Raw genomic sequence first — 57,671 nt, forward strand, 5'->3', positions numbered from 1 at the left:
CGACCACGCCGATATCACTACTATCACAAAACAGTGAGATATTGGATAGTTTAAAAAACTGCAAATTCATCAATATGAAGCTTCTTCACAACTTTAAAAGCCTTCAAAATGTTTAATTTGGCTACTTCCCACCAGCATCCAGATAAGCTTGCATCTGTTTAACGACCTCTTGCCGTATCGTGTCCAAACCTTGGGTACGCCACTTCTTGTTTTGTTCCCTCGCATAATCCTTCCATTCCTTGACCATGCCAGTCATAAGCAAATCGGATGCTTGCAGCATAACGGGTTTGACCTTGGCAATTTCTGTCGCAACGGATGCTGAATTAAAGATAAACCCCGATAACGGCAGCTGATAATAGCTTTCATTGTTTCTAGCCCATTTCAGGTAAGCCAGTGTCTTCGCATCGTTATCCGTAAAAATGCGGGACATGGTTGAATGATTGGTTAGCTCATAGCCCGGAAAGCGGTATTGGGGTGATTCGGCCGTCAACTTATAGCCGTCAACTCCGTCCTTAACCCAATGTTTGCCTTCAATCCCAAGCTCGAACAAGTCGTGATGGTCTTGGCTGCTAAACAGCCAATCCAGAAATTTCATCGTACGATCCGTATTCTTAGATGTGACCGGAATGACCAGGCTATTATTAGCCCAGAACGTAGTTCCAATCGATGCTGGCTGCATATCCCGTTGTGCCTGGCTCCCTAGAAGGAACGGCTCATAATCTGCCTCAGGATTAACCCGTTGCAAATCTTGCCTAAGTCTGGCAATCCCGGATAAGGTCGTGTCTGCCTGTGAAGCAGCTTTGCTTACATCTAGCGCAGATTCTGCTTCTGATGATAGTGGATTTGCATTGTTGTATTTCCGGAATTGAACCCGGGTCCCGAAATGTTCGTAAATGGCATCATGGGAATTAAAAGGAGCTGGAAAGTCGGCAAATTCCGAGTCGGGATCACCGATGGTCGCAGCGCCAATTACTTTCTTTCCATCCTTGGATAACGCCACACTAAATGGGATGCCACCCGTAAACGAATCCGACATCATCGGAGCCAATCGGATATCACTGTGCCCTTTTGCGTCAGGTATTCCCAATCGAAAAATGCCCCTGCTGCCGATCACAGCCGGAATTTTATCGGGAAACTGTTGGAGTACTTTATCAAAATAAGTAGTTAGGTCATTCATCGTCTCGAGCGGTCTCATGCCTAACGACTCCCGAATATCCTTCCGGATTGCAATGGCCGGCGGGTCATAATAGGAATCTAACAATGGAATGGTATAGATGTGGCCATTGATTTTATTGGAATCCATCATTGCCTTGGGGAACGCTTTCTTCAGACCTGGATAATCATCATTGTGAAAATACTTGTCCAACTGTTGATAATAACCCATGCTTACATTATTAAATAAGTGTTTTGTCCAAGGTGCATCGAACATGAGATCGACAGGCTCTCCGGTGGACATTCTTAACATCATTTTTTTTTCATTCTCCAAATAGGGACTAAACTCAAATTGAAGCGTGGTGTTTAGTGTAGCATGCGTCATTTGTTCAAACTTTTGTAGTATCATGTCCATATCGATAGGTCTATCTCCGAACAGCATTACTTTTAATTTGACGGGATCTGGAGTCTCCGCAGTCACTGATTGGTTTCCTGGCGTACTTGACCCACGATTTGGGCTATCCACATTTCCCTGACAAGCCGATAAGAGCAAGTTCAAGCTAAAGACGATAAGTAGCCATGAAACAAGTCTGATTCTTTGATACTTCATGTAACTCCCCCCTGTAATTAGCAGCCTATTCGCAGATTGATTGAGTCTTTACTCCATCAATAAGGTTTCGAGCTTATGTTCCCTACGATAATGGTCAGGCGTCATGCCGACATGCTTTTTGAATAACACATAGAAATAGTTGGTATTCTCAAATCCCACGTTTTCGCCAATCTTCCTTGCAGGGTCATCTGTTTTCACTAATAGCTCCTTGGCTTTCTCCAAGCGGAGTGCTGTGAGATATTCAGAAACAGAATGATTCATTTCCTCTTTGAATAGTCGTCTCATGTAATTGGTGGACAGACCCACGAATTGAGACATCTGATCAACTGAGAGATTATAATCCAAATAGTTTTCTTTCATGTACTCCACCATGGCAGCAACGGTTTTACTATTTTTCGATTTGGATTCCTGATCACGAAGTCTTATGATAATCTGGCATAGATTCATGTACCAAGCTTCCATTTGTTCTAATGTATCCAGGTTCAATAATTCCTGCTGGCAAGTATGAATCTCCAACCGATGATCCGACTGTTCTAAGCTTGACATACTCTTGGCTACGCGGATTGTCATAATCAGCAACTGGATAAGGGAATGAATAATCACATCATAGGTGAACGCCATCATTTCAGCAAAAAATTCAGACGTATATTCCTTAAGGGCTTCCGTATCTCCTGCTTTAAGACTGGTCATGATTTGCTTCTCCAACGCATCGGGATATTCGTACTCTCTGAATTCCGTCCCTATCCGATCATCGAACGACAGGATGCTGTTCGTTCCAAAGATTAAACGGTAAAGAACGGTTTGGTAAGCGCTATCCCTGGATTCACGCAGCTGTTCCATATTATGGGCAACGGGCCCAATCCCTATCGTAACGCTAAATTTCAATAAGCTTCTGATGTTTGTTTGTATGTCGGCAAATAGACTTCTTAACACACTTATATGAGCTTCAGCATCCCCATTGCCAATATTGAATACGAAATCTAAAGAATCGTAGCCATTCTCAATAACTTCCAATTTAAAGGTATTGCTGACAATCTCTTGAGAGATATTCTGAATGGCAAATTTGAATAGAGATAAATCAACCATATCATATTTTAGCGAGATATCATGGAACCCGTCGATCTTGAGCACACAAACCACAAAATTATCCCCTGCCGAACCGATCTGCAACTTCTCCATCGCTACCTTGACTTCCTGATTATTATTCACGGTGCCATTAAGAACTGATCTAAGAAGACTTTGCCTGCGCACAGGTACCGATTGATTGAAGTCAGTTTGCAAGGTCTCAACTTTATCTTCCAATAACGAGAAAGACTTGTTTATCAAATCATATTCGTTCAAGCTAACCTTTTCTTTCGTCTCTGTTGTAGTTTTTATCCTAATGAGAAGATGAGAGATCGGGAAATATATGATTCTTGTAAAGAAGACCGATGTAATCGTTATCAAGAGAATACAAACTAAAGTTAACGCAAGTATGAAATTCTGCAGCGTATGAACTTTCCCCAACAGCTCATTTTTTTCCGAGAATACAACGAAATTCCAACCTAGATTATCAGACTTCACATATGAAATGCGAAATGATTTTCCTTGGATCGCTTCATCCATCTCTCCTCGCATACTGTTAGAACGAACAATCGTGGAAAGGATTTCTTGGGTTGACACATCATCATACGACCACCCCCTGGGTTCAGAAATAATATGACCTTGATAGTTGATGATCATCATTTTGTTCGGTCTTTCATCGTTTCCTTTCAAAATTAAAGATTGAAGCACCTTTTGATCCAAGTTCAAAACCATGCTGTTTTGTTCCTTGCTTGAATTAATCCTTGTATATACGATTGAAATATAGTCCTGTTTGGCAATCTTATTCGAGTCCGATGAAAAGGAAAGGGTCGCCGTTCGTGGAATAAACAATCCGTTCCTCGTCATATCCCCTTCTTTCAGAAAATCCGTCATGCCTTTATCAAAAAAATCATCAATCGTGCTAAATGCCTTGGCCGAATTGAAAACAATGCCAGCATGATAATTGTATACATAGATCGAAGACACTAATGGATTGGTGTTTTTAAATCCTCCCAATTGGCTGTTGATGTCGTAGATATCATTGGTACTAAATGATGTCCCATTCAACGCTTTTGAGATATATTCATTATTCAGATACAGCTGAGAATAATAGTTGTAGGTAAAAGTAAGTAAAATATCCGCCGTATTATAGGTTTGATTCATCATTCTTGATGAGGTTTCCACAATGTCCTCTGTCATATTGGACGAAACCCTTTTAAGCACTACATAGGAAAAGCAGCTAATAAATAAGAATCCAATCAACACATACGAAAGTATGATTTTAAACAACATATTTTTTTTTCGAAAAACAGTCATAACATTCTTCATGCTCACGCCACCCAACAGATGAATAGATTTGTAATGTTATTATATCCTTAAAAAACACCTTAGTGGAGTGAGATCGCTGTTTGAATATCAACAAACTGTTTGAATTCTGTTAAATAGCAATGAAAAATGCCTGCACAGACCTCAGTCTGCACAGGCATTGCCTTGATTTACTTCTTTTGAGCGAGGAAGGTATTGATTTGATTTTTCAATTCTTCCTTAATTTTATCTACACCAGAAGCCTTCAAATCCACATTCATCTTCGACAAGTGTTCATTAACTTCGCCGAAGCCGGACAATAGAAACGGTAGATACTTCTGTATCACAGTGTTACATTTAGCAATCTCATTTTTCACAGGCTCTTGATCAAATGTAAATCCTGCCAAAACATTTTTCTTGTACGATTCCGGCTTGAATTGATAATCATAATATTTTTGGAGTTGATCAGGCAATCCGGCAGGGATTCTGTTTAATGTCGGATTCCATGTCAATTGATAACCAGGGAACATGTAATTTTTCGCTGGATCGACAGCATCCGGAAGCTTCCATTGATTCGTACCTACGGACTGCCAGTTTGTACCTTCAATCCCGTACGTAAACAAATCATTGTTCTCTTGTTTGGAGAAAATCCAATCCAGGAATTCCATCGTTCTGTCAATTTTTTTGGAAGTAGCAGGTATTGCAAGGAAATTCCACGCTTTGCCATCTGTCGATTGCTTTCCAGGTGCCAATTCTTGATTGTTTTTAAAGATTGGCCAGAAACCAAGTTCTGCATTTGATACTTTCGCCTTAATTCCAGCTTCCGTACCCTTGAAATTACTCAATGTTACGAATCCAGCAGCGTTTTGCTTTCCTGTTCCAGTTGTAGCCGTCAGTGTATCTGCCGGGATAAATTTGTTAAACCTTTTCGCTTGATTAAACTGGTTCATCAGATAATCCAGACCATATTTGGGATTAATTTTAGCCCATTCGGATGCCGGATCTCCATAAGCCGCTATACCCGCTACAGATTTTCCATCTTCTGCGATTTGGGTATAAATATAATTCGCTTTAGGATTACCACCGCCAGTAAATGGGAATACCTTTCCTTCCAACTGTTGAGCATTGATATCGGTAAATAATTTAAAGAAAGCCATATTTCCATAATTCGCAAAGGGTACCATATCTTTTTCGTTTTGGCTTACTTTATCAAGGTAGTTATATAAATCATCATAACTGCTGATTTCCTTCATGCCATACTTCGTTAACAAATCCTTTCTGTAATATACACCTTCCATATCCATAAACGCATTTGTAATTGGAATGACAAAGGTTTTGCCAAAGATCTTGTTGTCGTTGATATATTCAGGTGAGAATGCCTTTTGAAGTCCTGGATATTGAGGATTGTTAAAGTATTTGCTCAAATCTGCCAATGCGCCGTCTTTCGCGTTTTTGTCCTTATCCCATGGGACAAAGAGGTCGAAATCTTCTGCCGCTGTCAGCCATAATTGTTGCTTTGTGCCATAGTCCGCAGGCGGTGTCCATGTCAGATTCAACGTCGTATTCAATGTATCCTTCGTACGTTTCTCAAACTCTTTAATGACGGGATCGACAGCGCGATAATGCGAGTTTTCAGCCCCGAACAGACGAACATTCAGCGTAACCGGATCTTTACTTTTTACTGGTGCAGCACTTCCGGCAGTCGACGCGCTTTCAGTCGGCTTACTATCTTCCTTGCTGCATCCAACGATTGAAGCAGCAAGGAGTGTTACAGCAAGCGGCACTACATAAAACTTTTTTTTCATCTTTTTTCCTCCCTAATGATCATATATCTATACTAAACCGCTATAGCGGGTCTAGCCCTTAACTGCGCCAACCACTAATCCTTTAACAAAGTACTTTTGTAGAAAAGGATAAATGAAAATGATTGGACCTACAGTGACTACGGCAGTGGCCATTTTTGCCGTATTGGTTGGTACGACATAATTAAGCGAAACGCCAGGCAATTCATTCACTTGATTCGCAAAGTCCACTTCTCTCAATACCTTCATGATCAGATATTGCAGAGAGTACAGTTCTTTATCGTTAATGAAAAGAGTGGCTGTAAACCATTCGTTCCAGAAACCGAGCCCATAAAACAATCCGATCGTTGCCAGTGCCGGCTTAGATAGCGGAAGGATGATTTTAAATAAAATATAGATGTCATTAGCTCCATCCATTTTGGCGGACTCAGCCAGTGAGTCAGGGATTTGTTTGAAGAAATTCCTTAACAGAAACATATTAAATGGGTTAACCAGCACCGGCAGGATATACACTAAAATATTGTCTGTTAGGTTTAAATACTTTGTTATTAGTAAATAAGTTGGTATTAAACCTCCGTTGAACAACATCGTAAAATACACGAAAAAAGCAATCTTGTTCCTGTGAGTAAAGGTTTTTACAGAAAGGGCATAGGCCATAGCACTCGTAAGGATAAGACAGAGCACCGTACCCACAACGGTGAAAATGATGGTTGTCTTGTAAGCATTAAAAATGGCATTATCCTGAAATATGACCTTGTAGGCAAATAAAGATATTTCTTTTGGAATTAGAACGAAGCCGGTCATCTGTACCGCTTTTTCGTCTGATATGGAGCTTGATAGAATGAGAATAAAAGGTAAAATACAAAATAAAGAAAATATTGTCATAAACAGATAAGAAACAATATCTATGCCTTTCCCCTCAAGGCGTTTAATCATCTTTAACAATCCCTTCCTAGAAAATGGCAGAATCCTGATCATATTTCTTTGCGAGCCAATTCGTTATAAATACAATGACTAAGCCGACAAACGATTGATAGAGTCCAATCGCGGTGGACATGCTGATATCATTCATCTGCCTAAGCATTCTGAATACATAAGTGTCAATAACATCGGTCGTGTCATATAAGTTCGGGTTATCGCCTACAATGGCATAAATCATCCCTAAATCTCCATGGAATATTCCACCTATGCCGAATAAGGTCAAGAGAACCGCTGTTGTTCTGAGCTGCGGCAGCGTAATCTTGGTTATACACTGCAGGCGGCTGGCTCCATCCATTTTGGCAGCTTCATAAATTTCCTGGTCAATACCCGCTATAGCCGCCAAATATACGACCGATCCGAAACCTGCTCCTTTCCAAATTTTCAATATGATCAGTATCCCCGTCCATAATGTCGGATTGGAATAAAAATTGATGGCTTGCCCTTCCTTCAAATAACCAACTGCTTTTAAAAATGTATTCACTAATCCTACATCCGTAGATAGCAGAGCAAAGACAAACATGGAAACCAATGTCCACGATATAAAATTAGGCAGAATGACAATAGATTGTGTCACTTTCTTGAAATACTTGGAGCTGATTTCAGATAGAACAATGGCAATAAAGATGGAAAAAAACAAACCAGTTACCAGAAATAAAACATTTAGATACACCGTGTTCCAGGTAACTGTCAGCCAATCTTTTGAAGTGAAGAAATACTCGAAATTTTTCAACCCAACAAATTTACTTTTAAAAATTCCTTTTACTACGTTGAAATTTTGAAAAGCTACAATGATGCCAACCATCGGCAGGTACTTAAAGATGATAAAATACAGAATTCCTGGAAGAACCAATAAGTAGAGATAAAAATTTTGCTTAATGTCTGATAAAAAGGTTTTTTTATTCTTTTTTAATACTTTGCTATTCAATTTGGCGTTACTCAAAGCTGTGTCCATGATAGTCCTCCTTATGGCTGATAGGAATACTATTGCAGACTTTCGGCTGGTGGAATAGTTTAAGAAGCTACAAAATCAACGATTTCAAGCCATTGTTGCACTTTAAAAAGCTTCAAATTCTATAATTTCAGTGATATGTCCGGTTGTTCTCGCAGCGCTTGGCACCGAAGATACGGTCGAATCGAAAACCGGTATTATCGTCAGCATTGCGACCAGGCGAATGATCCAAAAAGATTATATCGTCACGTAAGGAATGCGTGTCGAGGAATCGCTTTGCCGATTCGATGAGCATGTGATTCGTCTAGGCGAAGATTTAGCGTTTGCGCTTAAGCATACAGATGAAGATGATCGGCTTGTCTTTACACCGCATTACAAGCCGCATCGTGAAAGATACGGCATCTACTGGAGCCTACTGGACGTAGGGTCTGAAGAGCTGAAGAGCTGAAGGAGCATGTGAAGAAAGCGGAACGGGAACGGAACATAAGAGAGGCTACCCTGGATGCGATCGATACAAATTGGAAATGACCAATTCGAATTAGAGCATCAGGTACAAGGAGAACGAACATACGGCGGTACGTGGGAAGGATTGAACGGAAGAATGGAAGCGGATTTTCTACGAGCGGATCTTTGTCCTTCCTGATTCATTAACTTTAGGTAAAGAAGCCGTAACCATCACGTTCATGCCGCGCGAAATGGAGAATGGCATCTATGGCCTTCTTCGTACAATTAAATATACGACTTAAGAAAACGCTAAAAAGTCACCATTGCAGTTTTTTTGCAAGATGACTTTTTTTATGATTTACTTCTGTGTTGATCAATCAGATCATTGCGACTTCAGCCATTAAACACCTATGTCTGATCGGCGGCGACTACAAGGATATTCTCTTGTATACAAGCATATGCAGTAAAAGAGAGCCCGTTTTCCGAAGAGAGCTCGTTTTCACTTATCAGCTTTTCCTTCATCTTGAGAAGAAGCCCTTTCGCGTTACTATTATCAACTCTGACGGATACGGTGTATTGATGCTTTTTTTTGATATTATCCATTTCCAACATAGATAAATCCCTCCCATAATAAAGTAAGCACTTTCATCTTCGTGTAATTAGTTGCCCTACCCCATGCTCGGAAGCCATGTTTAAGGGGTAGGGCACCATATTCGCAGTATTACTTTATGTGATCATTATAGTAAATCAGATTTCCGTAACAATTGTTGTACCAACTTAGCAACCTCAGCTCTTGTCATAAAAGCTTTCGGAGCAAGAGTAGCTTCGTCTCTTCCACTTACAATGCCCGCTTGGATGCTATCAGCAATACCACTCATTGCCCAAGATGCACTTTCTGTTGCATCTGATGGCCCCTTTTCTATATCTGTAATTTGTATGTAACAAATTACTATGCTGTGATAATTACTGTTTACTGTTTACAGTTTAACTTAAACGTAATCATTTCAGAATGTAATTTCTTATTCGAAAAGTGAAGATTTCTATGAATTGACTTCGTAGATTCTAAGAAAAACCAACAAATACAAATATGCCCTATCCCTATGAAGATTTCTATCGGGATAGGGCATTACTGGCATTCAGTATTTATTCGAATATCTTGGATGCAATAAACGCAAGATCCATAATATCGATCTTATTATCGTTGTTCATATCAGCAATCTTGGCTGTCGCCCAGTCTGTGCTATTGGAATTCTTACCGTAATGGTAAGCTACCATCGCAAGATCACCTACATTGATGCTTCCATCCTTGTTGATGTCTGCCGACTTATTAACTTGCGCCTTGAAGGTATCTACTGCACTGCCTAGTGCTGTTACAGCATTGTCAACCTGGGATTGTGTCGCACTTTGGTTGTCCTTGACAGCTTTCGCTGCATTGAGGGCAACACCGAATGCATCTTTGGCTGCCTGCGGGTATTGACCTGCCGCTGTACCAACGACTGCTGTATCATACAAGCTCTGTGCACTCGTAATGGCTGTTGTCAACGCTGTCTTATCAACAACCGCTACAATAGCTCCTACTGAAATGCTCTTACTGCCAAGCTCCGCTTGAACCACGGTTCCCTCTGGAGCCACACCAAGCTTTGCCTGGGTAGCTGCAATCGTTCCACTGGTATTCTGAACACCGCCCTTTACCTTGAAGATTAGACTCAGAACCGGCGTACTGGCTCCAGATATCCCTCCCCCCGTATTAGCGGTGATGAGTCTCACTTTCCCGGCAGTGGATTTATCCTCCGTCACGAGCTGAATGTTATTGCTTGCACTTGCCGCACTCACATAGTCAAATACGCTGGAATCATAAGACAAGGTAATATCCTGGGCATACACATTTTGAGTCACGTTGTTCAGGCTAACAGCCACTGTGAAGCTGCTTCCAGGGTTCACACTGCTAGCTGCTGAAATGGCAGCTGCAGGTACAAGCGGCTGAGGCCAAACAGGATCTGTGGTTGCATCGCTGGTGGTTACATATATCCGGTCTATGATTAAGCCAGATTCCCTTCCCCATAAGTTCAATTCATGGGCACCAGCAGTAATATTCAATGGAGTGCCACCAGTTACAAGTGTACCTCCATTACTGAGATTGACCCATTTAAACTGACTGTTACTCACGTTCTGAATACCGTTGGAAGTGAATTTATACGTATTATCCAATCCAACGTGGACGGAGTCCGTTTGGAAACTATGACTCTTGGCAAGTATCCAGACATAGTAGGTTCCTGCCGTTGTAAAGTTGATCTTGTAATTCAGTCGGGAACCAGCAGCTAGGCTGGCAGCGTCAGTACCTGGTGTGACAGCAGTACCATCATCGGGACTAAATTGCATAGCTTTCGTGGACAATCCGTCAACAAGCGACCAGGTATGGCCATTTGCGGTGCCAAATACATAGGCATTGGCTGAGTTTGCTGCTGCTGCTTCTGCCTCAACGGCCACGATGGCTGGTGTATTAAAATTAATGGTATATACCGTAGCTTGTAAGCCTTCCCTGCTTACCGTCACCGTGGCCTTTCCTGGTACCGCCGATGCTTGTGTAATCGTAACACTCGCGCCAGGATCATTTGAAACCGCAGTAACTTGCGGCGGAGCTGATCCTACAGGAACATCTAGGGAATAGGTGTATGTACTTGGACTGAACCCATTCACTTGTGCACCGTTCAGCTGGAGGGACTTCAAATTCGTATCAAAGTTAGATCCAACCAACTTGTCATCTAATTTAAATGAGTCGAAGTCAACGTAACCACCTGTTGTCTTTGTTGAATAATTGAATAAGGCAAAACGGTAGCCCATAAAATGCGGTAGTGTATATGACATTTGAAGTGTGTTTCCTATGGATGCCCAACGCTCACCGTCAAGACTGTAATAAAACTTTGCTTTATCTGTCCTATTCTTAAAGTCCAACTCGCTCCTTAAATAAACAGTGTTTTGAGTGAGAGGGACACTTGCTATTTCCACTGCTGACCCTGAACTTCCATTCACCATAACAACCGATTTTGTAGTGCCGGACATTTTAACACCGACAAACCCGTAGTTCTGTTGGAAGGCGGAAATTCCCGCATAATCCCCGTCTTTCATATGGCTAACATCGATAGCAATTGTTCCTGAACTTTCAGGTCCGAAGGTTCTTTGTGTAAGCGTATTTCTGGCATCAAGAATACTAGTGCTCGTTCTTCCGGTAGTGAGTCTTAGATACCCCGGTCGGTCGGTAAGAGACCAGAATCTATTGTCAGGATTATGGTTCCACTGCCATACAAGTGCAAGATTGGATCCATTGTAGTCATTTTCTCCGCCTGCTACTTCTGTATGATAAGCTCCAACTTTCACTGTTCCCTGATCGAAGTTATCTGATGAAACCCAGGATCTTGACAGTACAGCAGGAATCCCCGTGTCATTGACATCCCCGAATACAGGCCATCCATCCTGACTCCATGTCATCGCTACAATGTAAGGTATACGTCCTACGGATCCATAATCCTGGAACAGCATTCCGTACCATTTTCCGTCAACGGCTTGAACAATTCCCCCTTGTGCTATACCCGCACTGTTGGAGGTGCTGCCCGATCTTAAAGCAATCTTTCCTTCATAGGTGCCATCTATCGTATCAGCCCTGTGGACTAATTCAGTACGAATGCTCCCTGTTGGCCATGAGATATTAAAGATATAATATTTACCATTAATTTTTTGAATGTGTGAGCCTTCAGCTCCAAGACCGCCAGAGCCTCCGGGAGCACTAGCATTTTGAATGATTGTTTTATTCATTCCGCCTGCTTTGATCGCTGTGGCATCTGAAGTAAGCTCAATAATCTTAATGGCTCCACCGCCATAAACCAGATATACACGCCCGTCATCATCAAACAGCAAGGACATGTCATGATAAACGCCACCAGCAAGCTCATACTTTTCCCATGGGCCCTTTTCGATGTCGGTGGTTTGAAAGATATACGTTTTCCCCGTATCATTGGAGGCAAATACCACATAAAACTTGCCATTATTGTATCTTAGACTGCTTGCCCATGAGCCTTTTCCATATATGTTTTGCCCATTTGAAAGCGTTTGTTTATCCGTCGACGCGAGTATATCATAGACATAATTGACGATTTCCCAATTTACGAGGTCCTTGGACTTCATAATAGGAACGCCAGGGTTCACGTGCATGGTAGTGCTGGTCATATAATAAGTATCATTGACCCGGATAACATCAACATCCGGTACATCCGCCCATATGATTGGGTTCTTGGCAATCGGTGTATAAACGTCCGCATAGAAAGTTGTAACACTTTTCCCCTTAAGCGCAGCTTGAAGTGAGCTTCCATTTACAGTGGTATCTCCTAAATTTGCAATATTCTCACTAGAAGAAGTTCTATACGTAGTAAACGATTTTACAGTTTTACCATTTACATTGAAAGTTAAAGGAGTGTCATTGTCATTTTCATTTATAGCTGTAATAACTAACTTTCCATTGGAAGGGTCTTTATATGCTGTTGTATATATGCCTGTTGCCGGAGATACATCCGAATTGACTCTTTTATAACCAGGTCTGACAAATCTGCTGAATTGACCAAGTGTATACAATCTTTTATTCAGGTCATAACTTTTGACAGAACCATTATCATCCGTATGAAATGTAATAAGTGCGCCTTTATCTCCAACCGAATTTACACTGTCTTTCGTGTTATTCCAAAGCCACCAATAGTTAAACGCATTTACTTCAGCTACCGTCATATCCTTATGGATCATTTTTGCCCAATAGATACCATCATTAATGGTTGGATCATTGGGTTCACCTACAGATGCTTCGGTCACCCATAATTTTTTATTATAAAGCTTCGTTTGCGTCAACCACTTTGCCCCAAGATTTGGATCTTGTTGATTTACAGCATACTGGTGTACACCAACGATGTCTACGCGATCCCTGCTATCGGCATCATTCAATGTTGGAACAGCCAGATCTTCACTAAAATTTAACCCCTCTGGCATAATAAGCTTCGCAGTCACACCTTTTTGTGCAAAAGTAGGTTTGAGATAGCCCTTTACAAAGTTATGAAAATCATCCGCTGACCAACTGCTAGATTCATAATTCGGTGCCCAGTTTGGCTCATTTTGTATTGATACAGCTGAGATATCTATTCCCTTATTGGTCTTAAATCCAGTCACATAGTCAGCTAAGAAATCAGCATATGCCTGATATTTATCAGTTCTGAGCTTACCACCGATCTCTCCGTTTGTTCCTGTGCTGCCAGTCTTCATAAACGGCGGAGGCGTCCAGGGAGTAGTGAAAAATTTGGTTACGTTATAATCCGTTTTTATTTTATTAAAAAGCCAGGTTGTACCATTAATATCCCAATTATTCCAATTCCATGTCCCTGATTCCGATACGATGTCATAAGGAAGCCGGTTTCTTACCATGCTAAGCCCTGCGCCAGTAGATGTACTAAAAAGCGCATCCAGTATTTCCTTCTGTGGCGGGTTTGCAAGATTTTGTACAATCCCTGTCGACCAAGCGTTGGATGCACCAAAGCCGTCGATTTCCTGCTTTTCAATATTATAATCTATATTAACCGTTGGAATGGATGCAGCATGAGTACTCTTATGAAAACTAAGCATGGATGATACTATCAGACTAAGACAGAGAGAAACTTTTAAAGCAGCTCTTGAGTCAACCCATCCGTTTTCCATTTATCTCTTCCCTTCACTAAAATGATTCTTGTACCTTACAAAGCTATGGGCCCAGTTGCTTGTAAGCATCATGGACCCATTACTATCTTAACAAGGATTTTTTACTACTTACATAATTGCCAAATGCCTGTTTGAATTAATTTCATTTCAATTCTAGATAGAGTCTGTAGATGACCGTAGCAGCTTGTGTTCTTGTCGATTTTCCTTTCGGATCGAAATATCCCTCTGACACTCCATCCATTAAACCTGCCTGTTTTGCAGCCCAAACAGCATCCTTGGCGTATGTAGAGATTTGATTCCCATCAAGGAAATTTGAGGCTGCACCATTTGCTTGTACAATCGTAGAACTAATAATCTTGGAGGCCCGATAAATAAGCACCGCCATATCTTCACGACTGATCTGGTCGTTCACACCGAAGCTGCCGTCATCTTTGCCTTGAACGAGGCCGATCTTCTGTGCTGAGGCTATGGAATTGTAGTACCATGCACCCGCCTCAATATCTGTGAAGGCTGCAGTTGCAGTAGAATCTGCTAGATCGAAGAGTTGAATCAACATCTTAACGAACTCTGCTCTTGTTACCTCCCCAGCCGGAATAAAATTACCCTCACTTCTACCGCTTACTACTTCACGAGCTGCTAAGCCAAGAACACCCTCATTTGCCCATGAATATTCATTCATGTCGCTAAAGGAAACCTGAACATGGTTAGCCGTATACTTGCTGAAGTGCGTAGGTTGAAACTGAACTTTGCCTGTTTCGATATTGTATTTCCCATTCCTGACAATTTCCAATTTACCATCTTCCGTTATATAGTAGATGACTACTTGATTCGGCTTTTCATTAGGTGCCAATGTATACGGTACTTCTACTAGGACACTTTTCTTGTTAAATTTTGTGATTTTACTACCATCTAAACTTAAATTAAAATCGTACACAACCGAACTTCCGACTTCTTCTCTGATATCCTGCGAAAGGTTGGCAGGGTCTACCTTTGCAATACTTAGTTGCAAATTAGATGTATCCGACAGGGTCCTTGCATCAAGAACATTTGGATTAATGGAAACTGTAGCAAGCCCCGTCTCAACCCTTAGCGTCTTGACGTCACCCGATTCTGAACGGAGCTGTTGGAGCTGCATCGCCGGCAGATTCAATTGGAGTTCCTTAACGTCAGAACCTGAGTTGACTTTAATCGTTACCGATTCATCTTTGGAATTTTTGCCCGCTTCAAGAAGAGCTTTTGACCCAACATCAATAGAAGCAACACCATTATTAACAGTCATTGTTTCCAGTAACAAAACAGATGTACCTAAGGTGCCCGGCGATGACGGATTTTCTGCCCCTTGGGAACCAGAGTTGGAGCCAGGACCAGAGCCAGGATTAGTGCCCGGACCAGTGCCGGGATCAGTTCCAGAGTTCGAATTATTAACCGACAATGTAATTCCGTTACCCATCTTCCCGTTCGTTTTTCCCAACTGACTATTGATAGTTGTCAAAGAACTTAGGGAAACGGAAGCTGCCCCTGCTTTGGAAGCTTTAAACGAAAGCGTAAATAAATCCTTATCCCCAGTTAGTCCCGACTTGTTTCCTGTTAAAGTAAAAACCAGCAATATTTTGTTTCCTTGTACTTTAGGTTCAAGCACGTATGCTTGATTATTCAGGCTGCTTGTGTAGCCCGTATACGCCAGTTGCTGCTCATCATACGTTAATTCCATCTCGGCAGCATACAAGTCTGTAAGTGCTTCGCCTGCAATGGTAATCGTAACGTTGTCTCCTATCTCGACGCTAGCGGCCGAAGAACGCAATACAAATTCATCTGCTACTTGTGCTGCTGCCGACAATGGAACTACAGTGGCAATGAACATTATAGCTAGGAAGAAAAAATGAAATTTATGTTTCATGTTCACGATCCCTCATTATAAGGAACGAATGGGAGACAAACGTCCCCCATCGCCCGTTTATTAGATTTAATTTAAATGTCTAGCATTCCGTTTTTTACGCAGCCAATAAGATACATACAACCACAACGAACGTGTGGGTCACTTATTGAAGTATCTTGGATGCTACATACGCAAGATCAAAAATATCGATCTTATTATCGTTGTTCATATCCGCTTTCTTGGCAGTTGTCCAGTCTGTGCTATAGGAGTCCTTACCGTAATTGTAAGCTACTATTGCAAGGTCACCTACATCGATGCTTCCATCATTATTGAGGTCTGCAGATTTAATTACGGTTGCCTTGAAGGCAGCAACTGCATTGCTCAGTGCTGTTACGCTACTGTCAACCTGGGACTGTGTCGCACTTGCGCTGTCTCTTACAGCTTTTGCTGCAGTGATAGCTGCACCGAATGCATCCTTGGCTGCTTGTGGGTATTGACCAGCCGCTGTTCCTACGACTGCACCGTCATACAGGCTCTGTGCTTCCGTAATAGCTGTTGTCAAAGCTGTCTTATCTATGACCACTACAATAACTGCTGCCCTGAAAGTTGTGCTTGCACTGCCCAGTGCTGTAACGGCACTGTCAACCTGGGACTGTGTCGCACTTGCGCTGTCTCTTACAGCTTTTGCTGCAGTGAGGGCTGCACCGAACGCATCCTTGGCTGCTTGTGGGTATTGACCAGCCGCTGTTCCTACGACTGCACCGTCATACAGGCTCTGTGCATCCGTAATTGCTGTTGTCAACGCTGTCTTAACCACTGCAATAGCGCCTACTGAAATGCTCTTACTGCCAAGAGCAGCGTCAATCACGGTTCCTTCCGGAGCCACACCGAACTTTGCCTGTGTAGCTGCAATCGTTCCGCTGGTATTCTGAACACCAGCCTTTACCTTGAAGGATAGATTCAGCACGGGTGTACTGACTCCAGATATCCCAACTCCGGTATTGGCGGTTATGAGTCTAACTTTTCCAGCAGTAGCTTTGTCCTCTGTCACGATCTGAATGTTGTTGTTGGCACCTGCCGCACTCACATAGTCAAATACGTTGGAGTCATAAGATATGGTGATGTCCTGCGCATAAACACTTTGTGTCACGTTGTCCGCACTAACAGCCACTGTAAAGCTGCTTCCAGGCTGCACGCTGCTGTCTGCTGAAATCGCAGCTGTAGGTACTAGTGCCTGAGGCCAGACAGGGTCTGTGGTAGCGTTGCTTGTCGTTAAATAGATTCGGTCAATGGCAAGGCCGTCTTCTCTTCCCCAGAAGTTCAATTCATGTACGCCAGCGGTAACATTCAATGTAGCTCCGCCAAACATACCGCCGCTAGAACCACTGATATTCGCCCATTTATACTGAGGTCCAAGTGTAAGACCCTCAATACCGTTAGTCGTGAATTTATACTGATTATCTAATCCAACGTGGATGGAGTCCGAATCGTAGCCAAGCGTCTTGACAAGTATCCAAACATTATAGTTTCCTGAAGTTGGAAAGTTGACTTTATATCCAAGTCTGGAATTGGCTGCAAGTGAAGCTGCATCCGTACCTGACGCAGTGAACACCGTATTAGGCCCGAAAAACATCGCTTTCGTGGACTGTCCATCAACAAGCGACCAAGTATGACCATTTATGGTGCCATATACATAGGCATTGACTGTGTTTTCTGCTGCTGTTTCTGCCTCAATGGCCACAACAGAAGGCGTATTGACAATTACACTAATTTGCGATGTTACAGCAGCGCCTAATGCTCCCTTAAAACTTACAGTAACATTTGCTGTTCCGCTTGCTTTAGCCGTTATAGTACCGCCCGCAACTTCTGCAATAGCAGGACTTGGATTGGTATACGTTGCTGTTTTGGTTACATCTTCCGTGTGTCCGTCAACATATTCTGCTGTTACTTTAAAGGTTGCAGTTTTGCCAGAATCCAACGTAACTGAACCATTGTCAATGGTAATCTTCTTCACCGTCAGTTCGCTGTTCAAGTCTTTTACAAGCATATTAACTGTATCTGTTTTTCCGCCATAGCTTACATCAATGCTTGTGGAGCCATAGCCCGTTCCGGTGACAACTCCGTTGCTTACGCTTACAATAGCGCTTTGTGCCGGTGTTGCGGCGGCCTGAGCAGTAACATCTGCACTAGTTCCATCTGCGTATATGGCTGAAACCTTCATGTTTGCCGTATTGTTTCCGGAAACAATATCAATCTTTTGTTTATTAATGGATGCGTTGATTGCAACTAGATCATGAGCAGCTGTCTTTTGCTCGAATTGCCAAGAATCTACCTTGAAGAGATTACCAGTTGATGCTCCCGTGTATACCATATATACATCATGGACACCTGTAGCACCGGAAACACTCGTGGTTTTTGTCTTCCAAACATCGTCTCCGCCTGTGTTGGAAATGGGAAGTGTCCCGATCAATGTGCCAGTAGCACTGTCAAGATGAAGTTCAATGTTTCCGCCGCCCAAACCACTTGCGACATTAGCTTTGAATGTTCCTGCGCCTGTAGCCCCAAAATCAACTTTGGATACCGCAGTCCAGTCTCCATCATTTATGCTGCTGACAGCCAGATTTACACTGCTTACCATGCCTCCTGGTTGTGTAGTCGTTTCAGTGGATATTCCGCCATTCCAACCAATTGTTTCGGCCTCAACCCTTGTATAAGGATTCAAATTTTGGAGCTGCGGAACACCTGCGTAATCGCCAGTAATAGGATTAATAACCCCGTTTGCATCAAAACTTACCTTATTGATGTTTGTATTACGGTATCCATGCGGTTGCCCACCCATTTGTGGATACATACCGCTTTCAGCCATTGCCTTTGCTACGGTCTGTGCGTGGTAGGTAACATACCACTGGTTGTTGAATTCAAAAATCGCATGGTGGTTGTTACCTCCAGCACCAAAGAACGTAGCAGGGTTGGGCAGTATTGTTTTGACAAAGGTAAATGGCCCCATTGGGTTGTCACTTACCATATAGCCAATTGCTCCCGTAGGGATATCCGATGGATGCCCGCTAGAGAAGTTCGTACAATAGGAGTAATAATACTTCCCGTTGTATTTGTGGATACCTGAATCCTCAAACAACCACGGTGGATTGATACGTCCAAGAGTCCCACCGCTTACACTCAGATCCAAACTAATCATATCCGCACCAAGCTTTGCAACACGTGCTGTTCCCGGGTCAGCATCTTTTCCTGCCGGAATACCGCCGCCGAAATACAAGTAACCGCTTCCATCGTCATCAACCAGTACCGCTGGGTCAAAAAGCCATGTAACATCACTAGCCCCAGGAGTACTTCTGCTTACCAATTGTTTTCCAATTGGATCTGTAAATGGGCCGATCGGACTATCCGCTGTGAGCACACCAATACCGCTTCCATTATCCGCAAAATAAAGGAAGAACTTCTCCTTGCCATCAATCGTTTTATGTGCAGCCGCCGGTGCCCAGGAGTTGTTTGCCCATTTTGCCGCACCTTGCGGCCCTGCTACAGGGATTTCCCCGTGGTCTGTCCAGTTCACCATATCATCGGACGAAACAACCGTAATCTTATTAATCTTACCGTATCCGTTATCCTTAACTGTCCCGTCAGCATTGTACTCGAATACATCATTTGTCATGTAGACATACACTCTGCCGTTATAAACCATGGCATAGGGATCGGCACCAAACTTTTGCGTAAATAGCGGATTGTTATTACCAGGTGTTTTAGCCAGCGCTGGAGTGAGCGTCGAAGCCGCTGCCTGCTTCTCCATAACTGGACTTAATGTAAATGCAAGAGTTAAAGCCATCGTCATCCCCAGCATTTTGTTCAATTTCTTCATAGAACAACCTCCTGTTTATTATTTGAATTCTCAATTAATTATTGATTTGATTTCTCCTGAAAGCACACACCTTGTTCCATGACAGGGTAGCAATTGACTATTCCGTCTCGGAATGCCGCCATCTTAGTCTACATGTTCAATAACCTATGTATGATAACGGCTGCTTCTGCTCTTATCGCCGTATCATTTGGCTTGATCATGCCATTGTAGCCCTGAATGATTCCTTCCTTGAGCAATTGAGCCAGTGGGCCTGCAGCATAAGCTGCTACCTCACTCGAATCACTAAAGCTGCTTAAGTCTGAAACTGACTCGTCCAGTATTTTTCCGGCAATCTTCATTGCTCGTGCAGCCACCACCATCATATCCTGTCTGGATATGCTTAGCCTCGGATCGAACAGGCTCTCGCTCGTTCCCTGAGCAATTCCAAGTTTCCTGGCTACCCCTACCTCTTTGTAATAATAGTCGGACTGTTCTACATCATTGAAATTGCCATCTACTTCTGCATTAAGATGTAAAGCTCTGACCAGCAAGCAAATGAAGTCTGCCCTAGTAATATTGTCCCCTGGACTAAAGGTAGTAGCCGACGTTCCTTTGATGATTCCCGAAGATGCTAGCGCTTCTATCTCCGTTTTTGCCCACTCATAGCCTTGGAGATCAACGAAGGCAGTTCCATAACTGTATACAGTTGCTGCAAGACTCGAATCCAGTGCCTTCACAGATACCAGCTTAATATTGGCATTTCCCTGGGCCTTCCCTTTGAAGATGATGGTGCTCAGGAGTAATTTCCCTTGCACTCCGGCCTTCTTCCCAACCTGTGTAAAGGCTATCGTCATTTGCCCGTTATCTACCTTTGGAGGTATGTAAAAACCCTCCAGCTTCGATTCCCCTTTAACCAACTCAACGATATCAGGATCGAATGTAATCAGCACTTCATATGCATAAAGGTCTTTTAAGTTGTTTCCATTCACCGTAACTTCCAACTCTTGATCAGGTGAAGCGCTTTCAATACTTTTACTTAGCGTGAAAACGGTATCCCCTTCTGCATATCCTGTTCGAGGGAAGCAAGCAACTATCAACACTGCAATTAAGTATAATACGAAAGTTAATTTCCCTTTTCTCATGTTAATCTCCTTAGAATGCATAATTTCCCATCCCCGGACTCACAGATACTTAATTTATTCAACTATTTTTGTTGAAGCATACGTAAAATTCGTAAGATAAACCTTACATTCTTTCGGAAACTAAGTTCCCACTCATTAACAGCTACCATCGTCAGCTTTGGCCAGTACTCTGCACTGAACATCTCCCCCCAAGGGGAGAAGTCTTTTAATAGTGTTTAGATCAAAGATTGAGCAGACCCCATACCTTTTTTCTTACTCATTCTAAGACTCCTCTCGTATTCCATCTTTACTTCCATTTGATTACACTCCTTTTAGTAATTTGTAATTACCAAAAAATACTGTGGTGTGATAATTACTAAGTTTAGTTTAACTTAAACGTAATCATTTCAGAATGTAATTTCTTATTCGAAAAGTGAAGATTTCTATGAATATACGATATAAATTCAACCAATAAGTGGATCATATAAAAGTATACATTTACTATAAAATAACAAACATTATACTTTTATAATTCAATCCAATTCTTCCTTTAATAACTACGAGATGCTATTTCTTTTTCTGCTGTCACTTGTGTAAATACATTTTCAGGGGTAACAATACGTTTCGGCAATGTGCTGCCTTTCACGATTTCTTTCACAGCTTGAATGAGATTTGGCCCCAGCAACGGATTACACTCAACCACTAAATTAATTTTACCCTCATTCATCTTCTCAAGTGCTTTCCTCGTGCCATCTACGGTGATAACCACAATATCCTTTCCCGGAACTAATCCATATTCTTCTATCGCCTCTAAGGCTCCAAAGGTCATATCATCGTTATGGGAATATAACACACGAATTTCCCTCCCTTTTTCTTGCAAAAATTTCTTCATCACTTCTTTACCTTTAGCAACAGTGAAATCCGCGTTCTCACTCTTCAAGAATTGCAAATCACCACGCGAAGAAATGACGTCACGGAATCCCTTCCCCCGAGCAATGGATGGCGTTGATCCCTCTGTACCTTTTAATTCAACAATACCTACTGATTTCATCGATTTGGGGATTTTATCTAATAAGTACTTCCCTGCTTTTCGACCTTCCTCATAAAAATCAGAACCAATATATGTCACATACAGCGATGGGTCAGTGACATCTACCAGCCGATCAATAATAATGACTGGAATTCCTGCTTGTTTAACTTCTTTCAGAATAGGCTCCCATCCCGTTTCTACAACAGGAGCAATGGCGATGACATCCACTTTCTCTTTGACAAACTCTCGGATAGCCTCTATTTGCTTTTCTTGCGATTGCTCTGCGTTTTGAAAGTTGAGTTCGACATCAGATTCGGCTGCAGAATTTTTAATAGATGACGTATTGGCAAGCCGCCATTCACTTTCAGATCCTAACTGCGAGAATCCTAAGACTGGCTCTTTAATTGTGGGCGTTGTTACAGACTCCTCATGGCTTTCTTGTCCAACCTTTCCCGTTGCTTCATCTACTTGAGCTTGCTCACAACCAAAGAAGCACATTAGAATGCTTAGCGACACAATCAGTTTAGTAAGCGCTAACAACATACTCTTCGGTCTACTCTTGTACATTTTATTCAAGTCCCCCTTGAAGATTATTTCGTGTGGAAATGTGACATATGTCGTTCTAATTGCCCTGATATTTGATTCAATCTCGTAGAGAGCTCTAACAATTGCTCTCCGATCGTTAGCTGCGTTGAACAGAGTGAAGCGACTTGCTCCGTTGAAGCTGATGACTCCTGTGATACAGCAGATACTTCGAATATAGCCTGACCAAGTACGGTTTGTACAGCGTTTAATTTATCCAAGGACAAGGTAACATCCGTAGCTCGTGCTAATAACTGCTCCATCTCTTCTTGAATTCGTGTAAATAATTTGAACACCTCAAATACTTCCACATTCATATCTTGAAAAAAAGGCAGTGCATCGGACATAGCCCCTACTGTAGATTCCACCTCTTGTAAAATAATATCTGTAAATTGTCCTACTTGACCAATGGAGGCATTGGATCGTTCCGCCAATTGGCGTATCTCCTTGGCAATGACTTTAAAACTAGCTCCTGATGCTCCAGCCCTGGTTGCTTCGATCGAAGCATTAAGTGACAATATCTTGGTTGAATTTGTGATCTCTTTCAAGATTTTCAATATGGCACGAACAGAACTTGCAGATGCCTGGAGACTGTTAACTTTGCCTGCTACAACACGAAAACTAGCTTCAGTATCCCCAGCTTTACGCAATAAATCATGCACTGAGTTTCCACCCGTTCTACAAACCTCTTCTACTTCTTGAGCGGAATGAGCCATTATATGTTGAAGTGAAAACACATCAGTTAAAGAAGTACTCATTTGTTCCATACGCGCCGCACTTTCCTCGGCATTTGAAGCCAAGTCAATCGCACCACCAGCTATTTGATCTGTCGCTGCGTGTATTTCTCTTGCAGAGATAACGGTGATTTCGGCTGCACTGCTCATACGCTTACTAAATTCAGTGACTTCAATCACACTTTCTCTAGAGCTCAAGATAAGTGCTCCAATATTCTCCATCATCTGCTCGTATGCCAATTCTACCTGTCCAATCTCATCTTTCCGATTCTGAACAGACAGTCTTCCGGTTAAATTGCCATCGGCAGCTAACCTCATTAACTTCACAATATGTGAAAGTGGTTTGCCAACCATGAATACAATCCATAAACCAATCATCAAAGCAATCAGAATGTTCAAACCTATAAATAAATAGGTCATTTTCTGAATTTTACTAATTGACTTCGTTAACTCAGCCAACGGTGCAATCGCGATGAATGACCAATTACTAACGGTTGATTGGCGATAAGCAAGTAAATTATTATCCCCACTCATATTTTCATCTATGAAGCTCCCTGAAACTGTTGAATTAGCTGGTATAGAAATATCGCGAGCGCTCGATACCATGTTATTACTCAAAATCACCCTCCCAGACTGGGTTGTAATAAGCGTTTCCGCGCCATCACTAAGCTTAAAAGCATTGACCATTGTTTGTAAAACTTTAGCTTCTATTTGAACGATTAAGATAAAATCCTCAGAGCCTACATTATTTTTACCTAACAATCTCCCGTAAGCAAAGAGCGGTTTGGGTGAATCTCCTAAGTACCCTTTTTCTTCAACAGGCATCCAGACGGGTTTACCGTTCGCACTAAGAATCGTTTGAATCCAACTAACCGTTCTTAGATCTGGACTCACCCCTTCTCGCTGTGTACTTATCATATCAAGGGACGTTTGAATGGGAATCAGTGTGATATCCCGAATGCTCTGATCCGATAATGCTAACTGATCGAATACATCTCTCATTTCGGAAGCTCTTCGTTCCAGTTCAGCTTTTCCAATACCAGCGTTAGAAATTTGAAATAAATTTTTAGTAAATGTGCTATCACTAATGAGTTGATTCGATAAATCTATGTAAAACTGCTGCTTCATGTCTAATTTCTCCCCCGCAGTTGTAACTAAATCCTGCGAGCTTTTTTTCATTTGATCAATGATTGCGTTTTCAGCAATACGGGAAGAAAATAACCCCATACCTATAACCGAGACACCTAAAGAACAAAAAAAGATGAGGAAAAGTCTAGTACCGATCGACCGACTAGGTCGTTGAAAAAGCATCCGCGCAATGTTTGTAATATTTGGCATATAAGTTCCCCCTGTGAACATATGAAAAAGGGCACTAGTCGACAAAACCTGTCAATTAATGCCCTTCCCTCAATTTTTACCTACGTTGTGCCCAGCGCCGTTGACTTAGCAAACGTTGTAAGATAATAAACATGAACAATAGAATACCGATAACAATTTTCGTCCACCAAGAACTTAATGTCCCTTCGAAGCTAATAATCGTTTGTATAACACCTTGAATCATGACACCAAAGAAAGTTCCTACAATGTATCCAACGCCTCCGGTGAGAAGTGTGCCCCCGATGACAACCGCAGCGATAGCATCTAATTCCATCCCCATCGCGTGCAAGCCATAACCTGAAAGCATGTAGAAGGTAAAGACTACACCTGCTAGTGCGGAGCAGAATCCACTGAAAGCATAAATGAGCATTTTGGTGCGTCCGACCGGTAAGCCCATCAATATGGAAGATTGCTCACTTCCACCCAATGCATACGTATTTCTGCCAAAACGTGTGTAATGTGCAATATAGAAGCCTAAAAATACAACCAACAAGGCAATGATGACACTAATCGAGACAAAGTTACCACCAGGTAAGCTAATCTTCGTTTGAGCCACACTTGTGTAAAAGCCATTATCGATGGTAATGGTATTAATACTTATGATGTAGCACAATCCCCTAGCAAGGAACATCCCGGATAAGGTAACGATGAAGGGTTCAATCTTGAAGTAATGAATGATGGCTCCCATGCCCCAACCAAATAGAGCTCCGATTAACAATACCATCGGTATGACGAGGCCAGGTGGCCAACCAGCTTGGACTAAACTCGCCGAGATCATCGTCGTTAAGGCAATAACAGAGCCGACCGATAAATCAATACCACCTGATACGATGACAAATGTCATTCCAACAGCTGTTATTAATAAAAAGGCATTATCAATTAGCAAATTCATCAGTACTTGTAAAGAAAAGAATCCTGTATAACGGAAAGAACCAATAGCGAACATAAGCACAAATAATCCCATGGTCACAATGATCGGAATATGCTGTTTCTTAAGCATGTTGTTTGACCTCCCTCTCAGCCGGATAATGGCGCGTTTTCCAACGGAAGGCAATCGATTTACGGAAAGATTCCGATTGAATTAAACATACAATTAGAACAACGAATGCTTTTACCACTAGCGTTATTTCAGGTGGTACACCAATCATATAAATCGTCGTTGTTAAGGTTTGAATAATCAATGCGCCAACTAATGTGCCAGCTAAGTAAAAGCGTCCACCTGTTAGTGCGGTTCCACCAATAACGACAGCTAGGATCGCATCGAGTTCATACCATAATCCAGCATTGTTGCCATCTGCGCTTGAGACATTCGAACTTAGAATCAGCCCTGCAATTGCTGCGCATAAGCTACAAAACATATATACGAAGAACATAACCGTCTTCGATTTCACTCCGGCAAGCTTACTTGCTGTTGGCTTACAACCAACAGATTCAATAAATAAACCGAGTGCTGTCTTTCTTGTTAGGAGATAGGCAATAAGGAATACGATCGCTACGATGAAGATAGAAAATGGAAGCGTCAATAGTGATCCTGCGCCAATGAACTTATAATGAGGGTTCGAAATCGTTATAATTTGACCACTCGTTATTAATTGCGATACGCCGCGTCCAGAAACCATTAAGATTAGCGTCGCGATAATCGGCTGCATGCCAATATTGGCAACTAGGAAACCATTCCATATACCTAGAACAAGTGATACCAACAACGCAGTCCCTACTGAAATAATAACATTCACTAAGCTGCCATCTCCATTACTGATCATCAGGCACGCTATCGCTCCTGAAATCGCTACGACCGAACCAACGGAAAGATCGACCCCTTTCGTAGCTGCAATGACGAGTGTCATACCAATGGATACAATCATTAGTGGAGAGCCAAAGTTTAAGATATCAATTAGACTGCCGTATAGGTGTCCGTCCCGCATTTTGATCGCAAAGAAATCAGGAGAGTAAATAAAGTTAAAAACTAATAATGCACCTAAAAAAATTAGTGGCCAAAACAAATGATGCTTCACCATGTCTATTAACCTCCCGCAATTGCCTTCATGACATTTTTCTGGCTGATTTCATCGCCAACCATTTCTTTCACCTTGTGACGATCCCGCAACACGACGATTTTATGACTGACGCGTAATACTTCCTCAAGTTCAGATGAAATAAACAGAACTGACATCCCTTTTTGCGCTAAAGATAATACTAATTTCTGAATTTCAGCTTTAGCTCCAATATCAATGCCTCGTGTAGGTTCATCTAAAATCAACAAACTTGGATCCGTGAGCAACCAACGAGCAAGCAATACTTTCTGTTGATTACCGCCGCTTAAATTTTTTATCAAATGTTCGGGATTAGGTGGATTAATGTTTAATGCGCGAATGTATTCATCTGCCATTTCATCCTGTCGTTTTCTTGAGATCGTTTTAAACCAACCTTGAGAAGCTTGTAGGGCTAATATGATGTTCTCTCGAACGGTCAAATCATCAATAATCCCTTCTAATTTACGGTTCTCCGAGCAAAAGGCGATGCCTTGATCAATAGCCTGTCTTGGCGAATGAATCGCCTCACTTGAACCTGCAACTGTCATCCCGCCAGAATCAGCTTTGTCTGCTGCAAAGAATAATCTAGCAAGTTCCGTTCTACCTGAACCCAACAAGCCTGCTAAACCAACAATTTCACCTTTATGAATCGAGAGATCAATAGGTTCAATGGAACCTTTCTTCCCAAAATCGGTTGCTTGAATGAATACTTCATGACTAATTTGATTAGCTGCATCACCTTTGGGCAACTCTTCTAGCAGCTCAAGGTCCTTACCAATCATTTTAGAAACCAGCTCTATACGAGGAAGATCGTTGGCTAAATATTCCCCAATAAACTCTCCATTGCGGAGTATGGTTATGCGATCTGAAATGTCGTATACCTGATCCAAGAAATGAGTGACGAATAAAATCGCTAGTCCTTCATTTTTTAATCGGGTCATGACAGAAAATAGTTGGATAACCTCACCTCTATCTAAACTGGAGGTTGGTTCATCTAGAATTAACACTTTTGCCGAAATACTTAAGGCTCTGGCAATCGCTACAAGCTGTTGAACAGCTACGGAATACGCATGTAAGGGTTGTGTAACGTCTATTTCAAGATTCATTCTCTTCTTCAATAATTGCCCAGCATCATCATTCATTTTTTTCCATAAAATACGACCGAAGCGACGTGGTTCACGCCCAATATAAATATTTTCAGCTACAGACAGGTTTGAGCAGAGGTTAACCTCCTGATAAACCGTACTAATACCTGCGTTTTGCGCATCAAGCGGGCTAAGAATACGAATTGGCTGTTTATCCATCTCAACAATTCCCTGATCAATGGAGTGAACACCCGTAAGTACTTTAATTAGTGTAGATTTACCTGCCCCATTTTCGCCCATTAGGGCATGAACTTCGCCAGGAAACATTCTGAAATTAACGTTCGTTAACGCCTTAACACCCGGAAACTGCTTATGAATTCCGGTCATCTGCAATACCGGACCACCCTGTTTCATCATGCCACTCCTCTCCAATATGAACGAGAGCTGCTCCATACTAGCAAGATGGAGCAGCTCCGCCCTTTTCATTTATAATAACTAGGTTGTAGACAATTTCTTAGTACTGACGATTAGGTAATTCACGTTTCGCATCTTCGGAAGTAAATACGCCTTCTTTCGTAACAATACGTTTCGGCAGTTCTTTACCACTAAGTACATCTTTAGCCGCTTGCATTAATTGTCCACCTAGGAGTGGGTTACACTCTACGATGAAGTTAATTTTCCCTTCACTTGCCGCTACGAAGCCGTCTTTCACACCATCAACAGAGATAATGATGATATCTTTACCTGGCTTAAGTCCTGCTTCTTCAATTGCTTGAATAGCTCCTAGTGCCATATCATCGTTATGAGCATAGAGAACATTAATGTTCTTATTGGCTTTCAAGAATGCTTGCATAACCTCTTTACCTTTAGCACGAGTAAAATCACCTGTTTGTGAAGCAATGATTTTAAGGTTTGGATTTGATTTAATAATTTCGCCAAATCCAGCTTTACGATCATTCGCAGGAGCAGAACCAGTAGTTCCTTGAAGCTCTACAATGTTAACTGTTTCTTTCGCATCTTTATATTTGTCAACTACCCATTTCCCTGCGCTGCGCCCTTCTTCCACGAAATCCGAACCAATGAATGTTTTGTAGAGGGAAGTATCTTTCGAATCTACAGCTCTATCCGTTAAGATAACTGGAATGCCAGCATCTTTGGCTTCTTTCAATACAGTGTCCCAACCGGATTCAACAACCGGAGAGAACGCGATAACATCAACTTTTTGTTGAATATATGTACGAATGGATTTAATTTGATTTTCTTGTTTTTGCTGTGCATCGGAGAATTTCAATTCAATGCCTGCTTCTTTCGCAGAATCTTGAACGGATTTCGTATTCGCTGAACGCCATCCGCTTTCAGCACCTACTTGAGCAAAGCCCATAGTGATTTTCTTGTCCGCTTTAGCTGTAGCTACTGCTGCTGTGCTTGGGCTTACCGCCGCTGCTGCAGTTGTGCTGCTAGCTGTCTTGCTATCTCCTGAATTACCACATGCTGCTGTGAACATCATCATTGCTGAAGCTACTAATACTACCCCTAGAGACTTTTTCATTTATATTTCCTCCCTTATTTCACCTGTTTGCTTCGGTGTAACTAAATTATAGGATATGAAATTAGCAAGGGTATACGGAGTTTCATAGACACTTCTTGTAAATTATTATTCACTTTTTGAATCCCAAAATTAAAAACAGTACTTTTTTATTCAAAAAGTGCAGTATTTTGTTAAATGATTGCGTTTTCATATCGGTTGATTCATAATTTACAATAAGCTTTCGACACTTTTGAACTAATGAAAGGTATTCGCACGATGGATATATATCGAAAAATTACTTCTAGCCTCCGCGCCAAACTTTTAACCATGTTTGTTATACTCACATGTCTGCCATTAATTGTTGTCGGTCTTATCTCATATAATAAATCGTATAATACCGTATTTAACAACAGCAAAGCCGCAACGATAATGCTTGCAACCCAATTAGCCACAGACATTGATAATGTATTTACAGATACAAAGAAACTCTTAGAACTCGAAAAAAATCCAAATGTTTTACATTTTTTGTTTTCACAGACGGATTCCAATTTAGATGCACGAGAGATTTTACGAACAATGGCTTCCTATAGACAGACATACCAATATGATGGTGTATTGAACATTACCATGATTAATTTATATGGCCGGGGGATCAGCGAGAGGAAAGGTGTTTTTCAACTAAATAAAAACGTATTACGGAATCCGCATTTTGAATACCTGATTCAAAATCCTGAGGCTATCTTAAATATCCCACCCGGTGATCCATCTTCCATAGATCCACTAGACGGATTCCAATACAAGAATCACAACATTATTTCCATTGTTTCTACAGTGAAACAGCGAGTTACCCACGAAGTCATTGGATTCATAATTATTGATGTCGATGACAACATCGTGAAAAAGTTTAGTGATAACGTCAAAATAGGGAAAAGCGGCTTTTTCTATGTCGCAGACAACAAGGGTAATGCCATTTTCTTACCATCAAAAGCCACAAACCATACAAATTGGTTAGAAAACAGATATATTGCTTCTATCATTGAAGACAAAAACAAAGACTATGTGGATTCTTCGGAAGGTAAACCAGAATTTATTGTAACTTCCCCCTCCATGTCCACGGGTTGGAATATCGTTGGGGTGGTACCATTGCAAGAAATTGTGGAGGAAGCCAATTCCATTCGTCAGCTCATTATCATAAGCGTTATGCTTAGCATCGTTTTCGCGATAACCTTGCATTTCTTTGTGTCTACTCGCTTGACTCGACCTGTTCGCATACTCAAAAACAAAATGCAACTCGCCGCATCCGGCTTTCTTGAAGCTAAAGTCGTTCTTACAGGTACAGATGAGATCTCTGATTTGGGGAATAGCTTTAATATTATGATTGGGAAAATTCGCATGTTGCTAGACCAAAGCATTAAAGAGCAGCAAGAAATCAAGAAATCGGAGCTTAGAGCCCTACAGGCTCAAATTAACCCTCATTTCTTGTACAACACATTGGATTCCATACTTTGGTTGGCGCAATCAGAGAAAAAGGATCAGGTCGTCCAGATGGTTATGGCTTTATCCAAACTGTTTCGAATTAGCTTAAGTAAAGGGAAGGATTGGATAACCTTTGAAAAAGAAATTGAACATCTTCAGAGTTATTTAACCATCCAACAGATGCGGTATCGGGATATTTTGGATTATGAAATTGCCATCGATTCAAGCTTGCATTCGTTACTTATCCTTAAAATGACCTTACAACCCATTGTCGAAAATGCCCTTTATCATGGGCTTAAAAACAAGCGTGGCAAAGGGTTGATACGAATTATTGCGAAGATTGAGGATGAAGATAACTTCCTTATTGTGGTCGAAGATAACGGTAAAGGCATTACGGAAGATCGACTTCAGCAGCTACGGAAGGATTTAATGGAACCCCATACACCAAAGGAAACTGGAAATGAAGTGTCCGGAGGATTTGGATTGCACAATGTTCATAGACGAATTCGCTTATATTATGGAGAAGCTTATGGCGTACAGGTAGACAGCATAGAAGGTGAAGGAACGATTGTTAGCATTCGAATACCGTGTGATTGGGGATGATGTTTCGTGAAAAAAATATTGTTAGTTGACGATGAGATATTAATTAGAGAGATTATTCGTGATTGTATCGATTGGGAGAAGGAAGGATTTATATACTGTGGCGATGCATCAGATGGCGAGGTTGCACTACCTATTATTGAAAGAGTTCAACCAGATATCTTAATTACGGATATTCTTATGCCTTTCATGAACGGTCTGGAATTAAGCAGCATTATGAGCAAGCAGTTTCCGGATATGAAAATCATCATTATTAGCGGCCATGCTGAGTTTGAATATGCAAGAACAGCGATGCAAATTGGGGTAGAAGAATACTGTTTGAAACCAATTAGCCCTAATGAACTGTTGAAGGTACTCCACAAAGTTAGTCAAGAAATTGACAAGGAGCGAAACATACAAACACAACTCCAACTACTTAAAGATAAAGAAAATGAACATAGTGTCATTTCACAAGATAAGTTATTGAACGACCTCTGCAGTGGTTTCATGACCACCTCAGAGGTGATGCATCATAGTGCTTCCATTCAATTGAATATTATCGCTCATTATTATGTCGTAACCGTACTGGATTTACGTGAGACAGAGGCATATAAACATAATGACTTGAATGCTATGTATGAACATGAGCGCTTATTATTGGACAAGTGTGTCCGATTGAAGGTGAATGTTGCGCATATGATGTTTCAACGCAGCCGCTCTGAAAGTGTTTGGATCATTAAGAGCGATACCTTAGAGAATTTGAAACTTGAGTTACAAGTATTTCAAGATTTACAAAAAGAGATCTCCGAAGAAGCTCACTCTCTGCCGATCTCCATTGGCATTGGCAGTGTGCAAGATCGCCTCCAGAATGTACATTTATCCTTTCTTGATGCCATGGAAGATGCTCACTGGCGGAGACTATCCCGTCAAAATCGAAATGTGCTAAGTGAGATGAAGACAGAAACATTAGATCCGACTCTCTTTTTGGATCGTGGCGCTTTTATGGATTTTTTGAAAATTGGATCACATACGAAACTAGGTACCTTTGTCGCGGAATATGCTGCAGCATTAGTCGATATTAATTGGCATTCCTCTTCTATCGGATTTTATATTTTGAATGACGTTACAATTGAAGCTTTCCGTTCCAATAAAGATATGTATCGACACCTTGCTGAACCAGAGAAATCACTTCATCAATTCCAACAAATGATTGGTAATATTCGGAGTTGGGAAGAAACCTGTGCTTATTTAGTCAATTTAATCGAACAGTTCTGGAACTGGCGTTCTCGTATTTACGATAAATATAGCGATATGATTACGAAAGTCAAAGAGTATATGCAAATGAATTTTGAGAGGGATAACTTCTCGTTGCAAGACGCTGCCGAGTATGTCAATCTGAGTCCTAATTACTTGAGTCGCGTATTTAGCCAAGAAACCGGGCAAACCTTTATAGAGTTTTTGACCCAGGTACGCATTCGCAAAGCGATGGACCTCCTCAAAAGCACGTCAGCGAAGTCATATGAGATTGCCTTTTTGGTGGGCTATAATGACCCCCATTATTTTTCAAATTTATTCAAACGCTTAACCGGCATGACCCCCAAAGAATTTAGAAAGAATGGGACTGCAGGTGAAGTTCTCGATAGTACGAAGGGAGATTCTCTTCATGAGGGTGACTAAATGGATAACACTTGGAACGGTAATGTTAATGTGTTTAACGGGATGTAAAGCGTCATCACCTTCCGGTCCCGAAGTATCTTTTTCGACATCAAGTTCGCCAAGTTCAACAAGCTCAAACACAAAACATACAAATAAACTCACATTTGGTATCATTTATCCGATGACACACCCCTTCTATGAAATGATTACTGATTCTATAGAGAAAGCGATTGAACCATATCCCGTTCAATTAATTGTCAAAGCACCTGATGTAATTAACATAGAACAGCAGATGAGGATGATGGAAACTCTCATTGCCCAAAAGGTTAACGGCATTGCCATTGATCCAATCGATCCTGTTGCACTGGTGCCAATCATTAATAAAGCAACGCAAGCAGGCATTCCAGTTATTTGCTTCGAGTCAGATGCACCGGACAGTAAGCGTTACTCTTTTATCGGAAGTGATCCCCTTCAAGAAGGTACACTCATGGGTCAAATGGTTGATCGGTATCTTAAAGGCAGAGGAATGATCATGATCGAGGGAAGCATGACGGGTTCTTTTCAAATACGCCAACGACTTCAGGGTTTAGAACAATATTTAAAACAAAAAACGGAAATTCAGGTTCTTGAAAAAAAATATCATAACGGTGATACTGAGAAAGCTATTTCGGACCTTGAAACCATGATTAATGAGCATCCTCATTTTGACGCACTAGTTCCATTGGATATTATCTCCAGTTCCAATGCAATCCTTGTATGGAAATCTCAAGGATTAAAACGCTACGCTATCACATTCGGTATGACACCTGATGTCAAAGAAGCCTTATTAAATGGCCAAATTAACGCTGTGATTTCTGAGAATGAGCATCTATGGGGAGATAAAATTATCGAACAACTACTCGCGGCGTCTAGCCATGCACCTCCAACTACTTGGGTCGACACTGGTTTTGTGGAGATTAAACAGAGTGATATGGCGAATGAGTATTAAAGTTCTATACAACTGAAAGAGAGCAAAAAATACGCTAGGTTTATTCTTCCATTAACTCATATTCAATTATTGTTCTCATTCGCTTATCAAGCTTACATGTCTTTACCTCAAAACCATTAAACTCAAGGCGTATTTCCAAGTCCATACTCGGAATCCTAACCACAGTTGATCTCGCTAGCCCAGTTGGCTCGAATAATCGCAAGATATACGTATCTTCTCCTTGTTCGGCTCGCTTGAAAGCCGTCATTTGGATCACATCATCATCTAGTTGGACCGCTGTAGCAGGTATCTGCCCTTCCCCATGGGGGAAGAACGAAAGTGCATACGGTTTTTCATTCCATTGAAGCGCCTCGCGGTCAATGCATCTGAGTCTTTCCGATTTGGGGCCGGCATTCAACCAGAATCTGAACATTCGTTCACCTTGATCGATTCGTGGAGAAAAACGATCATTTGGCATCAAAGGTCGGTCAAGAATTGGATGAGCGGTGTAAGCCGCCCCTCGTAATAAGGAGGGTCTTATTACGCCATTTGAACAATCCGATCCATAGATCCCATCATTGATCAGAGTAATAGCGACGTTGTCAGTTTCGGACATGAGAGCTGTCCATTTTTGTGCAACAACTTCCGTTCCATCCGTTTCAAGAGACTGCACGCCAAAGATCGTCTGTCCTGCATATATGCCCTCATCAAGTACGGTTGGAATGGCGAGTTTCAGCATCGTGTCCTTCTCTTGCCAAAATACACGCACATGGATCTCTATCTCCGTCCCATTTTTGGGTAGCTTATACGTGATAACGGCTGCGGAATGACCATACATCAACAGCGATTCAATTACGGTACGTACTTCACCGTCTTCAATTACCCTAACAGAAGGCAGAGTTCCTTCTGTGATACCCGAGAATGCCGTTCCCTCTTCGGGTGACATCAGACGAAATGCCCCCTTCACGTTCTCAAACCCATCGGTGTCCATCCGCCAAGGATCCCCATTGTCAGTAATGGCCAATGGTTGAAAAGCTCCCCCTTTAAGATAAGGTATACCCTTAACCATGTACTGATCCATCAATCCTGTTTGCGTATTAATGACTACGTGTAGCGACGATGTTCGGAAATGAATATCACCGTCTTCGAGCACCACCTGTGGATTAGGCTTCGAAGGCAGTAATTCGATTCGACAATCGAATCGGTTCATCGAGGATGGTGATAATTGAGCTTCGAACACAACCCTTTTGCGCCAGTCCAAATTTAGATTGCTATGTTCCTTCTCCGCTTGAGAAGAAATACGCACGCCATCTTGATATACGACAGGCATCGAGAATTGATCCTGCCAGTTCTGATCCGCAAGCATAAATTCACATTCAAAAACTCCCCGAACGGGATAAGGATGCGGGTTGTAGACGAGTATCGGATACTCCCCTTCTCCTGCTTCCCGTTGCCCGCTCGATAAGGCAAAGAATGCACGTGTTTTCAGCCTTGATGCAATTTCCAAACCATGATCCATCAGACGAAGGGAAGCTTCTTCTGCAGGTTGAATTGAGGTTCCAGGCAAAATGTCATGGAATTCAGCCACCATCAGATCATGGAACGCCTCATTAAGCTCTTCTTTGGGATAGCGAAGATATCCTTGCAAAGCAGCAGATGATAACATTTTTTCCGTTTGGTACAGCTCATTCTCCAAATGACGATGCTTTTGTTTAATTCGGATCATAGAGGTGTAGCAACCAACAAAGCGTGGATTCAAATCTCGTTCATGGCGTGGCAGAGCATCCCCTTTCTTAGAGAGATCTGCAAAGTAAGCTTCTGGTGTTGAATGTAAGACCTCTACATTACCTTTCGTTGACTCAATTAAGGCGCCTATTCGGTTTAGATCTAGGCGTGAAGGTCCACCACCGTGATTGCCGACGCCCCAAAGCACAAGCTCAAATTCCTGGGTTGTTTGCTTATTAATTCTCTCTTCCACCTTGATATGTGCTTGACCAAGCAGCGTGTTATAACCGTCTTGAATTTGATGGGTAAGCACTTCAGAGCCATCGAACCCAACCCAGATGAACTCTTGTGCTGGGCCCGCAACACGATCCTCAGGGCGCATGAATAAATAGGAATCGAATCCTGCTTTTCGAATGAGCTGTACAAGACCTCTCGAGTGCCCGAAGGAATCAAAATTGATAGCTGTGGTTGAACTCACACCAAATTTGTCTTTGAAAAAAGTCCGCCCAAGTAAAATCTGCCTCACGATCGACTCTCCGGAAGGCATGTTGCAATCAGGTTGTAAATACCACCCACCCATGATGTGCCACTTACCTGCTTGTACCAACCCCTGAATTTTACGGAATAAAGAAGGCTCGTACTCCTCAATCCATTTATATAGCAGCGCTTCATTATGGTTGAATACGTACCCCTCATATTCTTCACAAAAAGCGGCAGCAGCCCGAAAAGTTGATACCGCAGCTGCAGCCCCTTCTTCCCACTCCCATTGCCATACGGGGTCCAAATGCGCATTGCTTAATAAATGAAGCTTTCGCATGTTTATCTCTCCTCTTTGATCATGAATCGATGTCATCTGCTACCATTTTCTCAAAATCTACCCCCAACGTATATTCACTGGAATCACACATTTTTGAACAAAAATAACATGCAAAGAAGGCTGTGCTATACTAAGAACATGCATCCTAACTTTTCGTAAAGGTGATCTTAATGAGTCTATTGAACCCACGTCATCCGCATGAAATACTTTTTCTGGGCGTCCAACCTTATCAAACTATGCTTAGTGGAAACCTACGGCTCAATGATGCTGCCGTTGAAATCATTGATCTTTTACTAGAAGTACCTGCGGGATTCGCTCAGTGCCCACCGCATCTCCACACGTGGTATGAGCTCAATTATGTGTTTGAGGGACATATGCAAACGAGCTTCGGCGCATCGATGTTGGATATTCACGCAGGTGAGTTTTTCCTCATTCCTCCGGGTATGGAACATGCTCATACCTATGAACCCAATGATCCACATAAGGGCGTATGTTTAAGGTGGAAGGTGGATAGAAGCACGGAGGATAAACCGGCGAATACGGTCTCAACATACGAACAACTCAACGTCCTATCAAGTTGGAAACCTGGCGTTTACACTGATGAGTTTGGACTAGGTCAGCTTCTTATGACGTGCTTTGAAAATGCTAAGTTGAACGGTTCATCCATTGCTGTTTTGCTGCAAATTGTGCAAGTCATTTTTTCTATAACAGAGTTATCGCCGGAAAGAAAGCGGTGGATTGAAACCGACACCAATTCTGATCACGCTTTGCTCCGTAAGGTTGAAATTTATTTAAACGATGATCAAACCTACGAAGTAGATGTTCATCGACTAGCTGCATCCCTTCATATGAGCTACGGTCATTTGGCCCGAAAATACAAAAAATTAAGCGGTCATACCATCATGGATCGTATGAGTCAGATTCGTTTGGAACGTTCGCTAGAATTGCTACGATGCACGGACCAGCCAATACAAGAAATTGCGTATATAACAGGGCTATCAAGTTTATCGTATTATAGTCGTTTATTTAAAAAGAATTACGGGATGAGCCCGAAAGAATATAGAGATTTAGGTAAAGAAAAAGGCTTAACTCATAGTTGAGTTAGGCCTTTTTTATGAATATGAATATGGTTATTTCACTGTCTGCCTATCCGCATTAAGGACCCGGACTTTAAAGTCGGCAATTATAAACCTTTAGGGAATATCGCGGCTATCTAATAAAATGTCTCAAAAAATAATAGAATAGTGACAAAGTCCCGATGTTTTGTATTCGCAGAACAAGACAATAACCGACGCCTGATCGGAGACGCCAGCTTCTTAAGTTTGATTATTCGAAAATCGTTTACGTTTAAAGCCCCAGTATTTGATCCAAAGTATGCCTTCATCGTCTTTGAACAGCTTAATACCTACTAATTTTAATGGTGTCCATATTTCTATTAAATAGTAAATAGGCATGTGTATGGCCTCCTTATTAGGTTATAACTTACCCGGTAAACTGTCCGGTAAAAACCGTGCATCTGGAGGGCAAATTTATATATCAGTGAAGCGAAGATAACCGTCAATCCTCCGCTTAAAATGATGGTCAGGTCTGCGGCTACGTGGTCGACCAAACCTCTTCTTTAAGCGGGAACCTTACGCTAAACGTTGTACCTGCCGATTCACAACTTTCTATCGAGATCGTTCCTCCATGATGATGTATGATGTTATAAGTAATCATGATGCCGAGACCAGTTCCGCTATCTTTGGTAGTAAAAAACGGCTGCCCAATCTTAGCAAGCTGATCTGGAGGAATGCCGCATCCTTGATCTTGAACCTGAATGAGAGCGGATTCATTTTCTTTTAAAGCAATAAGATTTATAACCCCTCCATCAGGCATCGCTTCAATTCCATTTTTTAGAAGATTAATAAACACTTGTTTGATTTTAACGGGTTCGCATGAGATGAATATCTCATCAGCCATCCATTCACAGACAATCTCAACGTCCGACATCAATGCTTGAACACTCATTAATTCAATGACTTGTTCGAGTAGGTGCCGCAAACAAGTCTTCTGGAATCTGATCGCATTTGGCTTGGCTAGAATAAGCAGTTCATTCGTAATAAACTCAATGCGCTTCAATTCAGACTCGATGATTTCGTAATAGTATTCCTTTGCCTGTGAATCTTTCAATAATTTAATGAAGCCGTTAATCGAGGTTAACGGATTACGGATTTCGTGTGCGACTCCTGCGGCTAGTTGACCAATCATTGACAACTTATCAGCATGTATTGCGCGTTCCATTGATTTTTTGCGATCGGTGATATCACGGAAAACGCCAAGAATAGCTTTTCCCCCTTTATATACGGTTTGCATGATGGTGGCTTCAACATGTTTATTTTCCCCGTCTATACAAACAATTTCGAATTCCAACGGATCTTGCCGTTCGTCCAACCAAAGTCTTTGCATTTGTTCTTGTATCCGTTTGTGGTACGCAGGTACAATCATTATCATGAAGTCCAGATATATCGCTTCTTCCGCATCGCTTACACCGATAATATCCATGGCCGCCTTGTTCAAATATTGAAAACTCCCGTTTTGAACGATAAAAATGCCGTCTGGAAGTTCTTCGAGCAGAAGGAAGAAACGTTCTTCTTTTTCCTTCAGCACCAATTCGGTTTGTTGTTGGATAACTTCTGCTTCCTTAACAGCCGTTATGTCATGAATTTGTGAGAAAAAGAATAAAGGTGTACCGTTTGAATCCCGGATCAACGATACGATAAGCAGTGCCCATACAACGTGTCCCTTTTTATGAATGTACCTTTTATTCATATGATAGGCATCCATCTCACCGGAAAGGATTCTTGTGATATAATCCATATTCATTCCTATGTCATCCGGATGAGTGATGGTTTGAAAATCCAATGAAAGCAATTCATTCAATTCATAGCCGAACATTTCGCACAAAAATTTATTTACTTCCAAAAATCGCCCTTCCGTTGACACGATGGCCATCCCGATCGACGCATTGTTAAAAGCAATGTCATACAATTCGATTGGCGCCAGTTTCATCTAGTAGCTCCTTCGCAGCGTTGGCCCTTTTACTTTTATAAACTCAAAGTTACAAGTTTACTAGAAATATTACATTCTAATTAAGTATTTTAGAATGATATTTTATATTCAATTCATGATATTTTAATGTTAAGCTCTTCTTGCAGTGTGCATGGCTTTACCTCCCTAATAATTTAAAGACTGGCACCGGTGGGATACCGATGCCAGTTTCAGTGGATTACTCTATAATCTTCTGCGCAAGGAAGGCCAGGTCTGTAATATCGATTTTGCCATCAAGGTTCGAGTCTGCGTGCTTGATACTCTCCCAATCCGAACTTGTCGACGTTTTACCATAATTCGCAGCCAAGATACCCAAATCCCCGATCGATACTTTACCGTCATGGTTCATATCGCCCGGAATGCCAACTGGAGGCGTTGTCGTAATGTTCACGTTGATTGTAGAAACTTGCGCCTTCGATTCCGCTCCCTGCGCATCGCCAAGCGTTGCGTCGGTTACAGCAATCGTTCCCGTCGAAGACTGCGTCAGAGCTTTGGCTTTGAACTTCAGTTCCAGGATCCCGGCATCACCTGTCATGCCTTTGCCAGCCCCTAAGCTTGCGAGAATAAAGCGGAGTTTCCCCAGCGTATCCTTCTTAGTATCTACGAGTTGAATTCCATCCTTCACGACATGAGCCGAGACGAATTCAAATACGTTCGAATTATAGTCCATCTTCATATCTTGTGCATATACGCTTTGCGTGACGCTGCTCAAACCTAGCTGTACAGTGAAGTCCTGACCTGTCTGAACAGTACCGGTTGCGGATAGCGTCGTTAGAGCGTTCTGCGTGTCGTTGCCTTCTTGTACTGTAATTTTGCTTACCGCTGTAAAATTGCCATTAACAGTGGTAACCGTAATGTCTGCCACTCCATCTTTCAATGCAGTGACAACTGTTTTACCGTCTTTTACTTCCACTTTGGCGACGGTATCGTTGCTGCTCGACCAAGTTACATTCTTATTCGTTGCATTCTCAGGAAGCACAGTTGCAACTAGCTCTGTTGTCTGCCCTTCTTTCAGCGAGACTTGCGGTGTATTAAGCTGTACGCCGGTTACGGGCACCTCGATAATGCGATAGACATTCATTTCAGCTGCTGATGCCCATCCATTATACCCAGTTGTAGCTTCCAGTTTAATAAAGGACGCTCTCGTCACTGGGAACTCCGCTATTTTCGCTAAGGCGTCTTTAGCCCATGTTCCACTAACGACTTTGGTGTACTGGATGCCATCCGTACTCGTATAGACATTGTAGGCCGTAATCATGCCGTTACTTCCCCCATCTTGTCTAGGGAGAACCTTGATTTTATTCACGTCGTAAGCACCGCCAAGATTCAATGTGATCGATTGCGGCAGCGGATCTGACTTATCCCACTTCGTATGCCAAATGGTATTGTTATCTCCATCCAGCACCATGGCTGCTCCGTTATCTTCGGATTCAATCTCTTCGCTCGTTGCCGCCGCACTCATTTGGGATTGCGGAATGAATGGGGTTTGCGGCTTTCCGATTTCATTACCCTCTAATTTTAGCATCACTACGCCATGTGACGGCACATTCGCTGTATAGCTGCCGCTGAATTGCCCTTTATCTGCATGTTCCCACAAGTCCCGAACCGCCACGGCAGCATCCAACCCAACTTGAGCAAAATCCACAGTTATATTCGCAGCGGAATCCGTGCGGTTTAATAAGGAAATTGCAAGTGTCCCCGACTCCGACAATTCTTTCGCCCAAACTTGGAGTCCTCCAGTTTCGCTTACTAGAATGCCTTGAATGCCGGCAGGATCCTGATCCACGGCTATCACTTCAGCGTTCTTAATGATATCAGCAAATTTACTGCTATAAGAGTCCGTCTCATCTAAAGTGGTTACATCCAAACCAAGCATAAGAGGAGACGCCAGTACGGCCCACATACTGAAATTAGCCTTGGATTCTTCGTAAGATAAGCTTTTTTGGCCAGGATATTTGTCGGCTATTACACCAACCTCCAAGCTGTCTGGGTCATTAAAATGGCCCGGTCCCGCTACATCAGCATGTGGAGATGTCCGATCGATCTCATAGAGCACACCATTCCAATAGTCTCCCTGATTATCGATATCGAAACCAACCCTCCAAGTATGCCCGATACTTGGGGCCCATTTCCAAGGTTGCTGCTTCCCCCACTCGCAAATATTTAACAAGATATCGCGTTTGGGATTCGCCTGATCTAAAGCGTCCTTGAATTGCTGATACTGGGTCTTAAAGTCGAGACCCATCGCATCCGCACCGCATGCATCTACTTTGACATAATCGTATCCCCACTCAGCAAACTGGTCGACATCCTGCTGATAATGTCCGTAACTTCCCGTCTTTCCTCCGCAGCCAATGCTGCCAATATCGGTGTAAATACCAATCTTCAACCCTCTGCTATGCACATAATCTGCGAGTGCTTTCATTCCGCTCGGGAATCTTGTTATGTTGGCGTTTAATTTGCCATTAGCATCTCTGGTGCCTTGCCAACCGTCATCAATGTTGACATATTTGTATCCTAAATCACGCAAACCGTTGCTCACCATACTGTCCGCCACATTACGGATCAGCTCCTCGTTCACGTTAAAACGAACGGCATTCCAAGTGCTGTAACCCATTGGCGGCGTCGCAGCCAAAATAGGTGTATCCTGCAATGGGGAAGCTTCAGGCTGTGCATCAGCGGTTGCAGCATATACAGATGTAACTGCGCCAATCATCGAAACGGAAACAAGAGCACAAGCAAAAACTACTTTTTTCATAAAGTAACTCAATTTGCATACCCTCCTTCAAATTAAAGACTGGCACCGGTCGTATTCCGATGCCAGATTCATCGAATTACTCCATAATCTTCCGCGCAATGAAGGCCAGATCTGTAATATCGATTTTGCCATCAAGGTTCGAGTCTGCGTGCTTGATACTCTCCCAATCCGAACTTGTCGACGTTTTACCATAATTCGCAGCCAATATACCCAAATCGCCGATCGATACTTTACCGTCATGGTTCATATCGCCCGGAATGCCAACAGGAGGAATCGGAGTAATTTGTACGCTAATTGAGGAGTTTGCAGCCTTGGACTCGCTGCCTTGTTCATCCCCGAGAGTCGTATCCGTTACCGCAATTGTGGCCGCATGAACCACGGAAAGCAGTTTCGATGTAAAAGTAACCTTGATCAGCTGCACATTTCCGGTAATGGCATGCCCTGCCCCTTGACTGGCGACAATCAGGCGAAGATTGCCTGCTCCGTTATTCACTTTCTGTACAATGCTTGTGCTCGAAAGTATCGGCTCTGCCGAAGTGAATGACATGACAGTTGGATCGTAGGTCAGTGAAATGTCTTCTGCATAAACCTGCTGCGTAACGCCATTCAAGCCATACGTAATTATGATCGGCTGACCGCTTGGAACGCTGCTGCTGCCCGTCAATACTGTAGTCGGAGCCCCAGGATCGGTCACTTTGACCACAATCGCCGCAGTCGCCTGCTTGCCTCCGTATGTTGCCGTGAGAACAGTTTCGCCAGGCGAAACACCAGTTAGGGTACCGTTTGCGATCGTTGCAAATGAGGAATTTGCGATCCCAAACGCGGATTGAGCCGTCACGTCTTGCCTGCTGCCATCCGAATACTGAGCAGTAACCTTCACTGCTTTGGCTTGGCCTTCCTTCACTTCATAGCTTGCTGCATCGAACACGATTGCTTGCAGCGCAGGTGCGCCAACTTGCTCATACACGTTCAATTCAGCAGCCGAAGCGAAGCCGCCAGCCCCTGCTGTGGCTTCAAGCTTTACATAACCAGCACGAACGGGAGCAAAATTCACTTCTTTGACGGATGCGCTCTTCGGCCATACACCGGTCGCAACCTTCGTAAACTGTACGCCATCTTGGCTTACATACACATTATAGGCTGTGATCGTGCCGTTGCCGCCATCCGGACGCGGCGTATACTCCAGCTTACTGATGGTATGCGTACCGCCCAAATCCAACTTAATCGATTGCGGCAGCGGATCGACGCCGAACCATTTGATATGCCACCATGTATCCGGATCGTTGTCGAGCGCATTACTCGGATCGTCTCCCGACTGGTAGCTTGTTGCCGTGGCCGTCATTTGACTTTGCGGGACTTTCACCAAGCTGGATTCCCCCGTTACAGTAACAACCACAGACGCGGTAAATCCACCCTCCGCCGTAGTGACAGTAATCGTGGCCGAGCCTGCCCCTTTCGGAGTGACAACACCGTTCTCATCGACCATCGCGATACCTGGATCACTGCTGCTCCATACAACCGATGTATTCGCTGCATTCAGAGGCGCAACCGTCGCTTCAAGAGCCACTGAAGCATCAAGAACATTCATATGCAGTTCCGTTTGATTCAGCGATACGCCGGTTACAGGAGCCGTGCCGATGATCGGCAAGCCAATCAGCTTCACATCTGCAATGCTGGCTTTCGTGGCTGCGTCAGGCAGACCTGTAATCGTAAGTCGCACGTAGCGGCCTTGGCTGCCGAATGTATCCTTCAGCACAGCGCCAGCTTCCGTATTGTTCATGCGGTTCAACACTTGAATCCAGTTGTTGCTGCCCGCCTCTCGGACTTCGAGTTTATACTTATACGCTTTGTCGCTCTGCCCAAACGAGATCTCAATGCCCTTAATCGCGTACATGTTACCCAAATCGGCAGACCATACATGGCCAGGGTTCGTATCAGCAGCCGACCACATCGTACCTGGATTTCCGTCGTTGGCGTTGCTTGCCGGGAAGGCAGCATCCTCACTATCCGCGCTCGCCGGCTTGCCTTTCACAATATCGCCCAGAACAGGCGGAGCCTTTGGCGCTTCATAAACGTCGATTTCGGATGCGGAGGCGTAGCCGCCGACTGCAGCCGTCGCTTCCAGCTTGACATACCTGGCATCAACTGCCGTGAATTGGATATATTTTTTCACATTGTTTCGTACCCAATTCCCCGTGCTGATTTGCGTATAGTTCGTTCCGTCCTTGCTGGCGTAGAGATTGTAGGACGTAATCGTTCCATTGCCGGCATTAAGCCTTGGCGCATAGCGGAATTGGCTGATGCTGCGGACTTTGCCCAAATCCACGATAATCGATTGCGGCAGTTTATCGGAACCGTCCCATTTCGTGTGCCAGAGGGAGTTGACATTGCCATCGATCGCATGTGAGGGCTCGTCGCCCGGCTGGAAGCTTGCAGCCGTTGCGGTCAATTCACTTTGCGGAATCGGCAGCGGGATTAAGACAGCGCCGTCTCTGTACACATTCAATTCTGCTGCAGCCGCAAAACCGCTAACACCAGCTGTCGCTTCCAATCTCACATATTGCGCTTCGGAGGTATCGAATGTCACCGTTTTTTCCAGCTTATCCGCATTCCATGTTCCGGTGGCGACCTTCGTAAAATTCGTTCCGTCTGTACTGACATAGATGTTGTAAGCGGTAACATTTCCGTCGGTCCCCATGTATTGTCTGGGCAAGTATTTCAGTTTATTCACTGAAAGCTTCGTACCGAGATTCAATGTGATCGATTGAGGCAACGGAGTACTGCCATCTAGCTTCGTGCTCCAGATCGTCTCCGTGCTGCCATCCAGCGCATTCTCAACTTTCGCAGTCGTATCGGCGCTCGAAGCCGATGCTACCATGTCTGCCTGCGGGATTTTCGTCGGATCGTTATCCAGTTCTGGCAGTGATATGTAAGTTGCGTCCGTAAGCGGAGTCGTATCTGCAGCAAAACCGGCAACTTTCAGTTCAAAGCCTTGATCGCTCGGCATATCCGGTGTTTTCACATAGACAATGCCGCCATGGTCCGCGCTATCAAAGTACCAGCCGCTTACAGCATTCGTCCATTCCGCTTTGCTTGCAAATTCCGTATATGCTAAGCCTCCGACTTCGACGCTCGTCGGTTTCGAATGCATATGAACCTGGAATTGGTTCGTCCGTGCTGACAGCTTGCCGTTATAATCACCGACGCTCGCTCCGACTTGGACTTTCAAATCACCTGTCCCGGTTTCCGGCGCGATCGAAGTAATGACCGTCTTCGCGAATTTGCCGCTGCGGTGCTCCTTCGATACACCGTCATCCTCATACATCGTGAAGCTGGACGTTTTGTACGGATAGATGTCGTATGTAATCGGATTTGGCGGCACTTGACCGTCATACAAAGTCTCCGGATACATGGGGATGATCGCACCCGCTTTGACGAGCAGCGGTAACCGGTTCAATGGCGCGCTGTATTCGTCAAGCATTTTGGACCCGTAATGTTCCGTACCTGTCCAGTAATCAATCCATTTGCCCTTCGGCAAGTAAATGCCGTTTCGGACTGTAGCATCTTTATAAACCGGTGCAACAAGGAGCGACCCGCCGGACATGAACTGGTACTGTGTCAACGTGCTCTTCGTATTCGGATCATTCGGGAATTCGTAAACCATCGCTCTCGTAAACGGTGCTCCCGACTCGTAGGCTTCATTCAAATAGGTGTAGAAGTAAGGCGTTAAACGCTGTCTGAGCTTCAAAATATCTCGATTATAGCTTGTGTATGGCTCTCCATAGCGCCATGGCTGCTTATCGACGGATGCCCAGCCTGACATGCCCATCAGAATCGGCGTAAAGGCTTTCCATTGCAAATCGCGCACATAGGTCTGAGGGCTGCCGCCGAAAATCCCATCCACATCACCAGTCGCATAGGTCATGCCTGACAACCCGGCGCCGATCATGGAAGGAATGTGGAAACGGATGTATTCCCAGTTCCCAGATTGATCTCCGGACCAGACGGCCGAATACCGCTGCGTACCGGCCCATCCGCCGACGGACCATACAAAGCCACGATCGTTCGAGTGGGTTTCAACTCCTTGATGAGCCTGTCTCGTCCCATCCAGCGCAAAGTCGTATCCCGGACCGACCCATGCTACATCGAGCTTGTTCAGACGAGTGCCTGCTTCGCCCACTTCCGTTGCGATATTCGCAAGGCCGTTCTGTGTCCACAAGCCGGTATAAAAGCCCAAATCATGAAGCTGCTGAACGGTGCTTGGCAGCTGCACATAGCCGCAGCCGTAGCCGTCGTTCGGCAGCAACCATCCGCCCGGCATGTCGTTGGAACGGAAGTCTTGCGCAACCTGTATCACATCAGGCGTCGTCAGCTTACCCGGCTTATTCGCACCAGTGTTGCTCGTGTTGTAGCAATCGGAGTCCCCCATGCTCATGCCCCATCTCGGGATGAGCGAAGGTTTACCAGTCAAGTCAGTATAGCTGTTTAATATATCTTTGAACGTCTCACCGTAAAAATAATAGGCATCAAAGCGGTTCTCATCGTGCGTTAACTTGGCAGGACTGCCGAAATTGTAAGTTCCGTCTTGGAACGTGTTCCGAAGCACCCCGTAGCCAGCTGTACTCAAATAAAACGGAGACGGATTGGATACGGTCCCGCTGCCCCAGTCGCCGTAATTTGCGGCAATCTGGATCGTCTTGTCACGGTGAGAGAAAAATCCGTTCTGCATTCCTCCGCCGTAGTAGTACTCATCCGCTCCTCTACCGAGCGTCTGGGTCGTCGACGCAGCGCTGTAACTTAGCGGTGACATCTCTTCCCACACGACAGTTTGATTATCGCTCTTGTACATGGCGAACTTGAGCGGACTTTTGTAGGCGCGCAGCACAAACTTGCCCGTCGCCATCTTGTAGTAAGTGCCCTCATCGGACCAATTGACAGAGACCGAACCGAAATCTTCCTTGATCACGATCGGCTCTTTGGGCTCGGACGAGAATTTGCCTGACAGCGTTTGGTAATTGCCGCCTACGCCAAGCCAAATGCGCACGATGTCGTCGCGATTAAAGATGACTTTCACCTGATCGGAACCTGAAGTAATTTTGAAAGTTTTATCGTCTGTTTTCTCAAAGCCCGTAATGTCTCCTACCGTCGCCGCATATGTCGTCGTCCCGTTGATGAACATGATCACGAATACGAACACTAAGCAAAAAGTAATACCCAAAGCGTGTTTAAGCGTTTTCAAATCAGACACTCTCCTCATTCATCCTTAACCTCATTTGGCCAAACTTCCGAGGCGATGCACGTTCCTTCCGATATTCACCCCTTTCTAGCCATTCAGGCTTAACCCTTCAATGCACCGGCCGTTATGCCTCCCGTAATTTGCTTTTGAAATAGGATAAAAAACACAATCGTAGGCCCCATTGAAAGGATGAGCGCTGCAAAGAGCGGTCCCCACTCCGTCCTATACTGCATTTCGCCCTGCATGACCGCAATCGCGACCGGTATCGTATATTTTGTTGGATCATTCATCAGGATGAGCGCGAAAACATATTCATTCCAAATATTCAGCACAGTGATAATGGCTACAGACATCAAGCCGGGCTTAGCCAACGGCAGCATAATCCGAAAAAAGATGCCGTAGTGCGAAGCGCCGTCCATTGCTGCGGCTTCTTCCAGCTCATAGGGCAGCGATTTGAAAAAACTAACTAATACGAAAACAGCGAACGGCACGGCGGTTACCGTATACACGAAGATTAGGCCCAATAAATGGTTCGTTAAATGAAGATCGCTCAGCAAAAAGAATAACGGGATGATGCCGAGAAAGGTTGGAATCATCATGTAGGCAAGATAGGAATAGTAAAGCAAGCCGTTTCCTCTGAAGGAAAACCGGGCGATTACGTAAGCCGTCGTTGCCGATAAAAGCACGCCCGCTGCGGTGCTCACAATGGTTACAACCAATGAATTCATAAAATTGTGGGCGAAGTTATATTTTTCCCATACAAATGTGAAATTGCTCCAAAGCAGCGGAAGCTTCGGCAAATCCCAAGGCTTGCCCAGGAAAAACTGCTGGTTGTTCTTCAAAGCGCTTAAGACCGTCCAGATCAGCGGATAAAGGACGCAAATCGACCAAACGATCAGGCTCATTTTGAAAAAGATACGACTGACTGGACTGAGGATTCGTTGATTCATATGCATGGCTCCTCTACGTTATTTCAATGGTTTCTCTCTTCATCAGCCGCTGAAGAGCTGCTGTCGTTATGAGAGAAAGAACCAGGATTAGCACACCGATCGCAGACCCATAGCTGAATTTACCGAATTTAAATGCATTCAAATACAGATACGAACCCATAACCTGCGTGGCGTTGTCGACGCCGCCTTCGAAGGTCATGATCGTGACGATGACGAAGGATCCGTTCAGCGTCGTCATGACAATCCATAGCACGGACGTCTTGACCTGCTCCCACGACAACGGCAGTGTAATCAGCCAAAATTGGCTCCACTGTGAAGCGCCGTCGATGTCAGCGGATTCATATAAGGACGATGGAATGCTCAGAATACCGGCAACTAGCAAGATGATTGTAAAACCGATGCCGGCCCAAATCGATGGCGGCAGCAGCGCAAAGATCGACCATTTATCGCCCAACCAGGCGAAATCGAAGGGTTTATCTGTAAACAAGGAAAGAAAAGAATTCAGGAAGCCAAGGTTCGGATTATACACATAGCGCCAGAGAACGCCTACAACAACAACTGAAAGCACATTTGGAATAAAAAATACAATCCGATAAAAGCCCGAACCTTTGATGTTGAACCGGGTTAGTGCTACTGCGAAAAACATGGACATGACCATAAACCCGACCACTTTCCCGATGACCAGGATATAGTCGTTGCGAATGGACTTAGCGATCACTGCATCATGCAGCAACTCTTTGAAGTTGCCTAGTCCGATAAAGTTATAGGTCTCGGAACCGCCGGACCAATCAAACAAACTCAGATAAATGCCTTTCAACATCGGATAGACAGTAAAGACGAGATATAGGAGCAAAGTTGGAAGGGTAAAGGAGAGAATAAATAGATTCCGCTTCATCTTCGCAGTGCCGTTTCTAACAGTCTTGCGCTCTTGCATACTATCCTCCAATCTAAATATTCGAATCATACAAGGGAGTCCAAAGGACTCCCAACGTATCATTCAAATCTTTATGGGCGTGTTATTTCTTTTCTTTGCTGCGGATTTTCTCTGTCGCTTCTTCCATGCGATCCGCCCACTGCTGCGGCGTAATTTCGCCCTTGGTCAACGCAACGGTCGCGTTATTTCTAGCTGTGACCAGTTCCTCTGGAATAACGATCTCAGGCGCTACGACGGTATTCGGGGAGTTGTAGAATTTGGCTGCCTCTTTCGTAAGCGCAGGCGCGTTCGTGCCTTCGAGGTCCGCTTTAATGTTGGAAGGGGCTTTCGAAAGCTCCGCCCATGCTTTACTTTGCTTTTCTGTAAAGATATATTGGATGAAAGCTTTGGCCGCTTCCGGATTTTTTGCTTTTTTTGCTATGGCGACTGTTGCCGTGTATGGATTTGCGACGTACTTGCCGCCTTTGTCTTGGCCGATTGACGGTAAGAAGCCGAACTCAAAGCCTGCAGGAACGTCCTTCGCCATCTCACTCTCAACCCAAATGCCAGTCGGAATGAAAGCTGCTTTGTGCTGCAGCCATTGGGATTGGGAATCTGTATGATTCAACGCTGGAGATCCTTTGTCGATGAAGCCCTTATCTCGCATTTCTACAATTTTGGCAAGCGCCTTCATGACTGGCTCGCTTTTCCAAATCCCTTTTTCAAGCGAATTGATTCGCTTAAAGATCGAAGTATCATAGTTGTTCATCGCGATGATCGTTGGGTCCAACAAGCCACCGTTAATGTAATAAGGATAAACACCTGTATGGATGTAAGGACTCATGCTGCCTTCAGCTTTAATCTTGTCGCCTAGAGCAAGGAAGCTTTCGAAATCCGCAGGAGCTTGCCAGCCTTTACTTTTAAACAACGCCTTATCGTAGAATGTCCCCCACGATCCGAAAACTAGTGGAATGGCATAGGACTTGCCCGGTTTGTATTCTTCAGGCTGGGCGATCAGGAGATCCGCAATTTTTTTACCGTCAACATTCTTCGCTTCCTTCAGCCAGTCTGTAATGTCCATGAGCTGATCGTCGGTTACCATTTGTCTTGTATTGGATCCAGCACCGTCAATGTATACGAAATCGGGCGGATTCCCTTGAAGCCAACGTGGTTTCATTTGGTCGTTGATTTTAGCTCCTGCCGACTCTTTGATCTTGAGGTCCGGATTCTGCTTTTGGAATTCGGCAATGACTTGTTTCCACCACACATCGCCGTAACCGCCGACAAAATACTGAACTTCAAAGTCCCCAGTAAGCTTCGAGCCCTGAGGCTGACTGCTTACAGCGGGTGCTGCGCTTTCAGCCGGGTTGGCGCTTCCCAGAGGCTTCTCCGTCGGATTGGGCGAATTCGTGCCGCTTCCGCAGCCAGTTGAAAGTAATACCGTTGATAAAATCATGCTCCATGCCATTGTTTTTTTGGAATTTCTCATTTGCGATGACCTCCTTTTAATTTTACTCCTTTATCTTATTGATTTATCCGGCATCGAACCATTGAATTTCGTCCTGTAAATAGTGAATACAGTACTGTCTTTTGGGGCATCGTATTCATTTCCAAAAAAAATAGAAGCGCCCCTAAGGACGCCTCTACTTCTTGTTGATTCCATATGAAACGTGCGATGTAAGTTAGTTCATCATTGTATACCAGTGCCTCAGATGCGAGGATTAGTCCAAGCTGTCTAAGAGTGCTTTCAATTGCGGGTTTAAGTTCAATGCATTCAGAATGACCGTAAGCGCCTCTGAACGTGTTGAGTTGCCATGCGGATCAAATATCCCCTCTTCCTTGCCGTTGATGATACCAGCTTCGGCCGCTTCTTTGATTTGGTTCACTGCATAAGAGCTTGCGTCTGCCAAATCTGTCAAGTTGCCCTTGGATGCATCTTTATCCAGTTTGCTCAAATTGACAACTCGGGATAAAATAACGACCATTTCTTCCCGGCTGATCGTTTGATCCGGTCTAAAGGTTCCGTCCTCGTATCCAGCAATCACCCCTGCGCTGGCGAGTTTCTCGATAACACTTTTCGCCCAGTGACTGTCGATATCATTTAATGCAAGGGAATGATTCGCACTACTGCTGATATTGAATACGCGCGCGATCATCGCTCCAAACTCGGCGCGTGTAATGTTGTCGTCCGGATGGAACGATCCATCCTCATATCCATCGATAACTTTTAGTTTTACGAACTTGCCAATGGTCTTTTCGGCCCAGTGTCCTTTCGTGTCAGACAATTCAATCTTCGCATTCGATTTCAAGGCTTCCGTTACCTTAGACTCGATAGATTGAATCAAATCTTTTTCATTTACAATGTCACTATTAAACATATCAACTATAGGTTTTACTGGCGGTTTTGTATTCTTTTCATTTACATTAACCTTTACTTTATTGTTGCCTGAAACAACATTAGACACTAGCTGCGAATTGACAACTTTCACGCTGTCTATTGAAATTTCGGCCGGTCCTTTACTAACTGCTTTCATTCTCACCTTTGCCAGCGTTACGTCCCCGTTCTTGCCTGGAATCTTGCCCATCAGCGTATTCGCAATTTGAGCTTTGTTCCCTTTCACCAGAGGACCTACGGTAAAACCGTCATTAGCTGCGTTTACATTCTGATAGTCCGTATCTCCTGCAACAGGAACTTGCAAACGGCTGGAATCGAAAGATAAATTGACTTCATAGGCATACAAGTCGCTTACTTGCTTACCTTTCACTGTCACCAGGAAGTAATCACCTGCTGAGATTTTGTCCTCTTGAATGGAAAGTGAAAAGGTTTCACCACCGCTTGCATGTATAGCGACTGAAGGAAGTAAGAGCATAGATAGTAGGAACATCAGGCTGAGTATATGTTTTTTTATCATTGTGGAAGATCTTCCTTTCGTAGTAGACTTCTGATACTTATTATCTCCAGTTGTTTCACATGCTATTTCGTTTATGACTGCTGAATGAATATCCTCCCTTATTCGGAATAAAAACCATTTAAACCGCTTTCAACTAATCATAATAAGAGTCCGTCTATTAAAACATGATATTTCCTACGAATTACTTGATATATTTTGTGTGTGCGCATTAACTTTTACTTAACGCAATTTGCTGCAGCCGATCCAACGCTTGTTGGGGCGTCATTTGCCCAAGAAGTACGGCCTGCCCCATGTTTCTAGTCGCGTTAAGCACGGCGGACCAAGCGGGATGCTGGATGGGATAAAATTTGGCTTGCTGGATCCAATCGAGATTTTGCTTCATGACGGAATCTCTTCCTGCCATCTTCTCGCCTACTGTGTTGATCGTTGGAATGAAGCCTTCTCGGCGAACAAATTCCTCATAACGCGCATCCTCATAAATAAAGTCGAGGAACTTGGACAATGCGTCCTTGTTCGTATGATTCGTCCGGAACGACATCCAAACATCCTGCACGCCTAGTACTAAAGGCGTTTGGCCTTCCTTGACCGGGATCGGTCCTTTCCCCCACTTTAACCCGGGAAATTCATGGGGCACGACCGTCTCGAAATAATTGCCGGATATGAGCATGCCCATCTTGCCGTTGCCGAGTATACGTTGTTTTTCATCACGCGTCGTGACTGTGGGGTCTGGATCCGTTAATCCTTTGTCATAAAGATCCTTTAGGAATTGAATGCCTTCTACATTACTGGGCGAATTAATCGCCCATTCTCCATCCTTCATCCAACCTCCGCCGGCACCATAGAAAAAATAGGAGAGATAAGCCCAAATCTCGTTATCTGTCAGATCGACACCGAATCCGTCCACTTGTTTCATATTTTTGATTTGGCGCGCAACATTCTCTAGCTCTTTCCAAGTTTTAGGCGGACCTGCAATACCTACCTCGTTAAAAATATCTTTGTTGTAATACATTTCCCTAATCGTCGATGCATATGGAACTGTGAAACGCGTACCATTCCACTTACCGGTTTCCGTGAAATAGGGATAAATTTTCGCTTGAAGTTCGGGAGAAAGCAGCTCATCCATCGGATTCAGCAAGCCATCTTTCGCAAAATGCGCGTAAATGTTTGAAAGCAGCAAGTCCGGGGGCTGGTTGCGACTGATCATTGTCGTGTAGGCACCATCCATAATATCCCAGTTAATGACTTGCAGCTCGACCTCGATATTCGGATATTTCGTCTCGAAATCCCTCACCAGGTGTTCAAAAAATGGCTTGGTCGCCGAACTGTACTCCGGAGCAACGAAGGAAATAAAAGCCTTTGGATCAGGCTCGGCCGATGCTGTGCCACGCTCCTCTTTCGTGCATCCAGAGAGAGGAATCACCAATAGCAGAAGCGGCACGCCACAAAACAATGATATTTTACGCACAATTGCAATACTCATGTGTTCCCTCCTATTGTTACTTCTCCACTAAAGGAAAGAGCAGCTCTTGATTTTGCTGCGTGTACATGTTGTCTTTGGTGATGACTAACGCCTCCATCATCGAGATCGGTTCGACTTTAATCCCGTTCAAAACCTTTTCAGCTGCTTCGACCGACAGGTACCCCATGTTGAACGGCTTTTGTACAATCGTGGCCTGCAATCGGCCTTCTTCCAATAGCTTGACTTGATAAATGGAGTTATCAAAACCGACGAGCTTTACGTGATCCGTCCGTTTATACTCTTTGAGTGCTCTTGCGGCCCCTAACGTTGCTTCCTCATCTAATCCGGCTATCCCCTGGATGTCCGGGATCAAGGACAACAGCTTTTTGACTTGCTCATACGCAGCGTCTTCGGTTGAATCGAAATAAAAAGTGCCTGCATTTTCAACTCCATCCAGGCTTGCAATAGTTTCTTTAAATCCTTTCTCACGTTCCTGTTCAGCCAAAGAGCTCTTGCTATCGCAAAGCGCCAGCACTTTCGTCGGTCCGCCATTTCGTATGTCCGCCAAGCTCATGCCGATTTGCTTACCTGCTTCAACATGATTGGTAGCAATTAGGCTATCTCCTTCAGCACCATCAATAAGCGAATCGATTAAGATTAGCTTAATGCCGGATTCCTTTATTTTCTTAGCCATCGGCGCAAGCTTTCCAGCATCGGTTGCTGCAAGGATGACAGCATCAGGCTTAGCGGCCAGCACATCATTCAAATTACGGATTTGTTCGTCCGTATCCGTCTCGAATAGCGGCCCCGTCATGCTGATTTGGATATTGAACTCCTTCGCAGCCGCTTTCACGCCGCTGCTTACCATCTGCCAGTAGTCGGAGCGAATATTGTTCGTTTTCAACACGACAGCGATCACATGTTTCCTTGAATTCATCATACGAAACGTATCCACGACGTGTACGGCTAGTAATCCAATTAGAACAGCCAGCAGTACAGCCAAAAGTACGGGGTTCTTATACGCCATCCATTGCTCCTTTCCCAGCGATCAAGGGAACTACAATCGTAACCTCGGTACCTACCCACCGCTCGCTGTTAAAGCTGAGTCCATACTCATGACCATATAGCTTGATTCGCTCATCCACATTGCTGACCCCGATTCCTTTCATGGTTCGGTTCTTCGCCTCCCAAATTTGAATCAATTTGTCCGGCTCCATGCCGACCCCGTTATCTGCAACAACAAACACGATGGTTTCTCCATGCGCCTTACCAGTAATATGTATGAAGCCAGGCTCAAGCTTGTTTTTTATTCCGTGATAAATCGCATTTTCAACGATAGGCTGCAAAATAATTTTAGGAATGTGATGTTCAAGAATGTCCGGATCTACGTCGATAGCAAAGTCAAGATTATCTTTATATCTAAGCTTTTGAATCTGCAAATAGTTGCTAATATGCTCCAGTTCTGCGCGAACGGGAATAGTTTCATCATTTTTATGAATAATGGCGCGAAACAGCTTAGCCAACGAAGATGTCATCAGAACGACCTCTGCATGCTTCTTTCGTTCCGCCATCCAAATGATTGAATCGAGCGTATTGTACAAAAAATGAGGGTTGATCTGCGCTTCCAGCAGCTTCATTTCGCTCTTTCGTTTGATTTCCTCGTTATGTATAAGTTGGCTCATTAAATCTTTGATTCTGCTCACCATCATATTGAACGACCGGCCCAACTGGCCGATTTCATTCTCGCTGCGAACCTCTGAGCGAATGTCGAAATTGCCTTTTTCCACCTGCTTCATGCTGTTTTGCAGCACTTTAATCGGCCGCGAAAGATGCCGTGAGATGGCAAAAGAGAGGTATAGAGCAATGACCAGCGCCAATATTGTCCATGAGAAATAAGACAATTTGATCTGATATTGGTTGGCGATCATTTCGCTCGCATAGGCAACTCCGACAATTTTCCATCCGAAATGAGTTTCTTGGATGGAATAAATCCGTTTATTGTTGCCCGCCCCCGCAATGAAACTGCCGCTGCCGGCTGATCTTACTTGATCGACCATCTCCGTTTTGAGATTGCTGGTAATGAGCTTTTGCTGAGGATGATAGACGATGTTCCCGTCCTTATCGACGATGAACACGTACCCTCTACGTCCAAGTTTAATCTGATTGCAAATTTCGTTGATCACGCTCAGATTCAAGTCAACCAAAAAAATACCGTCCCCCGTAATGCCGTCAGCACTTTTCAGTTCCCGGCTCAAAGACACGACCCAGCGGTACTCGTTTTGGATCATATTTTGAACATGGGGGGCCGTGATGACGGATCTACCTCCCTCCAATCGCGCATGTTGATACCAGGTCTGCTCCTCAATTTTGGTATTCTCGTTCAAGCTAGTGATTCTGCGGTCGGATACGAATCGCCCGTTATAGCCGAAAATCATGATCGATGCAATATCTTTGCGTGAAATCAAGATCGATTGAAACAGATCGGATATTCTTTTCTCGTATGGCCTTCGCTCCTCGTCGCTAATGAAGCTTGTGCCCGATATGTAATACTTTACGTCTTTGTTCGCCATAGCGAGCATCCCAATATTATCCATATTCGTGATGTAGGACTGAATGTTACTATTTACCTGCTGAATGATTTCCGATATGTAGTGCTCCGAATTCCCTTCAACCGCTTGGGCGGACAAATAATAAGAGATGAAGCTCGTGATCGCGATTGAACCCAGAATCAAGAACGAAAATGCGAGGGAAATGCTGGATTGAATGCTTCGAAATTTAAAAAATTGAAGCCCCTCTTCCCATCCTTTTCTCATCCTGCCGTCTCCTTCGTGAGCTTTTCTCGATATTCGGTGGGGGTTGTCCCCATATGCTTTTTGAAAAGCACACTAAAGTATTGGGGGTCGCTGTATCCCACTTTCTCGGCGATTTCGTAGAATTTCATGGGGGTATGCCGCAGTAAATCCTTTGCTTTGTCTAACCGGATTCGCGTTACGTATTCCATGATCGTTTGTTCCGTATGCTGCTTAAATACGGCGCTGAAGTAGCTTTTACTTAGATGTACATGACGGCAAAGATCATGGATTGTCAAATTCTCGTTATGATAATGTTCCTCGATATAAGCGATAACACTGCGGACCTGCATTTTCGTCAAATCGTTACGCTGAACAGCAATGTAGGCAATCGCTTCCTTACAGATGTCCTGGAGCCATTGCTCGATTTCGTCCAACGTTTTTAAACGGTTCACATTTTTGAAAATCAACTCGTGTCCTTTAAAGTGATCGCTTTCGTCTCCGACTAACTCGTGAATCGTATTCACAATCGCAATAAGGATGGACTGAATCTGCAAGTAACAGGCATCGATCGGCATTAATGAGTCTTTCAGACGGGAAATTAATTGTTGAATGAGGGCATGAGAATCTTTGTTCGCACCTGTTTTGATCATGGTGGCGAACCTGCGGCTCCATTCCATGTCCAGCCAATGCATGGCGTTATGCGCTCCCTCCATATCTTGAATAGAGATAACACGATTAGCTCCCAGCATAAAGCGGTAGTCCAGCGCCGAAATCGCACCATTGTAAGAGATTGACAACTCGCTTAATGCGCTGCATAAGGTACCGATACCAGCGGTAACCGTGAATTTCAAATATTTCTCAATACAAAATCGGATCACCTCAGCTAAATGGAAAGCCGCGTCATATAGTACCTCTTCCGCTTCACCGTAAAATAGGATGACCATCCGATCTTCTCTCGTACGGAAGTTCACCGCTTTTTTGCCTTCCAGGACCTCTTGTACAATATTGTATGCCGCAGAACGGAGAAGCTCCGGATCGTTGTCCCATCTGCCTTTGGTTATGTCACTTAATTCGTCAAGATCAATAGCTGCAA

At 43.6% G+C, this 57,671-nt stretch carries 35 protein-coding genes (1 of these 35 running past the window's edge); 6 read left to right on the forward strand and 29 right to left on the reverse strand.

The annotated features are described in order from the left end of the window. Positions 1-121: 121 nt before the first annotated feature. From L6I86_RS02135 to L6I86_RS02155, 5 genes are all read right to left on the reverse strand, one after another. Complete coding sequence (locus L6I86_RS02135; RefSeq protein ID WP_236284266.1) at positions 122-1,762, reverse strand: extracellular solute-binding protein; 1,641 nt, start codon at positions 1,760-1,762, stop codon at positions 122-124. A 48-nt stretch (positions 1,763-1,810) separates the two neighbouring features. Then, positions 1,811-4,153 carry an AraC family transcriptional regulator gene (locus L6I86_RS02140; RefSeq protein ID WP_236284267.1) on the reverse strand — a complete coding sequence of 781 codons (2,343 nt, stop codon included), beginning with the start codon at positions 4,151-4,153 and terminating at the stop codon, positions 1,811-1,813. A 167-nt stretch (positions 4,154-4,320) separates the two neighbouring features. Further along, entirely contained in the window at positions 4,321-5,934 is a 1,614-nt protein-coding gene (locus tag L6I86_RS02145) for an ABC transporter substrate-binding protein (RefSeq protein WP_236284268.1), read from the reverse strand. Between the two features lie 51 nt (positions 5,935-5,985). Next, positions 5,986-6,867 carry a carbohydrate ABC transporter permease gene (locus L6I86_RS02150; RefSeq protein ID WP_236284269.1) on the reverse strand — a complete coding sequence of 294 codons (882 nt, stop codon included), beginning with the start codon at positions 6,865-6,867 and terminating at the stop codon, positions 5,986-5,988. A gap of 16 nt (positions 6,868-6,883) precedes the next feature. Beyond that, positions 6,884-7,864: an ABC transporter permease gene (locus L6I86_RS02155; RefSeq protein WP_236284270.1), complete on the reverse strand. Its 981-nt coding sequence runs from the start codon at positions 7,862-7,864 to the stop codon at positions 6,884-6,886. A 253-nt stretch (positions 7,865-8,117) separates the two neighbouring features. Between L6I86_RS02155 and L6I86_RS02160 the strand changes: the two genes are divergently transcribed. Next, positions 8,118-8,309: a hypothetical protein gene (locus L6I86_RS02160; protein ID WP_236284271.1), complete on the forward strand. Its 192-nt coding sequence runs from the start codon at positions 8,118-8,120 to the stop codon at positions 8,307-8,309. Positions 8,310-8,363: 54 nt separating this feature from the next. Further along, on the forward strand, positions 8,364-8,504 hold the full coding sequence (locus L6I86_RS02165) for a hypothetical protein (protein WP_236284272.1): 141 nt from the start codon (positions 8,364-8,366) through the stop codon (positions 8,502-8,504). A gap of 209 nt (positions 8,505-8,713) precedes the next feature. On the opposite strand, the gene L6I86_RS02170 is transcribed toward L6I86_RS02165, so the two are convergent. From L6I86_RS02170 to L6I86_RS02225, 12 genes are all read right to left on the reverse strand, one after another. Continuing rightward, the gene (locus L6I86_RS02170; RefSeq protein ID WP_236284273.1) at positions 8,714-8,917 is read right to left on the reverse strand and encodes a hypothetical protein; all 204 of its coding nucleotides are present in this window, start codon (positions 8,915-8,917) and stop codon (positions 8,714-8,716) included. Between the two features lie 125 nt (positions 8,918-9,042). Continuing rightward, complete coding sequence (locus L6I86_RS35870) at positions 9,043-9,258, reverse strand: S-layer homology domain-containing protein (protein WP_420851834.1); 216 nt, start codon at positions 9,256-9,258, stop codon at positions 9,043-9,045. A 190-nt stretch (positions 9,259-9,448) separates the two neighbouring features. After that, a complete protein-coding gene (locus L6I86_RS02175) occupies positions 9,449-13,960 on the reverse strand; it encodes a family 43 glycosylhydrolase (RefSeq protein WP_236284274.1) in 4,512 nt (1,503 codons plus the stop codon). Between the two features lie 214 nt (positions 13,961-14,174). Next, positions 14,175-15,929, reverse strand: a complete 1,755-nt coding sequence (locus tag L6I86_RS02180) for an S-layer homology domain-containing protein (RefSeq protein ID WP_236284275.1) — start codon at positions 15,927-15,929, stop codon at positions 14,175-14,177. 142 nt (positions 15,930-16,071) lie between these two features. Continuing rightward, on the reverse strand, positions 16,072-19,782 hold the full coding sequence (locus tag L6I86_RS35610) for a carbohydrate-binding protein (protein WP_276574786.1): 3,711 nt from the start codon (positions 19,780-19,782) through the stop codon (positions 16,072-16,074). Positions 19,783-19,910: 128 nt separating this feature from the next. Further along, positions 19,911-20,903 (reverse strand): S-layer homology domain-containing protein, encoded by a 993-nt coding sequence (locus L6I86_RS02195; RefSeq protein ID WP_236284276.1) that lies wholly within the window; start codon positions 20,901-20,903, stop codon positions 19,911-19,913. 529 nt (positions 20,904-21,432) lie between these two features. After that, positions 21,433-22,455 carry an ABC transporter substrate-binding protein gene (locus L6I86_RS02200; RefSeq protein WP_236284277.1) on the reverse strand — a complete coding sequence of 341 codons (1,023 nt, stop codon included), beginning with the start codon at positions 22,453-22,455 and terminating at the stop codon, positions 21,433-21,435. Positions 22,456-22,502: 47 nt separating this feature from the next. Continuing rightward, a complete protein-coding gene (locus tag L6I86_RS02205) occupies positions 22,503-24,566 on the reverse strand; it encodes a methyl-accepting chemotaxis protein (protein WP_236284278.1) in 2,064 nt (687 codons plus the stop codon). 76 nt (positions 24,567-24,642) lie between these two features. Next, positions 24,643-25,605, reverse strand: coding sequence for a galactofuranose ABC transporter, permease protein YjfF (yjfF, locus tag L6I86_RS02210; RefSeq protein WP_236284279.1), 963 nt, complete (start codon positions 25,603-25,605; stop codon positions 24,643-24,645). After that, a complete protein-coding gene (locus L6I86_RS02215; RefSeq protein WP_236284280.1) occupies positions 25,598-26,623 on the reverse strand; it encodes an ABC transporter permease in 1,026 nt (341 codons plus the stop codon). Before L6I86_RS02215 ends, yjfF begins: the two co-directional genes overlap by 8 nt. 5 nt (positions 26,624-26,628) lie before the next feature. Continuing rightward, positions 26,629-28,137: a sugar ABC transporter ATP-binding protein gene (locus L6I86_RS02220; RefSeq protein WP_236284281.1), complete on the reverse strand. Its 1,509-nt coding sequence runs from the start codon at positions 28,135-28,137 to the stop codon at positions 26,629-26,631. A gap of 100 nt (positions 28,138-28,237) precedes the next feature. After that, positions 28,238-29,272, reverse strand: a complete 1,035-nt coding sequence (locus L6I86_RS02225; protein ID WP_236284282.1) for an ABC transporter substrate-binding protein — start codon at positions 29,270-29,272, stop codon at positions 28,238-28,240. 555 nt (positions 29,273-29,827) lie between these two features. Here L6I86_RS02225 and L6I86_RS02230 point away from each other — a divergent pair. From L6I86_RS02230 to L6I86_RS02240, 3 genes are read left to right on the forward strand one after another with little or no spacing between them, the layout of a single operon-like run. Next, complete coding sequence (locus L6I86_RS02230; RefSeq protein ID WP_236284283.1) at positions 29,828-31,330, forward strand: sensor histidine kinase; 1,503 nt, start codon at positions 29,828-29,830, stop codon at positions 31,328-31,330. A 6-nt stretch (positions 31,331-31,336) separates the two neighbouring features. Next, positions 31,337-32,983, forward strand: a complete 1,647-nt coding sequence (locus L6I86_RS02235; protein ID WP_236284284.1) for a response regulator — start codon at positions 31,337-31,339, stop codon at positions 32,981-32,983. Continuing rightward, the gene (locus tag L6I86_RS02240) at positions 32,970-33,950 is read left to right on the forward strand and encodes a sugar ABC transporter substrate-binding protein (protein WP_236284285.1); all 981 of its coding nucleotides are present in this window, start codon (positions 32,970-32,972) and stop codon (positions 33,948-33,950) included. The genes L6I86_RS02235 and L6I86_RS02240 overlap by 14 nt, the downstream gene beginning before the upstream one ends. A 40-nt stretch (positions 33,951-33,990) precedes the next feature. On the opposite strand, the gene L6I86_RS02245 is transcribed toward L6I86_RS02240, so the two are convergent. Continuing rightward, a complete protein-coding gene (locus tag L6I86_RS02245) occupies positions 33,991-36,471 on the reverse strand; it encodes a glycoside hydrolase family 38 N-terminal domain-containing protein (protein WP_236284286.1) in 2,481 nt (826 codons plus the stop codon). A gap of 170 nt (positions 36,472-36,641) precedes the next feature. Here L6I86_RS02245 and L6I86_RS02250 point away from each other — a divergent pair, with 170 nt between their 5' ends. Further along, positions 36,642-37,571: an AraC family transcriptional regulator gene (locus L6I86_RS02250; protein WP_236284287.1), complete on the forward strand. Its 930-nt coding sequence runs from the start codon at positions 36,642-36,644 to the stop codon at positions 37,569-37,571. Positions 37,572-38,064: 493 nt separating this feature from the next. Here L6I86_RS02250 and L6I86_RS02255 read toward each other — a convergent pair whose 3' ends face one another. From L6I86_RS02255 to L6I86_RS02305, 11 genes are all read right to left on the reverse strand, one after another. Continuing rightward, positions 38,065-39,519 carry a PAS domain-containing sensor histidine kinase gene (locus L6I86_RS02255; RefSeq protein ID WP_236284288.1) on the reverse strand — a complete coding sequence of 485 codons (1,455 nt, stop codon included), beginning with the start codon at positions 39,517-39,519 and terminating at the stop codon, positions 38,065-38,067. A 217-nt stretch (positions 39,520-39,736) separates the two neighbouring features. Further along, a complete protein-coding gene (locus tag L6I86_RS02260; RefSeq protein ID WP_236284289.1) occupies positions 39,737-42,316 on the reverse strand; it encodes a discoidin domain-containing protein in 2,580 nt (859 codons plus the stop codon). A 76-nt stretch (positions 42,317-42,392) separates the two neighbouring features. Next, the gene (locus L6I86_RS02265) at positions 42,393-47,555 is read right to left on the reverse strand and encodes a discoidin domain-containing protein (protein WP_236284290.1); all 5,163 of its coding nucleotides are present in this window, start codon (positions 47,553-47,555) and stop codon (positions 42,393-42,395) included. Positions 47,556-47,653: 98 nt separating this feature from the next. Next, positions 47,654-48,502 carry a carbohydrate ABC transporter permease gene (locus L6I86_RS02270; RefSeq protein WP_236284291.1) on the reverse strand — a complete coding sequence of 283 codons (849 nt, stop codon included), beginning with the start codon at positions 48,500-48,502 and terminating at the stop codon, positions 47,654-47,656. 13 nt (positions 48,503-48,515) lie between these two features. After that, positions 48,516-49,436, reverse strand: a complete 921-nt coding sequence (locus L6I86_RS02275; protein ID WP_236284367.1) for a carbohydrate ABC transporter permease — start codon at positions 49,434-49,436, stop codon at positions 48,516-48,518. Positions 49,437-49,518: 82 nt separating this feature from the next. Further along, positions 49,519-50,904, reverse strand: a complete 1,386-nt coding sequence (locus L6I86_RS02280; protein WP_236284292.1) for an ABC transporter substrate-binding protein — start codon at positions 50,902-50,904, stop codon at positions 49,519-49,521. Between the two features lie 232 nt (positions 50,905-51,136). After that, positions 51,137-52,327: an S-layer homology domain-containing protein gene (locus tag L6I86_RS02285; RefSeq protein WP_236284293.1), complete on the reverse strand. Its 1,191-nt coding sequence runs from the start codon at positions 52,325-52,327 to the stop codon at positions 51,137-51,139. Between the two features lie 208 nt (positions 52,328-52,535). Next, positions 52,536-53,807, reverse strand: coding sequence for an extracellular solute-binding protein (locus L6I86_RS02290; protein ID WP_236284294.1), 1,272 nt, complete (start codon positions 53,805-53,807; stop codon positions 52,536-52,538). Between the two features lie 16 nt (positions 53,808-53,823). After that, complete coding sequence (locus L6I86_RS02295) at positions 53,824-54,813, reverse strand: substrate-binding domain-containing protein (protein ID WP_236284295.1); 990 nt, start codon at positions 54,811-54,813, stop codon at positions 53,824-53,826. Further along, positions 54,803-56,599 (reverse strand): cache domain-containing sensor histidine kinase, encoded by a 1,797-nt coding sequence (locus tag L6I86_RS02300; protein ID WP_236284296.1) that lies wholly within the window; start codon positions 56,597-56,599, stop codon positions 54,803-54,805. Before L6I86_RS02300 ends, L6I86_RS02295 begins: the two co-directional genes overlap by 11 nt. Then, on the reverse strand, positions 56,596-57,671 hold the 3' portion of the coding sequence (locus tag L6I86_RS02305; protein ID WP_236284297.1) for a response regulator. The gene runs 547 nt beyond the window's last position; 1,076 of the gene's 1,623 nt are visible here — the last part of the coding sequence; its start codon lies beyond the right edge, outside the window — the gene reads right to left on this strand; its stop codon occupies positions 56,596-56,598. Before L6I86_RS02305 ends, L6I86_RS02300 begins: the two co-directional genes overlap by 4 nt.

Source organism: Paenibacillus allorhizoplanae (assembly GCF_927798215.1).
In the GTDB taxonomy this organism is placed as follows: domain Bacteria; phylum Bacillota; class Bacilli; order Paenibacillales; family NBRC-103111; genus Paenibacillus_E; species Paenibacillus_E allorhizoplanae.

Bases quoted from the DNA above. Each gene is read 5' to 3' on its own strand.
- L6I86_RS02145 (WP_236284268.1), bottom strand. From the start codon at position 5,934: ATGAAAAAAAAGTTTTATGTAGTGCCGCTTGCTGTAACACTCCTTGCT.
- L6I86_RS02180 (WP_236284275.1), bottom strand. From the start codon at position 15,929: ATGAAACATAAATTTCATTTTTTCTTCCTAGCTATAATGTTCATTGCC.
- L6I86_RS02270 (WP_236284291.1), bottom strand. From the start codon at position 48,502: ATGAATCAACGAATCCTCAGTCCAGTCAGTCGTATCTTTTTCAAAATG.
- L6I86_RS02220 (WP_236284281.1), bottom strand. From the start codon at position 28,137: ATGAAACAGGGTGGTCCGGTATTGCAGATGACCGGAATTCATAAGCAG.
- L6I86_RS02300 (WP_236284296.1), bottom strand. From the start codon at position 56,599: ATGAGAAAAGGATGGGAAGAGGGGCTTCAATTTTTTAAATTTCGAAGC.
- L6I86_RS02275 (WP_236284367.1), bottom strand. From the start codon at position 49,436: ATGCAAGAGCGCAAGACTGTTAGAAACGGCACTGCGAAGATGAAGCGG.
- L6I86_RS02175 (WP_236284274.1), bottom strand. From the start codon at position 13,960: ATGCTTAGTTTTCATAAGAGTACTCATGCTGCATCCATTCCAACGGTT.
- L6I86_RS02195 (WP_236284276.1), bottom strand. From the start codon at position 20,903: ATGAGAAAAGGGAAATTAACTTTCGTATTATACTTAATTGCAGTGTTG.
- L6I86_RS02200 (WP_236284277.1), bottom strand. From the start codon at position 22,455: ATGTTGTTAGCGCTTACTAAACTGATTGTGTCGCTAAGCATTCTAATG.
- L6I86_RS02140 (WP_236284267.1), bottom strand. From the start codon at position 4,153: ATGAAGAATGTTATGACTGTTTTTCGAAAAAAAAATATGTTGTTTAAA.
- L6I86_RS02255 (WP_236284288.1), bottom strand. From the start codon at position 39,519: ATGAAACTGGCGCCAATCGAATTGTATGACATTGCTTTTAACAATGCG.
- L6I86_RS02215 (WP_236284280.1), bottom strand. From the start codon at position 26,623: ATGGTGAAGCATCATTTGTTTTGGCCACTAATTTTTTTAGGTGCATTA.
- L6I86_RS02245 (WP_236284286.1), bottom strand. From the start codon at position 36,471: ATGCGAAAGCTTCATTTATTAAGCAATGCGCATTTGGACCCCGTATGG.
- L6I86_RS02205 (WP_236284278.1), bottom strand. From the start codon at position 24,566: ATGCCAAATATTACAAACATTGCGCGGATGCTTTTTCAACGACCTAGT.
- L6I86_RS02155 (WP_236284270.1), bottom strand. From the start codon at position 7,864: ATGGACACAGCTTTGAGTAACGCCAAATTGAATAGCAAAGTATTAAAA.
- L6I86_RS02150 (WP_236284269.1), bottom strand. From the start codon at position 6,867: ATGATTAAACGCCTTGAGGGGAAAGGCATAGATATTGTTTCTTATCTG.
- yjfF (WP_236284279.1), bottom strand. From the start codon at position 25,605: ATGCTTAAGAAACAGCATATTCCGATCATTGTGACCATGGGATTATTT.
- L6I86_RS02160 (WP_236284271.1), top strand. From the start codon at position 8,118: ATGCGTGTCGAGGAATCGCTTTGCCGATTCGATGAGCATGTGATTCGT.
- L6I86_RS02225 (WP_236284282.1), bottom strand. From the start codon at position 29,272: ATGAAAAAGTCTCTAGGGGTAGTATTAGTAGCTTCAGCAATGATGATG.
- L6I86_RS02260 (WP_236284289.1), bottom strand. From the start codon at position 42,316: ATGAAAAAAGTAGTTTTTGCTTGTGCTCTTGTTTCCGTTTCGATGATT.
- L6I86_RS02285 (WP_236284293.1), bottom strand. From the start codon at position 52,327: ATGATAAAAAAACATATACTCAGCCTGATGTTCCTACTATCTATGCTC.
- L6I86_RS02280 (WP_236284292.1), bottom strand. From the start codon at position 50,904: ATGAGAAATTCCAAAAAAACAATGGCATGGAGCATGATTTTATCAACG.
- L6I86_RS02295 (WP_236284295.1), bottom strand. From the start codon at position 54,813: ATGGCGTATAAGAACCCCGTACTTTTGGCTGTACTGCTGGCTGTTCTA.
- L6I86_RS02165 (WP_236284272.1), top strand. From the start codon at position 8,364: ATGCGATCGATACAAATTGGAAATGACCAATTCGAATTAGAGCATCAG.
- L6I86_RS02250 (WP_236284287.1), top strand. From the start codon at position 36,642: ATGAGTCTATTGAACCCACGTCATCCGCATGAAATACTTTTTCTGGGC.
- L6I86_RS02240 (WP_236284285.1), top strand. From the start codon at position 32,970: ATGAGGGTGACTAAATGGATAACACTTGGAACGGTAATGTTAATGTGT.
- L6I86_RS02135 (WP_236284266.1), bottom strand. From the start codon at position 1,762: ATGAAGTATCAAAGAATCAGACTTGTTTCATGGCTACTTATCGTCTTT.
- L6I86_RS02170 (WP_236284273.1), bottom strand. From the start codon at position 8,917: ATGTTGGAAATGGATAATATCAAAAAAAAGCATCAATACACCGTATCC.
- L6I86_RS35610 (WP_276574786.1), bottom strand. From the start codon at position 19,782: ATGAAGAAATTGAACAAAATGCTGGGGATGACGATGGCTTTAACTCTT.
- L6I86_RS02230 (WP_236284283.1), top strand. From the start codon at position 29,828: ATGGCTTCCTATAGACAGACATACCAATATGATGGTGTATTGAACATT.
- L6I86_RS02290 (WP_236284294.1), bottom strand. From the start codon at position 53,807: ATGAGTATTGCAATTGTGCGTAAAATATCATTGTTTTGTGGCGTGCCG.